Source organism: Rhizobium sullae (genome assembly GCF_900169785.1).
In the GTDB taxonomy this organism is placed as follows: domain Bacteria; phylum Pseudomonadota; class Alphaproteobacteria; order Rhizobiales; family Rhizobiaceae; genus Rhizobium; species Rhizobium sullae.
Window position 1 is genome coordinate 113,181 of sequence record NZ_FWER01000001.1, and the last position, 55,699, is coordinate 168,879.

General features: G+C 59.7%; 60 protein-coding genes, 1 tRNA gene and 1 pseudogene (2 of these 62 only partly in view). 27 read left to right on the plus strand and 35 right to left on the minus strand.

From position 1 onward, the window contains the following. The 6 genes from BN1800_RS00595 to dnaN all read right to left on the minus strand — a co-directional run. Positions 1-605, minus strand: partial view of a complex I NDUFA9 subunit family protein gene (locus BN1800_RS00595; RefSeq protein WP_086993486.1) — the 5' portion only. It extends 376 nt beyond the left edge of the window; only the first 605 of its 981 coding nucleotides appear in the window; the start codon lies at positions 603-605; its stop codon lies beyond the left edge, outside the window. 113 nt (positions 606-718) lie between these two features. Then, on the minus strand, positions 719-1,006 hold the full coding sequence (locus tag BN1800_RS00600; protein ID WP_027510597.1) for a DUF1330 domain-containing protein: 288 nt from the start codon (positions 1,004-1,006) through the stop codon (positions 719-721). Between the two features lie 66 nt (positions 1,007-1,072). Next, the gene (gene pyrF, locus BN1800_RS00605; RefSeq protein WP_086993488.1) at positions 1,073-1,765 is read right to left on the minus strand and encodes an orotidine-5'-phosphate decarboxylase; all 693 of its coding nucleotides are present in this window, start codon (positions 1,763-1,765) and stop codon (positions 1,073-1,075) included. Position 1,766: 1 nt separating this feature from the next. Continuing rightward, positions 1,767-2,354, minus strand: a complete 588-nt coding sequence (locus tag BN1800_RS00610) for a histidine phosphatase family protein (protein WP_086993490.1) — start codon at positions 2,352-2,354, stop codon at positions 1,767-1,769. 1 nt (position 2,355) lies between these two features. Next, positions 2,356-2,949 carry a phospholipid N-methyltransferase PmtA gene (gene pmtA / locus BN1800_RS00615; protein WP_086993492.1) on the minus strand — a complete coding sequence of 198 codons (594 nt, stop codon included), beginning with the start codon at positions 2,947-2,949 and terminating at the stop codon, positions 2,356-2,358. A 116-nt stretch (positions 2,950-3,065) separates the two neighbouring features. Next, entirely contained in the window at positions 3,066-4,184 is a 1,119-nt protein-coding gene (dnaN, locus tag BN1800_RS00620; protein ID WP_027510593.1) for a DNA polymerase III subunit beta, read from the minus strand. Between the two features lie 325 nt (positions 4,185-4,509). On the opposite strand from dnaN, the gene BN1800_RS00625 reads away from it, so the two are divergent. Continuing rightward, complete coding sequence (locus BN1800_RS00625) at positions 4,510-5,763, plus strand: aminopeptidase (protein WP_027510592.1); 1,254 nt, start codon at positions 4,510-4,512, stop codon at positions 5,761-5,763. Here the strand turns inward: BN1800_RS00625 and BN1800_RS00630 are convergent. Next, the gene (locus tag BN1800_RS00630) at positions 5,711-6,622 is read right to left on the minus strand and encodes an EamA family transporter (protein WP_086993494.1); all 912 of its coding nucleotides are present in this window, start codon (positions 6,620-6,622) and stop codon (positions 5,711-5,713) included. The two genes, BN1800_RS00625 and BN1800_RS00630, sit on opposite strands and share 53 nt — an antisense overlap. A gap of 100 nt (positions 6,623-6,722) precedes the next feature. Between BN1800_RS00630 and BN1800_RS00635 the strand changes: the two genes are divergently transcribed. Beyond that, complete coding sequence (locus BN1800_RS00635) at positions 6,723-7,205, plus strand: MarR family winged helix-turn-helix transcriptional regulator (RefSeq protein ID WP_086993496.1); 483 nt, start codon at positions 6,723-6,725, stop codon at positions 7,203-7,205. Here the strand turns inward: BN1800_RS00635 and BN1800_RS00640 are convergent, their stop codons facing one another. The 3 genes from BN1800_RS00640 to BN1800_RS00650 all read right to left on the minus strand — a co-directional run bounded on the left by BN1800_RS00640 (position 7,206) and on the right by BN1800_RS00650 (position 11,297). Further along, positions 7,206-7,796, minus strand: coding sequence for an NAD(P)H-dependent oxidoreductase (locus BN1800_RS00640; protein ID WP_086993498.1), 591 nt, complete (start codon positions 7,794-7,796; stop codon positions 7,206-7,208). 13 nt (positions 7,797-7,809) lie between these two features. Next, positions 7,810-9,390, minus strand: a complete 1,581-nt coding sequence (xseA, locus tag BN1800_RS00645; protein ID WP_086993500.1) for an exodeoxyribonuclease VII large subunit — start codon at positions 9,388-9,390, stop codon at positions 7,810-7,812. A 68-nt stretch (positions 9,391-9,458) separates the two neighbouring features. Beyond that, on the minus strand, positions 9,459-11,297 hold the full coding sequence (locus tag BN1800_RS00650; RefSeq protein ID WP_086993871.1) for a hypothetical protein: 1,839 nt from the start codon (positions 11,295-11,297) through the stop codon (positions 9,459-9,461). A gap of 159 nt (positions 11,298-11,456) precedes the next feature. Here BN1800_RS00650 and BN1800_RS00655 point away from each other — a divergent pair, with 159 nt between their 5' ends. From BN1800_RS00655 to BN1800_RS00670, 4 genes are read left to right on the plus strand one after another with little or no spacing between them, the layout of a single operon-like run. Next, complete coding sequence (locus BN1800_RS00655) at positions 11,457-12,458, plus strand: glycosyltransferase (RefSeq protein ID WP_086993502.1); 1,002 nt, start codon at positions 11,457-11,459, stop codon at positions 12,456-12,458. 29 nt (positions 12,459-12,487) lie between these two features. After that, the gene (locus BN1800_RS00660; RefSeq protein WP_086993504.1) at positions 12,488-13,192 is read left to right on the plus strand and encodes a class I SAM-dependent methyltransferase; all 705 of its coding nucleotides are present in this window, start codon (positions 12,488-12,490) and stop codon (positions 13,190-13,192) included. An 11-nt stretch (positions 13,193-13,203) separates the two neighbouring features. Further along, entirely contained in the window at positions 13,204-13,566 is a 363-nt protein-coding gene (locus BN1800_RS00665) for a DMT family transporter (protein WP_027510584.1), read from the plus strand. Continuing rightward, entirely contained in the window at positions 13,559-13,951 is a 393-nt protein-coding gene (locus BN1800_RS00670; protein ID WP_051336587.1) for a hypothetical protein, read from the plus strand. The genes BN1800_RS00665 and BN1800_RS00670 overlap by 8 nt, the downstream gene beginning before the upstream one ends. On the opposite strand, the gene BN1800_RS00675 is transcribed toward BN1800_RS00670, so the two are convergent. Beyond that, on the minus strand, positions 13,952-14,938 hold the full coding sequence (locus BN1800_RS00675; protein WP_027510582.1) for a Gfo/Idh/MocA family protein: 987 nt from the start codon (positions 14,936-14,938) through the stop codon (positions 13,952-13,954). It lies immediately after the preceding gene. 180 nt (positions 14,939-15,118) lie between these two features. Here BN1800_RS00675 and BN1800_RS00680 point away from each other — a divergent pair, with 180 nt between their 5' ends. Together BN1800_RS00680 and BN1800_RS00685 are read left to right on the plus strand one after the other, a co-directional pair. Then, positions 15,119-16,066 carry an aldo/keto reductase gene (locus BN1800_RS00680; RefSeq protein WP_086993506.1) on the plus strand — a complete coding sequence of 316 codons (948 nt, stop codon included), beginning with the start codon at positions 15,119-15,121 and terminating at the stop codon, positions 16,064-16,066. A gap of 11 nt (positions 16,067-16,077) precedes the next feature. Continuing rightward, positions 16,078-16,521 (plus strand): GNAT family N-acetyltransferase, encoded by a 444-nt coding sequence (locus BN1800_RS00685; protein WP_086993507.1) that lies wholly within the window; start codon positions 16,078-16,080, stop codon positions 16,519-16,521. Here BN1800_RS00685 and BN1800_RS00690 read toward each other — a convergent pair. Continuing rightward, positions 16,511-17,128, minus strand: a complete 618-nt coding sequence (locus BN1800_RS00690) for a hypothetical protein (RefSeq protein WP_086993509.1) — start codon at positions 17,126-17,128, stop codon at positions 16,511-16,513. The genes BN1800_RS00685 and BN1800_RS00690 overlap by 11 nt on opposite strands. Positions 17,129-17,296: 168 nt before the next feature. Between BN1800_RS00690 and BN1800_RS00695 the strand changes: the two genes are divergently transcribed. Beyond that, positions 17,297-17,656: a nuclear transport factor 2 family protein gene (locus BN1800_RS00695; RefSeq protein ID WP_027510578.1), complete on the plus strand. Its 360-nt coding sequence runs from the start codon at positions 17,297-17,299 to the stop codon at positions 17,654-17,656. 64 nt (positions 17,657-17,720) lie between these two features. Here BN1800_RS00695 and pheT read toward each other — a convergent pair whose 3' ends face one another. The 5 genes from pheT to infC all read right to left on the minus strand — a co-directional run bounded on the left by pheT (position 17,721) and on the right by infC (position 22,873). After that, on the minus strand, positions 17,721-20,144 hold the full coding sequence (gene pheT / locus BN1800_RS00700) for a phenylalanine--tRNA ligase subunit beta (RefSeq protein ID WP_086993511.1): 2,424 nt from the start codon (positions 20,142-20,144) through the stop codon (positions 17,721-17,723). A gap of 16 nt (positions 20,145-20,160) precedes the next feature. Beyond that, positions 20,161-21,243, minus strand: a complete 1,083-nt coding sequence (pheS, locus tag BN1800_RS00705; RefSeq protein WP_027510576.1) for a phenylalanine--tRNA ligase subunit alpha — start codon at positions 21,241-21,243, stop codon at positions 20,161-20,163. A 146-nt stretch (positions 21,244-21,389) separates the two neighbouring features. Continuing rightward, complete coding sequence (gene rplT / locus BN1800_RS00710) at positions 21,390-21,794, minus strand: 50S ribosomal protein L20 (RefSeq protein WP_027510575.1); 405 nt, start codon at positions 21,792-21,794, stop codon at positions 21,390-21,392. Positions 21,795-21,833: 39 nt separating this feature from the next. Further along, a complete protein-coding gene (gene rpmI, locus BN1800_RS00715) occupies positions 21,834-22,037 on the minus strand; it encodes a 50S ribosomal protein L35 (RefSeq protein ID WP_004108077.1) in 204 nt (67 codons plus the stop codon). A 299-nt stretch (positions 22,038-22,336) separates the two neighbouring features. Beyond that, positions 22,337-22,873 carry a translation initiation factor IF-3 gene (gene infC / locus BN1800_RS00720; RefSeq protein ID WP_037142171.1) on the minus strand — a complete coding sequence of 179 codons (537 nt, stop codon included), beginning with the start codon at positions 22,871-22,873 and terminating at the stop codon, positions 22,337-22,339. A 182-nt stretch (positions 22,874-23,055) separates the two neighbouring features. On the opposite strand from infC, the gene BN1800_RS00725 reads away from it, so the two are divergent. Both BN1800_RS00725 and BN1800_RS00730 read left to right on the plus strand, forming a co-directional pair. Then, positions 23,056-23,856, plus strand: a complete 801-nt coding sequence (locus tag BN1800_RS00725) for an alpha/beta hydrolase (RefSeq protein WP_086993874.1) — start codon at positions 23,056-23,058, stop codon at positions 23,854-23,856. A 183-nt stretch (positions 23,857-24,039) separates the two neighbouring features. Next, the gene (locus BN1800_RS00730) at positions 24,040-24,639 is read left to right on the plus strand and encodes a transglutaminase-like cysteine peptidase (RefSeq protein WP_086993512.1); all 600 of its coding nucleotides are present in this window, start codon (positions 24,040-24,042) and stop codon (positions 24,637-24,639) included. A 123-nt stretch (positions 24,640-24,762) separates the two neighbouring features. Here BN1800_RS00730 and mbfA read toward each other — a convergent pair whose 3' ends face one another. Further along, positions 24,763-25,746: an iron exporter MbfA gene (mbfA, locus tag BN1800_RS00735; RefSeq protein ID WP_086993514.1), complete on the minus strand. Its 984-nt coding sequence runs from the start codon at positions 25,744-25,746 to the stop codon at positions 24,763-24,765. 169 nt (positions 25,747-25,915) lie between these two features. Here mbfA and BN1800_RS00740 point away from each other — a divergent pair, with 169 nt between their 5' ends. Then, the gene (locus BN1800_RS00740) at positions 25,916-26,383 is read left to right on the plus strand and encodes a group III truncated hemoglobin (protein WP_086993516.1); all 468 of its coding nucleotides are present in this window, start codon (positions 25,916-25,918) and stop codon (positions 26,381-26,383) included. On the opposite strand, the gene BN1800_RS00745 is transcribed toward BN1800_RS00740, so the two are convergent. From BN1800_RS00745 to BN1800_RS00765, 5 genes are all read right to left on the minus strand, one after another. Then, on the minus strand, positions 26,380-27,291 hold the full coding sequence (locus tag BN1800_RS00745) for an EamA family transporter (RefSeq protein WP_086993518.1): 912 nt from the start codon (positions 27,289-27,291) through the stop codon (positions 26,380-26,382). The two genes, BN1800_RS00740 and BN1800_RS00745, sit on opposite strands and share 4 nt — an antisense overlap. A gap of 99 nt (positions 27,292-27,390) precedes the next feature. Further along, positions 27,391-27,945 (minus strand): recombination regulator RecX, encoded by a 555-nt coding sequence (gene recX / locus BN1800_RS00750; RefSeq protein WP_086993520.1) that lies wholly within the window; start codon positions 27,943-27,945, stop codon positions 27,391-27,393. 13 nt (positions 27,946-27,958) lie between these two features. Further along, positions 27,959-28,984, minus strand: coding sequence for a histone deacetylase family protein (locus tag BN1800_RS00755; RefSeq protein ID WP_086993522.1), 1,026 nt, complete (start codon positions 28,982-28,984; stop codon positions 27,959-27,961). 60 nt (positions 28,985-29,044) lie between these two features. Further along, positions 29,045-29,566: a GNAT family N-acetyltransferase gene (locus BN1800_RS00760; protein WP_179213731.1), complete on the minus strand. Its 522-nt coding sequence runs from the start codon at positions 29,564-29,566 to the stop codon at positions 29,045-29,047. A 19-nt stretch (positions 29,567-29,585) separates the two neighbouring features. Beyond that, on the minus strand, positions 29,586-30,155 hold the full coding sequence (locus BN1800_RS00765) for a helix-turn-helix domain-containing protein (RefSeq protein WP_086993526.1): 570 nt from the start codon (positions 30,153-30,155) through the stop codon (positions 29,586-29,588). 143 nt (positions 30,156-30,298) lie between these two features. Between BN1800_RS00765 and lepA the strand changes: the two genes are divergently transcribed. Continuing rightward, positions 30,299-32,131 carry a translation elongation factor 4 gene (lepA, locus tag BN1800_RS00770; protein ID WP_086993528.1) on the plus strand — a complete coding sequence of 611 codons (1,833 nt, stop codon included), beginning with the start codon at positions 30,299-30,301 and terminating at the stop codon, positions 32,129-32,131. A 203-nt stretch (positions 32,132-32,334) separates the two neighbouring features. Here lepA and BN1800_RS00775 read toward each other — a convergent pair whose 3' ends face one another. Further along, positions 32,335-32,787 (minus strand): GFA family protein, encoded by a 453-nt coding sequence (locus BN1800_RS00775; RefSeq protein ID WP_027510563.1) that lies wholly within the window; start codon positions 32,785-32,787, stop codon positions 32,335-32,337. 136 nt (positions 32,788-32,923) lie between these two features. Next, positions 32,924-33,472 carry a sugar O-acetyltransferase gene (locus tag BN1800_RS00780; protein WP_086993530.1) on the minus strand — a complete coding sequence of 183 codons (549 nt, stop codon included), beginning with the start codon at positions 33,470-33,472 and terminating at the stop codon, positions 32,924-32,926. Positions 33,473-33,646: 174 nt separating this feature from the next. Between BN1800_RS00780 and BN1800_RS00785 the strand changes: the two genes are divergently transcribed. Then, positions 33,647-33,940 (plus strand): Rdx family protein, encoded by a 294-nt coding sequence (locus tag BN1800_RS00785; RefSeq protein WP_027510561.1) that lies wholly within the window; start codon positions 33,647-33,649, stop codon positions 33,938-33,940. Between the two features lie 3 nt (positions 33,941-33,943). Here BN1800_RS00785 and BN1800_RS00790 read toward each other — a convergent pair whose 3' ends face one another. Then, a complete protein-coding gene (locus tag BN1800_RS00790; RefSeq protein WP_086993532.1) occupies positions 33,944-34,363 on the minus strand; it encodes a BA14K family protein in 420 nt (139 codons plus the stop codon). A gap of 203 nt (positions 34,364-34,566) precedes the next feature. Between BN1800_RS00790 and BN1800_RS00795 the strand changes: the two genes are divergently transcribed. Continuing rightward, positions 34,567-34,653, plus strand: a tRNA-Leu gene (locus BN1800_RS00795). A 66-nt stretch (positions 34,654-34,719) separates the two neighbouring features. Here BN1800_RS00795 and BN1800_RS00800 read toward each other — a convergent pair. Both BN1800_RS00800 and BN1800_RS00805 read right to left on the minus strand, forming a co-directional pair. Next, the gene (locus tag BN1800_RS00800) at positions 34,720-35,355 is read right to left on the minus strand and encodes an NrsF family protein (RefSeq protein WP_086993534.1); all 636 of its coding nucleotides are present in this window, start codon (positions 35,353-35,355) and stop codon (positions 34,720-34,722) included. Continuing rightward, positions 35,342-35,908 carry a sigma-70 family RNA polymerase sigma factor gene (locus BN1800_RS00805; RefSeq protein ID WP_086993536.1) on the minus strand — a complete coding sequence of 189 codons (567 nt, stop codon included), beginning with the start codon at positions 35,906-35,908 and terminating at the stop codon, positions 35,342-35,344. Before BN1800_RS00805 ends, BN1800_RS00800 begins: the two co-directional genes overlap by 14 nt. A 257-nt stretch (positions 35,909-36,165) precedes the next feature. Here BN1800_RS00805 and BN1800_RS42155 point away from each other — a divergent pair. Further along, positions 36,166-36,307, plus strand: a pseudogene (locus BN1800_RS42155) (DoxX family protein); the annotation flags it as partial. A 7-nt stretch (positions 36,308-36,314) separates the two neighbouring features. Here the strand turns inward: BN1800_RS42155 and BN1800_RS00815 are convergent. Beyond that, the gene (locus tag BN1800_RS00815) at positions 36,315-36,647 is read right to left on the minus strand and encodes a hypothetical protein (protein ID WP_086993538.1); all 333 of its coding nucleotides are present in this window, start codon (positions 36,645-36,647) and stop codon (positions 36,315-36,317) included. Positions 36,648-36,762: 115 nt separating this feature from the next. After that, complete coding sequence (locus BN1800_RS00820; RefSeq protein ID WP_086993540.1) at positions 36,763-38,355, minus strand: GumC family protein; 1,593 nt, start codon at positions 38,353-38,355, stop codon at positions 36,763-36,765. A gap of 133 nt (positions 38,356-38,488) precedes the next feature. Between BN1800_RS00820 and BN1800_RS00825 the strand changes: the two genes are divergently transcribed. From BN1800_RS00825 to BN1800_RS00870, 10 genes are all read left to right on the plus strand, one after another. Beyond that, a complete protein-coding gene (locus BN1800_RS00825; RefSeq protein WP_086993877.1) occupies positions 38,489-39,553 on the plus strand; it encodes a glycoside hydrolase family 5 protein in 1,065 nt (354 codons plus the stop codon). Then, the gene (locus BN1800_RS00830) at positions 39,532-40,800 is read left to right on the plus strand and encodes a hypothetical protein (protein ID WP_244564413.1); all 1,269 of its coding nucleotides are present in this window, start codon (positions 39,532-39,534) and stop codon (positions 40,798-40,800) included. Before BN1800_RS00825 ends, BN1800_RS00830 begins: the two co-directional genes overlap by 22 nt. A gap of 216 nt (positions 40,801-41,016) precedes the next feature. Continuing rightward, positions 41,017-41,901 (plus strand): formyltetrahydrofolate deformylase, encoded by an 885-nt coding sequence (gene purU / locus BN1800_RS00835; RefSeq protein ID WP_086993542.1) that lies wholly within the window; start codon positions 41,017-41,019, stop codon positions 41,899-41,901. Between the two features lie 99 nt (positions 41,902-42,000). Continuing rightward, complete coding sequence (locus BN1800_RS00840) at positions 42,001-44,928, plus strand: aminotransferase (protein WP_086993544.1); 2,928 nt, start codon at positions 42,001-42,003, stop codon at positions 44,926-44,928. Between the two features lie 521 nt (positions 44,929-45,449). Beyond that, positions 45,450-45,644: a hypothetical protein gene (locus BN1800_RS00845; protein ID WP_027510551.1), complete on the plus strand. Its 195-nt coding sequence runs from the start codon at positions 45,450-45,452 to the stop codon at positions 45,642-45,644. A gap of 123 nt (positions 45,645-45,767) precedes the next feature. Then, positions 45,768-46,754, plus strand: a complete 987-nt coding sequence (locus BN1800_RS00850; RefSeq protein WP_086993546.1) for a P1 family peptidase — start codon at positions 45,768-45,770, stop codon at positions 46,752-46,754. Positions 46,755-46,795: 41 nt separating this feature from the next. Beyond that, on the plus strand, positions 46,796-47,701 hold the full coding sequence (locus BN1800_RS00855) for a LysR family transcriptional regulator (RefSeq protein WP_027510549.1): 906 nt from the start codon (positions 46,796-46,798) through the stop codon (positions 47,699-47,701). A 119-nt stretch (positions 47,702-47,820) separates the two neighbouring features. Continuing rightward, positions 47,821-49,353 carry an ABC transporter substrate-binding protein gene (locus BN1800_RS00860; RefSeq protein WP_037142139.1) on the plus strand — a complete coding sequence of 511 codons (1,533 nt, stop codon included), beginning with the start codon at positions 47,821-47,823 and terminating at the stop codon, positions 49,351-49,353. A gap of 37 nt (positions 49,354-49,390) precedes the next feature. After that, entirely contained in the window at positions 49,391-50,338 is a 948-nt protein-coding gene (locus tag BN1800_RS00865) for an ABC transporter permease (RefSeq protein WP_086993548.1), read from the plus strand. Between the two features lie 2 nt (positions 50,339-50,340). Then, a complete protein-coding gene (locus BN1800_RS00870; RefSeq protein ID WP_086993552.1) occupies positions 50,341-51,192 on the plus strand; it encodes an ABC transporter permease in 852 nt (283 codons plus the stop codon). 2 nt (positions 51,193-51,194) lie between these two features. Here BN1800_RS00870 and BN1800_RS00875 read toward each other — a convergent pair whose 3' ends face one another. From BN1800_RS00875 to BN1800_RS00885, 3 genes are all read right to left on the minus strand, one after another. Continuing rightward, positions 51,195-52,049 (minus strand): C40 family peptidase, encoded by an 855-nt coding sequence (locus BN1800_RS00875; protein ID WP_086993883.1) that lies wholly within the window; start codon positions 52,047-52,049, stop codon positions 51,195-51,197. 10 nt (positions 52,050-52,059) lie between these two features. Continuing rightward, a complete protein-coding gene (locus BN1800_RS00880; RefSeq protein WP_086993554.1) occupies positions 52,060-52,410 on the minus strand; it encodes a MarR family winged helix-turn-helix transcriptional regulator in 351 nt (116 codons plus the stop codon). Between the two features lie 116 nt (positions 52,411-52,526). Then, positions 52,527-53,912 carry a leucyl aminopeptidase family protein gene (locus tag BN1800_RS00885; RefSeq protein WP_027510543.1) on the minus strand — a complete coding sequence of 462 codons (1,386 nt, stop codon included), beginning with the start codon at positions 53,910-53,912 and terminating at the stop codon, positions 52,527-52,529. Positions 53,913-54,054: 142 nt separating this feature from the next. Here BN1800_RS00885 and BN1800_RS00890 point away from each other — a divergent pair, with 142 nt between their 5' ends. Then, on the plus strand, positions 54,055-54,879 hold the full coding sequence (locus BN1800_RS00890) for a tetratricopeptide repeat protein (RefSeq protein ID WP_086993556.1): 825 nt from the start codon (positions 54,055-54,057) through the stop codon (positions 54,877-54,879). Between the two features lie 6 nt (positions 54,880-54,885). On the opposite strand, the gene BN1800_RS00895 is transcribed toward BN1800_RS00890, so the two are convergent. Continuing rightward, positions 54,886-55,515 (minus strand): LysE family translocator, encoded by a 630-nt coding sequence (locus tag BN1800_RS00895; RefSeq protein WP_086993557.1) that lies wholly within the window; start codon positions 55,513-55,515, stop codon positions 54,886-54,888. A 127-nt stretch (positions 55,516-55,642) separates the two neighbouring features. Further along, positions 55,643-55,699 carry the 3' portion of a type II secretion system F family protein gene (locus BN1800_RS00900; RefSeq protein ID WP_086993559.1) on the minus strand. Its footprint extends 927 nt past the window's final position, so only the last 57 of its 984 coding nucleotides appear in the window; the start codon falls outside the window, past its right edge — the gene reads right to left on this strand; it ends in the stop codon at positions 55,643-55,645.

The following is a 55,699-nucleotide window of genomic DNA, read 5'->3' on the forward strand; positions in this document are numbered from 1 at the left end:
GCTACGGCTTCTGCCACGTCTTCCACGTAGACCGGCTGCAGCTTCGTCTTGCCACCGCCGATGAGCGGCAGAACCGGCGAAAGACGGGCCATCTCCGCAAATTTGTTGAAGAAGCCGTCTTCCGGCCCGAAAACGATCGACGGGCGGAAGATCACAGCGTCCTTCTTGATCGAAAAAATTGCCGCCTCCGCGCGCCCCTTGGTGCGGGCATAGCTGGAATCCGAATTCGCGTCGGCGCCGATTGCCGAAATATGGATGAGCTTCGCGCCGGAGGCACGGGCGGCTTCAGCGACAGCACGCGCACCGAACTCCTGGACCGCATCGAAGGTGTTGCGGCCGGTCTCGAAGAGCACGCCGACACAGTTGATGACGAAGTCCGCACCCTCGACGGCTCGATCGACCGAGTTGCGATAGCGCAGGTTAGCCTGAACGAACGAAATCTGGCCGACATTGCCAAGTGGCTGCAGGAAACCTGCAAGATCCGGGCGACGCACTGCGACGCGAATTCGATAGCCGCGCTTTGCGAGCGCACCCACGATATGCCTGCCGATAAAGCCGGAACCTCCGAACACAGTCACGAGCGGCGGCAGGTTAGCAAGGGTCATGGCAGGTTCCTCGAAAGGCTTGGATGGATGCGTTGGTCGGCACTCGTATTAACCGAAACCCGGCGCGGCGGAAAGATCCCATCGCGCTCGAGTTTTGCGGATGCGAAGAGTGCTCAGACGCCTTCCACGACGACCATTTCCGCGTCGGCGGCTTCCTGGCGGATCTTGGCGGCGATCTGGTATTCCGGTGAATTATAGCACTCGACCGCGTGCTTCATCGAAGGAAATTCAATGACGACGTTTCGGGCGCGCGACTTGCCTTCGAGTTCGGTGATTGCGCCGCCGCGGGCGAGGAAGTTTGCACCGTATTTCTCAAAGGCCGGCTTGGCTGCCGCGACATAATCCTTGTAGCGCTCGGAATCGCGGACATCGACGCGCGCGATCCAGTATCCCTTTGCCATGGTCTTCCTCCTGTTGCCGGTCGAAATTGCGGGACGGGCAACGCGACCCATATCCTTCGTCAGGCGTCAGAGAGCGGTTTCCATTTCGGCAAGAATGCCACGCGCCGCCTCCTTCGGATCGGGCGCCTTGACGATCGGCCGTGCGACGACGAGGTGGCTCGAGCCAGCCTTCAGTGCATCGGCCGGGGTCATCACCCGCTTCTGATCGCCCTTTTCGCTGCCTACCGGGCGGATGCCGGGGGTGACGATCGCCATGTCAGGTCCGACGATTTTCCGAACGGCGGCGGATTCTTCGGCGGAGCAGACGACGCCGCCCATCCCGGCGAGCAGCGCCTGTTCGGCGCGGCGCAGCACCAGCGTATGCGGGTCGTATTCGTAACCTGCGGCGATCAGATCCTGCTCGTCCATGGAGGTGAGAACGGTCACGCCAAGCAGGCAGAGGTCCGAGCCTTTTGCAGCCTCCACAGCAGCCTTCATCGCCTTGGGATAGGCATGCAGCGTCAGCATCGACATGCCCATTTTCACGATATTCTCGACGCCGGAAGCGACCGTGTTGTCGATATCGAGCAACTTCATGTCTAGGAAGATCTTCTTGCCGTCCTGCGCAAGATCGCACGCGAATTCCAGGCCACCGGCAAAGACGAGCTGATAGCCGATCTTGTAGAAGAGAATGTCGTCGCCGAGCGTCGAAACGATCTTTTCCGCCTCGCCAAGTGTCGGAACATCCAGCCCGACGATCAGCCGCTCGCGTGCGTTCATCTCACATCCATCCCTGCCAGTTTTCCATGGGCGTCCAGTCGCATGATAAGCGCCGGTCCGCAAGACTGAAACAATAGAGGTTGCCGCCGCCGGGCGGCTGATCGCGATCGCGCGCGATGGCGCGGCTCTCAAGATGGCATTTCAGCAGCGTGCCGACGCCACCATGCCCAACAAAGGCGATCGGCTCGCGCGGATCGTGATCGACGAGAACGGTTTCGAAGGCCGAAACGATGCGGTGCTGCGCATCGGCGGCACGCTCCCAGCCCCTGAAACTGTTCTGCGGATGGGCGAAGAACCAGTCGGCCGCTTTTTCGAATTCCGGAGGCGGCAGGAAGCCGGTCGCGGAACGGTCGTTTTCGTGCATGCCGTCCCGGATTTCGATTGCCACGCCCGCCGCAGTAGCCAAGATTTCCGCGGTTTCGATTGCCTTCGTCTCATCGCTCGAAACAATACGGCGCAGTTGCCTCGCCCAAGCGCCTTCAGCCGCCTTGTGGGCGCGTGCCTCGCCGATCTCCGATAAACCCCATCTGGGCACCGGGACGTTCGGATCGATTTTCACTTGTGGGTGGGTGATATACAGCCCGTACATTTCAGCCGCGTCTGTAGATCCAGAGCTGGGCCGGCGGGATGTTGCGGACGATGAAATCGAAATGCTGGATGTGGTAACGCTCCGGCCGCGCGATGATCGGCGAGACGGGGCCATAAGAAATCTGCACGACCGGCCGACCGGCCGGAATACGGTCGAGCAAGCTTTCAAGAAGCGCAAAGCGCGCCTGCATCGGAAAGTTCAGGAGCGGGACAGCCGAAACGACGGAATCGAATGTCTGATCCTTGAGGTCGCCGAGCGTCTTGTCGAGGTCGAAGGCGTCGCCATTGATGAAGCGGACGCCGGGGTAGAGGCGCACGAGATGCTCGTAAAAGTCCGTCGAATATTCGATGGCGACAAGGCTCTCCGGCTTCACGCCGCGCCCGAGGATCGCCTTGGTAATGGCGCCCGTACCGGGGCCGAGTTCAAGAACCGGAAGCCCTGAATTCAGGTTGATGACGCTCGCCATCTTGCGGGCGGTGATGGAGGAGGTCGGGACGATGGAGCCGACAGTCTTCGGCCCCTGCATCATGCCCTTGAAGAAGCGGATCTCCTCATCGAACTTCTTGCCGAGCCGTTCTTTCAGCCGCAACGCCATGCCGTCCTCCACGAATAATGCACCAAACCGCCAGCTCTCTATTTGCAATCCTCTGGCGCAAAAACAAGACCAAACGTCGCAATCGGCAAACTTTGCACGGCAAATGATACGCGCGTTTACACGCGCATCGGCATCAGAACGTAAAGTGCATCGTCGCCAGCGGTATCGCGAATAAGCGTCGGCGAGCCCGCATCGGCCAGCAGGAAAATCGCCTGATCGCCGGAAAGCTGCGCCGTGATGTCGAGCAGATATTTGGCATTGAAGCCGATTTCCATGGCATCCGTATCGTAACCGACGGCGACTTCCTCTGTCGCGCTGCCGGAATCCGGATTGTTGACGGTGAGCAAAAGCTGGCCGTCGGAAAGTGCGAGCTTCACGGCGCGGCCGCGCTCGGAAGAAATCGTCGACACGCGATCGACAGCCTGGGCGAACGTCGAGCAATCGACGCGCATTTCCTTGTCGTTGCCGGTGGGGATCACACGCTGGTAATCCGGGAAGGTTCCGTCGATGAGCTTGGAGGTCATGACGATCGAGCCGATGCTGAGGCGGATTTTGGCATCCGAGACTTCGACCGTGACCACCGCATCGGGATTGTCGATGAGTTTCTGCAGTTCGCCGACCGTCTTGCGCGGAATGATGATGCCCGGCATGCCTTCGGAGCCGGAAGGCGCCTTCACGTCGGCGCGCGCAAGGCGGTGGCCATCCGTCGCTACGGCGCGCAACTTAAGATCCCCGTCGCTTTCGATCGTGTGCAAGAAGATGCCGTTCAGATAGTAGCGCGTTTCTTCGGTCGAGATCGCAAACTGCGTGCGGTCGATCAGCATCTTGAGATCGGCCGCCTTCAGCTTGAAGGAATGCGTGAAGGTGCCGGCGGTGAGGTCCGGGAAATCGGATTCCGGCAGGCACTGCAGCGAGAATTTCGAGCGGCCGGACTGGACAGCCATGGAGCCGCCATCCGTCGATGTCGCCAATAGAACTTCCGAACCGTCTGGCAGTTTGCGCACGATGTCGTAAAGAAGATGCGCCGGAACCGTCGTGGCGCCGCCCTGCTCGACATTGGCGGGCGTGGCTTCAGTCACTTCGAGGTCGAGATCCGTCGCCTTCATGTCAAGGTTCTGGCCATCTGCGCGCAGCAGGATATTGGACAGGATCGGAATCGTGTTGCGACGTTCGACCACGCGGTGAACGTGGTTCAGCGACTTCAAAAGGTTTGACCGCTCAATAGTTATACGCATGGGATGCTACCGCTTTCGACCGTTACTGCCCGGCACGCAAGACGCGCCGAAAGATGCTGTCCGGCTCCGGGCCGGAGGAGTGGACAGGCAAAATGGCAGAACTTTACCGGCGAATGCAAGGGGTGCGAGACACGGCAGCGCTGCAATTGCCATTTTCCGGCATGGATGCTCACAGAAATCCAAGCATCCGCAGAAAACATTGTGGCGAAACCTCATGGAATCACGTGGCCTTCGTTCGCAAAATCGGCCGCCCGAGCTTCATTTTCGCTGTAAAGGGGTCTAAGTCTGGCATCTTCAGAGAGTCGATTTCAGGAGGTAGCCAGCCATGACGTTCATGCCCCAGAGTCAGAATTCCGTCGATCCGATCAAGCTGGAGAAACTCGCGGAGGTCGCTGTCAATGTCGGCTTGCAACTTCAGAGGGAGCAAGATCTGGTGATTACTGCTCCAGTTGTCGCGATGCCGCTGGTTCGCCTGATCACCAAGCATGCCTATATGGCGGGTGCTGGTCTCGTCACGACGTTCTATTCCGACGAAGAGACGACGCTTGCCCGCTATCAATACGGCAGCGACGAAGGCTTCGACCGTGCCTCCGGCTGGCTCTACGAAGGTATGGCAAAGGCCTATCAAAATGGCGCGGCACGCCTCGCAATTGCCGGCGACAATCCAATGCTGCTTTCCGAACAGGATCCGAACAAGGTCGGCCGCGCGAACCGGGCGAATTCCACCGCCTATAAGCCGGCGCTCGAAAAGATCTCGAACTTCGACATCAACTGGAACATCGTTGCCTATCCGAACCCATCTTGGGCGAAGGTCGTATTTCCGGACGATCCGGAGCCGATTGCGGTCGCGAAACTGTCAAAGGCAATCTTTGCCGCCTCGCGCGTCGATCTCGACGATCCGGTCTCAGCGTGGAGGGAGCACAACGCGAACCTTGCCGCACGCTCATCCTGGCTGAACGGCCAGCGCTTCGCCGCGCTGCATTTCAAGGGACCGGGTACCGACCTGACCGTTGGCCTTGCCGACGGTCATGAGTGGCATGGCGGTGCCTCCGCCGCCAAGAACGGCGTCACGTGCAACCCGAATATCCCAACCGAAGAGGTCTTCACGACACCGCACGCGCTGCGCGTCGAGGGCCATGTCTCAAGCACCAAACCGCTCTCGCATCAAGGCACGCTGATCGACAAGATCCAGGTTCATTTCGAAGAGGGCCGGATTGTCGAGGCCAAGGCCTCGCGCGGCGCGGAGGTATTGAACAAGGTGCTCGATACCGACGAAGGCGCGCGGCGTCTCGGCGAAGTGGCGCTCGTACCGCATTCGTCGCCGATCTCGGCGAGCGGCATCCTGTTCTACAATACGCTTTTTGACGAAAACGCCTCGTGCCATATCGCGCTCGGCCAGTGCTACTCGAAGTGCTTCCTGGGTGGCGCGCAGCTCAGCCAGGATCAGATCAAGGCCCAGGGCGGCAATTCCAGCCTTATCCATATCGATTGGATGATCGGCTCCGACGAGGTGGATATCGACGGGGTCAAGCCGGACGGCTCGCGGGTTCCGGTAATGCGGCAGGGAGAATGGGCCTGACGGGCGCCATCGCCCTCTGGCTGACCCAAACGCTCGCCAGCACAAGCGCGAATCCGAAGAGCTGCGCGGGCGTCAAGCTTTGGCCGAGCGCCAGCCAGCCGAGAAGCGTCGCGACGAGCGGGCTTAGGAAGCCGAGCGACGCGGCCGCCGACGGCTCGATCTTCGACAGGCCACGGAACCACACGACGTAAGTGAAGGCGGCGCCGATCAATCCCAGATAGGCCATGCCAAGCACATTTGCCGCCGTCGGCACCGGAAGAGCCGGTTCGAACATCAGCGCGACCGGCACGAGCAAAAGCCCGCCGGCGGTCAATTGCCATGCCGTGAATGTGAGGTTCGAGACCGGCGGCGCCCAACGGCGCGTCAGCACCGCGCCGAAAGCCATCGAGACGGCGCCTGCGAGACCCGCGGCAACACCAATCGGATCAAGCGCAGCCTTGGGTGTTAACACCAGCAGTGCAACGCCAGCCATTCCGGCCAAACCTGCAAGGACGGCAAAAAGCTTGATCGGCTTGCCAAGAAAGACGCGCGATAGCGCGATGACGATCAGCGGCTGGACGGCTCCGACCGTTGCCGCAACGCCGCCCGGAAGCCGGTAAGCGGAGACGAAAAGCATTGCCCAGAAGAACGAGAAGTTCAGCGCGCCGAGGATGAAGACCCTGCCCCACCAGATGCCGCACGGCAAGCGGCGGACGGTGACAAGAAGCAAGAGACCCGCAGGCAAGGCGCGCAGCATTGCAACAGTCAGTGGATAGCCGGCAGGCAGGAACGCGGTCGTTACGAAATAGGTGCTGCCCCAGATGGCTGGAGCAATGGCCGTCGTCAGGACATCGGCTGCATAAGTGCTATTTTTCTTCATATCAAGAATCTCTACATCAAGATAATATTCAACATAGTGGTATTTATCTTGACGTCAAGACATCTTGTGCTATCGCTTGTTTATCGAAGTTGAGGAAGCGATGGACCGCGTCGATAAAATCCTGTCCCAATGGCAACGTGAGCGGCCAGACCTCGACGTCGAAGCGATGGGCATCCTGGGGCGCCTCAAGCGGCTGATGACGCATCTCGGACGCGAGGTTGAACAAGTGCTGCTGCAGCACGGTTTCTCGTCGTCCGCCTTCGACGTGCTCGCAACGCTTCGGCGTTCGGGAGCGCCCTATCGCCTCTCACCAGGCGATCTTCTGGCGATGACGATGGTGAGCTCCGGTACGATGACCAACCGCATCGACCAGCTCGAGAAAGCAGGTTTTGTCGAGCGCGTCCTCAATCCCGACGATCGGCGAAGCGTGCTGATTGCATTGACGGAGAAAGGGTTTGCAGCCGTCGAGACCGCGGTCGGTGCGCATGTCGCCAATCAGCAGCGGCTCGTCGAAAACCTCAGCGATGAAGACAAGGCAGCGCTCGACGCGCTGCTGCGCAAATTTCTCGCGAAATTCGAATAGTCAGATCGCGCTCAGCGCCTTGCGCACGCGATCAAGATGACCTTGGCGTTTGGCGGCGGTCGCGCGATCCATATCATGCAGGCTGAGCATGCGAAAATTGAGGCGCTTGGAGCAGAAGTTCGCGATGCCGCGCTTCAGCAGCCGGCGCACCGGATTGCCCATATAGAGATGAACCAGCCACCACGGCGAGCCCGTCGTCGTCAAAGCCCAAAGCAGCCTAATATTTGTCAGCTGCGGAACGATCCGCCCGCCGGCCGCATCGTGCGAGAAGGCAACACCGGGCGCGAAGACCCGATCGAAGAAGCCCTTGAGGATCGCCGGAAAGTTGAACCACCACTGCGGAAAGACAAGGATCAATCCATCGGCCGCCTTCAGCCGCTCCACGATCGTTGAGACGCTGGAGGCATCATAGGGGATATCGAAGTAGCCGCCACGCTCGGCCTTCGTGAGGCGAGGATCGAAATCCTCGGCATAGAGATCGAGCACATCAACCGCATGACCGGCTTCTGCCAGAGCTTCACCCGCAGTCTTTGCAACAGAGGCGGCAAAACTCTCTTCGAGCGGATGAGCAAGCACCAGGAGGATACGCATCGGTTGTCCTAGACTAGAATAGGCTGCCCTGCTTCGGCGGCGCGGTCGGCTGTTCCGGCTTCGGCGAGCGTTTCCTCGGCGGCGCACCGCCTTCGGTCGTCACGGCGCCGACGCGGCCGTCGGCAAACTCGATCGAAATGCCGCTGCCGGCTGAAAGTGCCGCGGCCTGCGATACCGGCCGGTTTTCATCGTCGCGGATGACTGCATAACCGCGCTTCAAGACGTTTTTATAGGAGAGCGACTGCAGCACGCGGTCCTGTGCCGAAAGCTCGCCCCTTGCCCGTGTCAACTGATGGCGGACAGCGGTATCGGCGTGACGGGACAAGTTTGCCAGATGGTCGCGCATGCGCGCCGTCTGTGTTTTCAAGCGCATGGGCAGGGAGGCAAACACGACATCGGCGCGGCCGACACGGGACTTAGAGCGATCGACCAATCGCTCCACCATGCGCTCCGCCCGCGTCATTCGCTCGGCAAGTATCTGGCGGTGCTCGGCAATGCGGTTAGAAAGCACGTCCGGCCTCAGATGCGAGGCAGTGCGCTCAAAGCTCCGGCGTTTATTGATGGTGTTGAGTTCCAACCCGCGGCCGAGGCCCGCCGCTGCCTCATCAAAGCGCCGGCGTGGCATCGCAAGCAGCTGATCGAGCGACGGCAGCGCCCGCACCAGCGAGCGAACCGCCTGCCGCCGGTGATCCATCTGGCGGCTTGTACAGCCTTGCAGACGAGCTGAAAGTGCCGAAACCTGCGCCTCCAGTTCGGCCTTGACGGGAACGGCCATTTCCGCAGCACCCGTCGGCGTCGGCGCACGCACATCGGCCGCATAATCGATCAGCGTCCAGTCCGTCTCGTGGCCAACCGCGGAGATAAGCGGAATTTCACTTTCAGCAGCGGCCCGCACGACGATCTCGTCGTTGAAGCTCCAGAGGTCTTCGAGGCTGCCGCCGCCGCGGGCGACGATCAGCACATCCGGCCTCGGCATTTCGCCGCCCGGCTGAAAGCCATTGAAACCGCGGATGGCATTCGCCACCTCCTCGCCGGAACCATCGCCCTGCACCTTGACGGGCCAGACGATAACATGGACGGGAAAACGATCAGAAATGCGGTGCAGGATATCGCGAATGACGGCGCCCGTCGGCGACGTGACGACGCCGATGACCTTCGGCATGAACGGCAGCCGCCTCTTGCGCGCCGCGTCAAAAAGACCTTCAGCACCAAGCTTGCGCTTGCGCTCCTCGATCAGCGCCATCAGCGCGCCGGCACCGGCTGGCTCCAGCGTTTCAATGACGATCTGGTACTTCGATGAGCCAGGGAAAGTCGTCACCTTGCCGGTGGCGATTACCTCCATGCCTTCTTCCGGCCGGAACTTCAGCCGCGAGAATGTGCCCTTCCAGATGACGGCGTCGATACGTGCGCGATCGTCCTTCAGCGAGAAATAGGCATGACCCGATGAATGCGGGCCGCGATAGCCGGAAATTTCGCCACGCACCCGCACCTGATCGAAGGCGGTTTCGACCGTGCGCTTGATCGATCCCGAAAGCTCGGAGACCGAATATTCCGTCAGGTTCGTGGGCGAATCGGTGTCGAAGACGTTGCTCATCCTTCCTTTCTAGCGAAAGCGGAGGGAAAGATCAGCCTTAGGCGTCAAGGATTTTGCAGAGCGGCCTGTCAATCCACCGGCTTGAAGAGATAGTATTCGACGCTCTTGGCTTTGGCGAAAGGGCGTAGGTAAGAGGGAATATTACCCTTCGCGAGCTGAGCGTAGAGCCCTTCCGATTTCAACTTCCGAAGCGCGGCGGTCAAGGGGTCGTCTTTGCAAAAGGCAAGCATAGTGACGCCGGCCCCGCGCAGGAAGGCTTCCGCCTCCTTTGGGTCGGAAAGACCGATATGAAGTTCGGTCAGCATGCCCTGCGGATTCCGGTGATACGGCGCGGTCAAAACGTGCTGGCCGGTGAACCGCAGGATTGGAACACCCATTTCCGAAGAAGCCGCGATCATGCCAACTGGTATGGTGTTGAGTGGCGCCACAGCGTCTCTGGACTTGCAGGAATTCGTTTCGTCATCCTCCTTCGCGGCATTTTGTTTTTCTGCCGGCGTCTTGCGCTGCATCTCGACAAAGCCACCCGCCACCGCCCACGCGGCCGGCACGCTCGCCAGCACGACCATGATATAGCAAAGAGCCGCAGCGATATTTTCCCGTTCGCCATTCGAAAACCGGCGCATATCGATAATCAGCAGCGCGAGCGGCAGGATTGAAATCATATTCGAGAAGGCGGCGCCCCGAACCTGCACAAGTGCAATCGCCCAACTCACACCCAGCAGGAGCAGCAGGATCAGATGAATCTCCACACGATCGCGATGAAAGATGCGGAAGACGCAGGTGCCGACACCAAGTAGACCAACGGCATAAAAGGCACCAAGCGAATAGGGCTCGGTACGCCCCATCGCAATGATCGACCGCGCCTCAGAAATACCGTTAAGCCATAGCTCGATCAGCATGGGATCGAGATCGTTCATTGGATTATGCAAGCATTGCGGCGCGATCACGAGCGCGGATACGGCGACAATAGCGCCAACACCAGCAAGAGCGACGAAACGCAGAGAACGCGACAGGTGGCTGGCGCAAACGGCCACGGCTAGGAGCAGCCCTCCGCCAATCGCGGAGAGACTGTAAAAGCCAAGCGAGAGGCTGTCGCAGGTTACAGTTGAATACAGCCTGGGGGAAATCGTACCGAAGAAGAAAATGCTGATGAAGAGCGCCATGGATAGACCGAAGGCTTTTGCCGCCGCCGCATAGATTTCCCCGTGCCAGGCCCAGGAAATCGCGACCGTGATGCAGACGGCCGCAACGACCGGTGTCGTTTCGGCGCCGATCGCAATTGCAAGAGCGGCACAGAATCCCGCGATGGTATAGCTCCAGGCGCTATATTTCTCATCGAGCAACATCGCAATCATCATGGCGACGAGGCAGAGTTGCACATTATGATGATCAATTGCGCCCGGCAGAAACCGGCCGCTTGTCATCACCATCAGAGCAGTCAGGCCCAGCGAAATGTGCATGGCCGCGATGCCGCCGATGCGGCGCGCGGCTATCGCCATCGCGAGCATCAGAGGGATAATGAGCGAAAGCGGCCAAACGGCAAGTGCAACAGTCTCGGCTTTTTCTGTCGACAGGAAGAGGCCGAAGAACCTGATCAGCGAGGCAAGCGGCAAGTCGACGAGTCGCGACCAATGCATCGGCGTTCCGGCGACGCCAAGCCGATACTGCATGAGATCGAACCAGCCTTGGCCAGCAAGCAGGTCGCGCGCCTCGACAAGCCGCATGCCGTCATCGTTGTCAGGGCCGACATAGTCCGTGGCATTCGGCAGCCTCATGGCTGCTATCGCCGCGATCAGCACACCGCTGTAGATCAGGACGGATGGCCAGAGACGCGTCAGCAAGGTTCGCAGCTTCGTCAGCGAAAATGCCGACGTGGCCCTGCCGGTTATCTCTGCAACATTCGTCATTGGGATATTGTCCATCTTGAACTCGACGGACTCTAGCCTTCGTGAATCAAGAAAGAGTAAAGCGCGCCAAAAGTAGCCACGGTCTCTGTCTGCGCTATAGCGTCTTATTAACAATGGATGCTTTAGACTGCTCGCCAACCAAGAACGGTGGGTAGGATCATGACGCGATTGCCGCCAGAGGGCTTGAATATTGCTGTGCTGCTACCTTGCTATAACGAAGCGGCAACGATCGGCGCAGTCGTCCGCGGTTTCAAAGCGGCACTGCCGCATGCCCAGATCCACGTCTACGACAACAATTCGACCGACGGGACCGCGCTCCACGCCATGCTCGCAGGCGCCGCCGTCGTTCGCGAGCGGCGTCAGGGCAAGGGTCATGTCGTGCGCCGCATGTTCGCCGATATCGACGCTGACATCTATCTGATGGCGGATGGCGACGGCACCTATGCGCCGGAAGACGGCGAAGAGCTGATCCGCACGCTGCTGACCGAACGCGCCGACATGGTGGTCGGAACGCGACGCGGCGTTCATGCGGACGCAGGACGCGACGGACATGCTTTCGGCAACCGCATCTTCAACATTCTCTATCGCACGATCTTCGGCCCTGACTTCACCGATATTTTCTCAGGCTACCGGGCCTTCTCGCGCCGTTTCGCCAAAAGCTTCCCAGCCGTTTCCGGCGGTTTCGAGATCGAGACCGAAATGTCCGTTCACGCGTCGCGGCTCAAGCTGCCGGTCGCCGAACTGGAACTCGACTACGGCCGGCGCCCGGAAGGCTCGCACTCGAAACTTTCAACCTTCAAGGATGGCGGCAAGATTCTCTGGATGTTTGCCATGCTGATGAAGGAAACACGGCCCTTTGCCTTCTTCGGGCTTATCAGCGCGTTCTTCATGCTCTCGAGCATGGGTTTCATGACGCCCGTGCTGGCGGAGTATTTCGAAACAGGCCTCGTCAACCGCATGCCGACATGGGTCCTCTCCATGGCGCTGATGATGATCTCGTTCATGGTCTTCACCGCCGGCCTGATCCTTGACTCCGTCGCCCGCTCGCGTGCCGAGCAGTTGCGCATCCATTACATCAACGTCGCCGCACTGAGTCAGGGTGCGATGCCGGAAAAACCCATCGACGCCGCACGAAGCGGCAAGACCGCCCGTATCGCTTGATTGCTTCTGCTCAAGGTGACGCCACTTCCATGAATAGAGAAACCACAAACCGCATCCGTTTCGTGCTGGAAGATATCCTACCGCCGTTTATCCGCGATTCAGGTGCTTTCCGCTGGGCTGCACAGCGCGTCTGGGGCGCCCATATCACCCATCTAGCGAACTTCCGCGAGCGCGCGCCATTCCTTTCGGAAAAAGAGTATGCCGAGCTTTACCGCAATCATCCCCGCGTTCACGAAGGCACTGACAATTCGGTAGCCTGCATCCGTCGCATCCTCGGATCGATCGAGGGCGAGACTGTCTGCGACATCGGGTGCGGCACCGGCGCGCTGCTCAGCCGCATTCAGTCGGCGCATCCGGAACTCCATCGCCTCACAGGCGTCGACTTCGTGATAGACGACGCGTCGCGCCTTTCCGGCATTGAATATGTCGCCGCCAAGGTCGAAACCCTCCCCTTTGCAGACGCGGAATTCGACACGGTCATCTGCACACATGTGATCGAGCATATTCTCGACTACCGGCGGGCGATCGCGGAACTGCGCCGGATTGCAAGACGCCGCCTCATCATCGTTGTGCCGCGTGAGCGCGAATACCGCTACACGTTCAACCCGCACTTCAACTTCTTCCCTTATACGCACTCCTTCCTGAGAGCTGTCCAACCGGTGCCTTCAGTCTACGTCTGCGAGGATATAGGCCGCGACATCTTCTATTCGGAAGAAAGAGGTGCAGCGGATTGAAGGACGGTTCGATGCTTTCCACTTTTTCAGCGAGCACGTGGATTGGCCTTATCGGCACGCCGCTGCTGATCGCCTCGGGTCAGGTGCTGTTCAAACTGACGAGCGCGACCGCAGGCGAACTCAATGTCCGCAATATCCTTGCGCTGCTTCTCAATCCCGTGCTGCTCGCAGCACTGCTCCTTTACGCCCTCGGAACGATTATCTGGATCTACGTCCTGAAAGCCGTCCCTCTGACGATTGCCTACTCCTTCATGGGGTTGACCTTCTGTTTCGTTCCTTTGCTAGCGCAGGTCTTTCTCGGAGAGGCTCTTACTGTACGCTACGTCATTGGCGCCATTTTCATCATAGCCGGCATGCTGGCGATCAATGGCTGACAGTTCTTCCAATCGAATTTTGTTGTTCCTGCGCTTTATCGCATTGCTGCTGCTCGGACTGATGATAGATGCGCTACTCTTCCATTTGCTGCTGAATGCGGCGTTTGGCCCGCTTCTCGCGCGGACACTGAGCCTTCTTGCAGCACTTGCCATTACGCTCGCATTGCTGCACCGCATCGATCTTAAAGCACGCAATCGATTGTCGACAGAACGCCCTGGCCTTGCCGCAATCCTAATAATCGCGGCAATTCTGAACCAAGGCCTCTACGCCACGCTCGTAACGGCATTGCCGTCTCTGCAGCCGTTGGCGGCGATGGCTCTCGCCTCCACCGCCACACTGTGCTTTGCAATTTTCGGCTACCTGCGGCTCGCGTTTCGCAAATAATCAAACTGGCTGCCAGCCGTCCCTCTCGCTGGCGCGGTAGATCGCGTCGATCACCTTCTGGTTCAGCTTCGAGCTTTCGAGCGTCACCACCTCTTCCTTCTCGCCCTTCGCAGCGCGGGCAAAAGCTTCAGCTTCGCGCCTATACTGGCGGCTGTCCTGGAAGCGGAAGATTGTCGACTCGTTGTGGCTGCGGTTGGCGAGTTCCAGTTCCTCCGGCCCCCAGCGGTCGGCGTTGAAGGGCGACTTCACCTCGATATAACCCTCGGTGCCGTGGAAGACCATGACCTGGCGGTTTGCCATCTGGGTGGATATGTAGAAACTCAGCTCGAAATCGCCGAAGTCGGCCTTCACGCTCGAATAAATATCGGTGCCGAATTCCGGGTCGCGTTCGGTGACGGCCTGGATGCGCACCGGTTCCTTGCCGGTCGAGAAGCGCGTGCTGATCGTCGGATAAACGCCGATATCGGGCAGGCCGCCGCCGCCGAGTGCGGGAATGTTGCGCATGTTGCCGGGATCGCGATTAAAATAGGTGAAGGCACCCTGGACATGGCGCAGCTTGCCGATCGCACCATCGGCTATCAGCGAGCGGACCTTTCGCCAGACCGGCGCATAGGTCACCATATAGGCTTCGGTAATCAGGACCTTATTGCGATCGCGCGCAGCAATGAGGCTGTCGATCTCGCCGGCATTGAGTGCGATCGGCTTTTCGCAAAGGACGTGCTTTCCAGCGTCTGCCGCCTTGATGGTCCATTCGACGTGCTGCGACGTCGGCAGCGGAATGTAGACGGCATCGATCACGTCGGAGGCGAGCATCTCCTCATAGGAACCGAAAGCATGCGGTACGGAAAAGCGGCTGGCCATCTCTCGGGCCTTTTTCAGGTCGCGGCTGGCAATTGCGGTGACGACGCAGTTTTCCGCGTCCTGAATGGCCGGAACGACGAGTTCACGGCCGATCTTTGCCGTCGAAATGATACCGAAACGGAGCATGGCTTAGCCTCCCAGAGCTTGAATGGGCGCAACCTTATTCAGGGGTGGCGAGCGACGCAATGGCGCGCGCGCAAATCACGGAAGTTTGGTTTTCCTCTGCCGGAACCTGCGTTAGTTTACTCCCCGCGGCGCTCTGTCGCATCCGCACTTTCAATCAAATCAGCATTTTAGGAGAACGCCATGAAGATGCGCAGGCTTGGAAAAACAGGTCTTTCAATCTCGCCTATCGTCTTCGGCGGCAATGTCTTCGGATGGACCGCCGACCAGAAAACGTCTTTTGATATTCTCGATTCATTCTTCGACGCGGGTCTCAACACTATCGATACGGCCGACGTTTATTCATCCTGGGTGCCCGGCAACAAGGGCGGCGATTCAGAGGAGATCATCGGCAAGTGGCTGAAGAACGGAAAGGTTTCCCGCGACAGGGCGGTCATCATCACCAAGGTCGGCTCCGACATGGGCCAAGGCAGGACGCTGAAAGAGCAATATATCCTGAAGGCCGTGGAGGATTCGCTTAGGCGCCTAGGGACGGATTACATCGACCTCTACCTCTCGCATTGGCCAGACGAAAATACGCCTTATGAAGAAACGCTCGGCGCCTTTGCCAAGCTGAAAAAGCAGGGCAAGATCCGAGCGATCGGTTGCTCTAATCTTGATGCCGGCCAGCTTCAGGCATCCTTCGATGCCGCGGAGAAGGCTGGCGTTCCTCGCTACGATGTGCTGCAGCCCGAATATAATCTCTATGAGCGCTCCAGCTTCGAAGGGCGGCTTGCCGATCTTTGCGTCAAGGAAGATATCGGCGTCATCACCTATTTCAGCCTCGCAGCCGGCTTTCTCACCGGCAAGTACCGCAGCAAAGCCGATACGAAGGGCAAGGCCCGCGAGGACCGGGTCTCGAAATATCTCGACGACAAGGGCATGCGCATTCTTGCCGCACTTGATCAGATTTCCGCCGAGACGGGTGCAACACCTGCAGAGATCTCGCTCGCCTGGCTGCTCAACAAGAAAGGCGTGACGGCACCGATCGCCAGTGCTACGAGCACCTCTCAGCTCGACAGCCTTGTAAAAGCGGCTGAACTGGAGCTTTCCGACGAAGCAATGAGACTGCTCGACCGAGCTGGCTCCTGAGGGGGAATGACATGACCGTGACAATCCGCGATGCGAGACCGGAAGACCAAGCGCGTTGGCGCGGACTCTGGAAGGATTATCTCGCCTTCTACGAAGTGACGGTCGATAAGGACATTACCGATTCAACGTGGCGCCGGGTTTTCGATCCGGCGTCGGCAATCTTCATGCGCGTTGCGGAAGTCGATGGAAAGGTGATGGGCTTCACCCTATCGCTGACGCATGAAGGTACGTGGATTCGCGGCAAGGACTGCTATCTCGAAGATCTCTTCGTCGATTCTGCCGCCCGCGGCAAAGGGGTCGGCCGGGCGCTGCTGGATGACCTCGTTTCTCTCTGCAAGCAGAACGGCTGGTCGCGGCTTTACTGGCACACCAACGAACAGAACAAGACGGCACGTGCGCTCTACGACAGCTATGTCGAAAGCGATGGACACATCCGCTACCGCATCAGTTTCTAAGCCGCGGAAGACCCTCGTAGAACTTCGAATGATCACCTTGCCAATTCGCCATACCAGGCTTGGTGAGGGTGCCGCGCGGCCGCACATAGCTTTGGATCACACGCTTTGGCCGCTCGTGCCATTGGATGTTGAAGGCCCATAGCTTCGGAAAGAAGCAGAGCGATGAATAGGGCAGATGATCGTGGATCCACCATGCAAGCTTCTGCCACTCTTCCTCATCGCGATAAGTATCGATCATCCAGGGTACGACGACACAGGCCGTCGCCCCCATGCAGCCATCGAAATCATGCCTGTCCCAGATATGGTCCGCGGCACTTGATGCATTGGTCGAGCAATTGAGCTTGTTTTTGTTTCCGAACTCGTTGACGGCGGCGGAACGGTAGCCCGAGCGGATGTGCAATCTGCCGAACGTTGCCTGAAGCGGTTCGAGCAGTTCCTCGCAAAGCCGCCTGCCCGCCTCGATCGCCAGGTCCGGGTCGTCGGGAATGTTCGGAATTCGATAGAAATCGGCGATCTCGGAATGCAGGAAATCGCGGAAGAAGAAATTCTTCGAAAGCCGCGCCCGGCCCATATCCTCGAGCGATTTCATCGATCCAGGCTTCTTCATGCACCTCTCCATCTACTGGCACGACCCTATCCCGCCTTCCGGCTATTGCCACCCGGAAATTGCGGGCTCCAGCCTTACCAGCTGCTCCAGCTTGGCACGGCTTGCCGGGAGAGAGCCTAGCTCTAAATCTTCCAGCGTTATGATGACGCCGATACAAGGGTGCGAGATATGTCCGAACAGCAGGCAGTCGAAGCAGTCGTCCACCTCTACGTCGAAGGCATGACCTTTGCCAACGAAGCGGCTTTGCGAAAGGCCTTCCATCCGCAAAGCGCAATCATCGGTCACTACGAAAATATGGTCGAATGGCTGACGCGCGACGAATTCATCGCTGCAATCACGGCCGAAGGCGCCGCTCCGCCGGGTACGCAACCCTATATGGACATAACAACGATCGATATCGAAGGCGATGCCGCGATGGTGAAGGTGACTGACGAATTCGCGGGGATGCGATTTACCGATTATCTGTCGATGCTGAAGATCGACGGCCGCTGGACCATCGTCAACAAGCTTTACTACCTGCATGCCTGATGACGCAGCTTTCAGTGCTTCGGGCCGGCGAAGCCGCCAGCCCGGAGCGCCCATCATGTGCTCGTCAGCCTCGCAGCACGCCGCCGGTGAATTTCGCTACGCTCGCCACGATCTTCTGCGTCAAGGCTTCGAAATCCTCGTCCGTCAGCGTCCGCTCGACGGGCTGGATCTGCACTTCGATCGCAATCGACTTCTTGCCCTCACCAAGGGACGCGCCTTCGAAAATGTCGAAGACATTGACGCCGGTGACTAGCTTGCGGTCGGCACCGCTCGCGGCCCTGATGATCGCGCCCGCTTCTACCGTCCTGTCGACGACGAAAGCGAAGTCGCGCTTGACGGCCTGGAAGGGCGAAAGCTCCAGCGCCGGCTTGGTGCGCGTCGCCTTCTTCTTCGGCTCTGGCATGGCGTCGATATAGACTTCGAAGCCGCAGAGCGCACCGGAGACATCGAGCGCTTCGAGCGTCGAGGGATGGAATTCGCCGAAATAGCCGAGGACGACCTTCGGGCCCATCTTGATCGTGCCCGAGCGGCCGGGATGGTACCATTCCGGTCCGCCCTGCTCGATCTGGATGTTGCTCATCGGCAAGCCGCAGGCCTCGATCACCGCCAGCGCATCGGCCTTGGCATCGAAGACATCGACTGGCTTGCCGCCGCCCTTCACATTATTCGACCACATGCGGCCGGAGCCGGCGAGCGACGCCGTGCCGCGGCGAATGCCGCCGGCAACACGGCGCTGGCCTTCCGGCCTGTCATTCTCATAGGTGCCGGAAACTTCGAAGATCGCCACATCGCCGTAGCCCTTGTCGGCGTTGCGCTGTGCCGCCGTCAGCAGACCCGCCAGGAGCGAGGGGCGCATGTCGGACATTTCGGCAGCGATCGGGTTTGCAAGCTTCAGTGCCGGCGAGCCGCCGCCGAAGAGCTTCGCCTGCTCTTCCGAAATGAAGGACCAGGTGACGGCCTCCAGCATGCCGCGCGAGGCAAGCGCCCGCTTGGCCATGCGGTCGCGAATCTGCAGCGTTGTCAGGATCTTGCCGTTGACCGCGGCATGGCTTTCCAGCGGCGCCGGCTTGATGTTGTCGACGCCATGGATACGCATGACTTCCTCGACGAGGTCGGCCTTGCCATCGACATCCGGACGCCAGGAAGGAACAGCGACGGAGACACGTTCGCCCGAACCTGACACCATGAAGCCGAGGCGGGTCAGGATATCCTTGCTCTCCTCAGTCGAGACTTCGAGGCCGGTCAGGCGCTTGACTTCCGAATAAGGGAAACCGACGACCTTCGGCTGATAGCCCTGGTAGCCAACGACATCCGCCTTCGCCGGCGTGCCGCCGCAAAGTTCGAGAACGAGTTCCGTCGTGCGCTCCAGACCGGGAACCATATATTCCGGATCGACACCGCGCTCGAAGCGATAGCGGGCATCGGTGATGATGCCGAGCGTGCGGCCCGTCTTGGCGATGTTCATCGGGTCCCAGAGTGCGCATTCGATCAGCACGTCGGTCGTGTTTTCGTCGCAGCCGGAATGCTCGCCGCCCATGACGCCGCCGATCGACTCGATGCCATCGGCATCGGCGATAACGACGTTGTTGGGCCCAAGCTTGTATTCGCGCTGGTCGAGCGCCAGCACCGTCTCGCCTTCCTTTGCGCGGCGAACCGTCAGATGACCGCTCACTTTTGCAGCGTCAAAGACGTGCATCGGCCGCCCTTGATCGAAGGTCATGTAGTTGGTGATATCGACCAGCGCATTGATCGGGCGCAGACCGATTGCCAGCAGGCGCTGCTGCATCCATTTCGGGCTCGAGCGGTTCTTGACGCCGCGCACGAGGCGGAGCGCAAAACCTGGGCAGAGTTTTTCGTCATCAAGATCGAGCCTTACTTTGACGGGTGTCTCGCCTTCGACGGCAAAGGACGGCGCAGGCCGTGCCTTCAGCGTGCCGAGACCCGACGCGGCCAGATCGCGCGCGATGCCGTAGATGCTCGTGCAGTCCGGACGGTTCGGCGTCAGGTTGATCTCGATGACCGGATCGTCGAGGTGGGCATAAGCCGCATAGCTGGTCCCAACCGGCGCGTCTTCGGGCAGATCGATGATGCCCTCATGATTGTCAGAAATCATCAGCTCCTTTTCGGAGCACATCATGCCATGGCTTTCGACGCCGCGGATATTGCCGACGGAAAGTGTTACGTCGATGCCGGGAACATAGGTGCCCGATGCGGCAAATGCGCCGACGAGACCCGCCCGCGCATTTGGCGCGCCGCAGACGACCTGGACCGGCGGACCCTTGCCGGTATCAACTGAGAGAACCTTCAGCCGATCGGCCTGCGGATGTTTTTCAGCGGAGAGAACCTTGGCAATGACGAAAGGCTTGAAGGCTGCCTTGTCATCGACATCTTCGACCTCCAGCCCGATCATCGTCAGGCGGGCGCAGATTTCATCGAGGGTGGCATCCGTTTCCAGATGATCCTTCAGCCAGGAGAGTGTGAATTTCATGATCTCAATCCTCCCTTTACGCGCTCAGACCGCCGAACAGCGTCGGCATGTCGAGCGGGCGGAAGCCGTAATGGGTCATCCAGCGAATATCGGCGTTGAAGAAGTCGCGCAGGTCCGGCATGCCGTATTTCAGCATGGCGATGCGGTCGAGGCCCATGCCCCAGGCAAAGCCCTGATATTCGTCCGGGTCGAGACCGCCATAGCGCAACACGTTCGGGTGCACCATGCCGCAGCCGAGGATCTCCATCCAATCCGTTCCTTCGCCGAACTTGACGATCGGGCCGGAGCGGTCGCACTGGATATCAACCTCGAAGGACGGCTCGGTGAACGGGAAGAAGGACGGACGGAAGCGCATCGTCACGCTGTCGACCTCGAAGAAGGACTTGCAGAACTCCTCAAGCACCCAGCGCATGTTGGCGACATTTGCCTTCGTGTCGATCACCAGTCCCTCGACCTGATGGAACATCGGCGAATGAGTTGCATCCGAATCCTGGCGATAGGTCTTGCCAGGGATGATGATGCGGATCGGTGGCTTCTGTGCTTCCATCGTGCGCACCTGCACCGGCGAGGTGTGCGTGCGCAGTACCTTGCGCTCGCCGTTTTCATCCGGTTGGAAGAAGAACGTGTCGTGCATCTCGCGGGCTGGGTGGCCTTCGGGGAAATTCAACGCCGTGAAGTTGTAATAGTCGGTCTCGACATCCGGACCTTCTGCGATCGAGAAGCCCATGTCGCCGAAGATCGCGGTGATCTCGTCGACGATCTGGCTGATCGGGTGGATGCGTCCGCGCTCGACGGGCGATGAGCGGACCGGCAGGCTGATGTCGACCGTCTCCGCCTTCAGGCGGGAATTGACCGCCGCCTCCTTGAGCGTCGCCTTGCGCGCGGCAAGCGCTTCTGCGACCTCATTTTTGAGGACGTTGATTGCAACGCCCTTGGTCTGGCGCTCTTCGGGCGACATCGTGCCAAGCGTCTTCAGGAGCTCGGAAACAGAGCCCTTTTTTCCGAGGGCTGAAACGCGCACGGCTTCCAGCGCCGGTTCGTCATCGGCGGCAGCAATTTCCGCAAGCAGCGATGATTTGAGATGGTCGATATCTGACATCGTCAATTCTTTCCGTCCAGGATCAGGCGGGTAATCGGAGGCTGGTGAAAGCCGGCAAGAAGTACAAAGAAAGAAAAACCCGCGCCAGCCCAAACCAGCGCGGGTTTCCCAAAATTCAAAAAAGCGTCAAGCTTGGGAAGCGCTGGTTAACGAACCGCGCCTTCAAACTCGTTCTTCGTACCGGCTTCCTTGAGGTACTCAAGAGCCTTCTTGGAGGCTGTGACCAGCGCGCTGAATGCTTCCGGCTCATGGATTGCCATGTCGGAGAGAACCTTGCGGTCGACTTCAATGCCGGCCTTGTTCAGGCCGTCGATGAAGCGGCCGTAGGTCAGGCCGAATTCGCGGACGGCAGCGTTGATGCGCTGGATCCAGAGCGCGCGGAAATTGCGCTTGTTCACCTTGCGGTCGCGGTAGGCGTACTGCTTGGCGCGATCGACTGCAGCCTTGGCGGTACGGATGGTGTTCTTGCGGCGGCCGTAGAAGCCTTTTGCTGCCTTCAGAACCTTCTTGTGCTTGGCGTGAGAGGTTACGCCTCTTTTTACACGTGCCATTTCATGATCTCCTTAATCTAAAGCGTTCGCGGAATAGTCTTAGAGACCGTTCGGCAGGTAGTTCTTCACGACCTTGCGGCCGTCGGGTTCAGCGAGAACCATCGTGCCACGTGCGTCGCGAATGAACTTGTTGGTACGCTTGATCATGCCATGGCGCTTGCCAGCAGCGGCGGCCTTGACCTTGCCGGTCGCGGTGATCTTGAACCGCTTCTTGGCCGAGGACTTCGTCTTCATCTTGGGCATTTTGCTACTCCGTTTCTGTCCTCCCTGCACGCTTCTTCAAAGAAGCCCTTCTGCGATGTCCGGTTTTGCGGAGTCGCAACAAGGTGCGGGAGCGTTTGTTGTTGATCTGCGGGTATGGCGACGAAACCGTCCCGCAAGCATTCGAAACTGCCACGGCATGCCCTGCCGGTCAGTTCGGACGCGCGCTTATACCCGCAGCGCCAGAAAAGTGCAACGGGGCAGGCAAGGAATCTTCAGCCGCACAAAAAACAGGAAAGCCGCCCTTGCGGACGGCTTTGATGCGTCGATGAGGACCGCGCTCACTTCGGCGCGAGCACCATCATCATCTGGCGGCCCTCAAGCTTTGGCTCGGCTTCGACCTTTGCAAATTCCAGCGTGTCGGCCTTGACCTGCTGCAGAAGCTTCATGCCGAGTTCCTGGTGGGCCATTTCGCGGCCACGGAACTTCAGCGTCACCTTGACTTTGTCGCCTTCCTCGAAGAAGCGGCCCATAGCCTTCATCTTCACCTCATAATCATGAGTGTCGATGTTCGGACGCATCTTGATTTCTTTGACTTCGACGATTTTCTGCTTTTTGCGCGCCTCGGCAGCCTTCTTCTGGTTGGCGTATTTCAGCTTGCCCAGATCGAGAATCTTGCACACAGGCGGTTCGGCGTTGGGAGAAATTTCCACAAGGTCGAGACCGGCTTCTTCAGCCATTCTCAAGGCCTGGTCGGTGGGCACCGCGCCCAAATTTTGTCCTTCAGCATCAATCAACTGAACCTTGGGAACACGGATTTCCCGGTTCGAACGCGGCCCTTCCTTCACGGGCGCGTCGGTTTTAAAAGGTCTGCGAATGGTCGTACTCTCCTCGAGTTGTTTCGGATTGCAGCTTCGCGCTTCCATTTGGGGGCGCAAACAAAGTCTCAAAGTCTCGCTTTCGCTGCGATGTCGTCAATAACACGCTTTAGCGGAAAAATCACCTGCTGTCAGCCTATCGAGAATCTGTTTTATAGGAGCAAACAATGGGAGTTCTGCTTATGTCCGAAGCAACAGCCACATCCGACCCGCAGTTCCTGACAGTGGGCGAAGGCGATGCGGAGCGAAGGATTGCTTTCATCATTCGCGAAGCTGTCTCGAAGGATCGCAGCCCGACCTTCGTCTGGCTCTCCGGCTACAGGTCGGACATGAGCGGAACAAAGGCGATCGAGCTTGACCGTCTGGCCGGCGAACTCGGACTTGCCTGCATTCGTCTCGACTATTCGGGCCATGGTCTTTCCGGGGGGCAATTCATAGACGGAACGATTTCCCGCTGGCTGGAAGAGGCACTTGCCGTCATCCTTCATACGAAACCCGAGAGTATCATCGTCGTCGGCTCCTCGATGGGCGGCTGGATCGCGTTGCGGCTGGCGCAGGAGCTTGCAAAGCTGGACACTGCGCCAAAGCTCGACGGCATGGTCCTGATCGCGCCGGCACCCGACTTCACCTCGGAGCTCATCGAGCCGCATCTGAGAAAGAAGGACCGCATCTCGCTCGCGGAACGCGGCTATTTCGAAGAGAAGTCCGAATATAGCCCGGAACCGAACATCTATACCCGTGCCCTGCTCGAAGACGGACGCGAAAACCGGGTCCTGACCGGAATTATCGAGACAGGCTGCCCGGTGCATATCCTGCAAGGCATGAAAGACCCGGACGTTCCCTACAGTCATGCCATGAAGCTGATAGAACACTTGCCCGCCGACGATGTCGTGCTGACTTTTATCCGCGACGGCGACCATCGGCTATCCCGGCCGCAGGACATCGAACGGATGTTGTCTGCCGCCAAAGGCCTTATTCATTGATCGAAAGACCGCGCCGCCTCCGAACGAAGGCGGAATCGCATCCGCCGCATAGCATGAATTCGTGTGTCATTTTAACCATGTCGGTGGGTTGAAGCGGCCCTGCAAGAAGTAATGATTGACTCCTCAACCCCCTCTCCGTTAACTCTTTGTTAATAAATACAGGGGCGATACAGGGAAACGGGCGTGCGGATAAAGGGTTACTTGGTGGCCACAATGGCCATGTTTGCGATGTCTTCGGCCGCATTACCGGCCCCCACGAAAAACCTCTCGATGGTCACCGGCGGCGCTACCTCGCAGCCGATTGGCCATTATGATTTCTGCCAGACCCATCGGGCCGAATGCGGCGCGGATCGGAATGCAGGGCCTGCGGAAATGAAGAGTGAGAAGTGGGCTCTGATCCGCTCGGTCAATTCCACCGTCAACAGCACCATTACCCCGATGACGGACAAGGAAATCTATGGCAAAGACGAAATCTGGGCTTACCCGACAACGGCGGGCGACTGTGAAGACTTTGCGCTCCTGAAGCGCCGCATCTTGATCCAGCGCGGTTTTGAGCCGGCAAACCTTCTGATGACCGTGGTTCGCAAGCCGGATGGCGAGGGCCATGCCGTGCTGACGCTGCGCACAGCCGAAGGCGACTTCATTCTCGACAATCTCGCTTCAAGCGTGAAACCCTGGTTCGATACGCCGTATTCCTTCGTCAAGCGCCAGTCGAGCTTCAATGCCGGGCGTTGGGTCACCATAGAGAATGGCTACGACGTGCTGGTCGGCGCACTGAAGTAAGCAATCTCACAATACGAATGACTGCAAAAGGCCGGCTGAATGCCCGGCCTTTTTTCTTTTGCCTTTGTTTGCCGCGGCTGAGCCGGCCCTTCGCTTCGGCTCAGGGCGTTCGGCGTTGCACCCTCACCCATTGCCGATCAGGATGCCGGCGGCCAGCACCAGGCAGCCGCCAAGCACGACCTGAAAGGCCGCGCGCAGGAACGGCGTTTCCATATATCTGTTCTGGATGAACGCAATCGCCCATAGCTCGAAAAAGACGATGACGACGGCAGTGATGGTCGCGGTCCAAAATTGCGGAATGAGGTAAGGCAGCGCATGGCCGAGGCCGCCGAGCGTTGTCATGATGCCACAGGCAAGACCGCGCTTGACAGGCGAACCGCGCCCGGAAATCTTGCCGTCGTCATGTGCGGCTTCCGTGAAGCCCATCGAGATACCGGCGCCAACCGAAGCCGAAAGGCCGACTAGAAAAGTCTGCCACGTATCCTGCGTCGCAAAGGCGGCGGCAAAGATCGGCGCCAACGTCGAGACGGAACCGTCCATCAGGCCCGCAAGGCCAGGCTGCACATAGGTAAGCACGAATTGCCGCCGCGCATTTTCGTCCTCGGCGTCCTTAACGTCTTCCGGCGTATGCTTGTCGCCGAGCATCTTGGCAATGTCTTCATGACCCTGTTCGGCAAGCGCCAGATCACCGAGCAACTGGCGTGTCGAGGCGTCCGAAGTCTGCTTTGCTGCCTCAACATAGAAGCGGTAGGCCTGTTCCTCCATTGTTTCGGTTTCCTGCCGCACTGCTTCCAGCGACAGGTTCTTGCGCAGCCAGTCCGGCTTGCGCTCATAAAAGCCCTGCACATGCTCGCGGCGGATCAGCGGAATGCGTTCGCCGAAACGCTGCCGATGGATTTCAATCAGCGACTTGCGGTGCGTATCCTCGACCTCAGCCATATCCTCGAAAACCTGAGCCGAGGCGGGATAGGCCGTTTTCAGCATGTCGGCATAGGCGAGATAGATGCGGGCGTCGTCTTCCTCCGAAGCAATCGCGAGTGCCAGAATTTCCTGTTCCGACAATGACTTGAATGAACGTTTGGACGACCTGAAAAACCGCGGCAGCATGGCACGCTCCATTTTAGAATTATTCTAAATCTAGACAGTGCGCCGTAAAGCGTCAAGCATCCGGCGGTCGATCTGACAGATTGCCGCAAGACGAATTGTGTACTTCAGTTGGAAACGGCAGATGCCTATATGATGCGTGCCGCAAGAAAGTGGCCATTCGGGGTTTAAGATGAGCGGTGAATTGCAGGGCCGGGCGGCACATGTTGCCGCAATCCGCGAGCGGGCGGAAACGGAGATGACGGCGATGGGCATCGACAATGCCTTCATCGACAGGCTGGTCGAGACCTTCTACGGCCGCGTCCTTGCACATCCCGAACTCGGCCCGGTTTTCGACGCCCGGCTTTCCGGCCGTTGGCCGGAACACATGTCGAAGATGAAAAGTTTCTGGTCGTCCGTCGCATTCCGCAGCGGCGCCTACGGTGGTAAGCCAGTGCAAGCACATGTCGGTGTTGCCAACATGACGCCGGCTCTCTTTCCGCAATGGCTGGAGCTCTTTGCCACAACGCTCGACGATATCGCTCCTAATGCCGAGGCAAAGGCGTGGTTCATGGCGACAGCGGAACGCATCGCGAAGAGCTTGACGCTATCGCTATTCTACAACCCCGCACTCGACGATCCGGCGCGCAAGCCCGCCTAAGCTTTTTCCGTCGAAAAGGTCGCACCTGCGCTCGCTGCAACGACCAGAGCGGTGCCAAACATCTGCAACATCGTCATGGGTTGGAAGAGGATGAGGAAGCCCGCAAGCGCGCCAATTGCGGGCTCCAAGCTCATGAGGATACCGAAAGCGGCCGTCGTCATCCGCCGTAACGCGATCATTTCCAAGGTATAAGGCAGGAGCGGAACAAGGATCGCCAAGCCCGCCATCTCGACGAGGCCGTAGCCATCGAGGTTCGGAACGGCGCCCGCAAAGCCAAAGGGCGTGGCGACCACTGCCGCGACGATCAGCGACATGGAGAGGCCTTCGAGCCCCTGGAAAACCGCTCCGACCTTCTTCGTCAGCATGATATAGCACGCCCAGCCCGCGCCGGCGCCGAAGGCGAAGAGCACGCCAGGCAGATTGCCGACCCATTCCTCCCCGTCATAAGCGAGGAACAGGACGCCGGCGGCGGCAATTGCCGGCCAGATCAGACGGCGGGTAAGGCCGTAACCGAACGTCGCGAGGGAAAGCGGGCCAAGGAAATCGATCGCGACAGCAAGCCCCAAGGGAATTCGCTCGATTGCCGCGAAGAAGGACATGGTCATCAACGCCGTCGTCGTGCCGAGAACCAGCGCGCCGATCCACTGCTCGCGGCTGTAACGCAGCAATGGCGGACGAATGGCGATCGCAAGGATAACTGCCGCGAAGACAAGCCGCAGCCAAGAGGCACCAGCGGATCCATAGGCTGCGATCGCGCCGGAAGAGAATGCCGCGCCAAACTGAATAGATGACATCGACAGCAGGCACATCAGCGCACCGGCCGCAACACCGCCGGAAAATGCGGGCGCTGATGCAGTCAACGCAACGGCACTGCCGTTTGCCGCTGGCTCGCCTGTCTTCTGATCCATTTCCCGCTCCTGATTTGCACCACTGATACGAAGGCACTGGCAGAACGGCAAATGCAAACTTCTGATCCGGACATAAGCGGGCTTTATGAACGGAGGCCGCTAAAGCGCCCGCCTGGTTTCGAGCACCTCGTCAGCTTCACTCGCGCTCATGCCAAAAACTTTTTTGCCGATCTCAAAGCTGAATCCATTGCGGGCGAATGCTGAAAGCTCCTTCGCCTTTCGCTTCTCATCAAGGTCGCCATGCCGGAACGGCCCAAAGGCGCGCTTGCGGGCGAAGACGACGGCGGCGAACAGATCGTCGGCATACTCGAGCGCGGTATCGACGATATCGCCTGCCACTCCTTTCGAGGAGAGTTTCTGCGCGATGACCCGTTTCGATTTTCCGCCGCGCACAGCCGAACGCGTGCTCGCCGCAGCATAGGCGACATCGTCGAGCGCCTTCTGGTCATAGGCGAATTTGATCGCTGAATCGGCAAGCGCCTTCAACTGCGCCGGACTGATGTTTTCGAACTTCTGCTTCGCCTTTCGCGTGATCGCATCGAAGAGCTGTTTTTCCGTCATCATCCGGCGCTCGAGGCGATAGATCGTCGAGTTGCGTGCCCAGGAGAGCATGCGCGGCGTCGGAACATCGGATTGCTGATCTTGATCGTCCATCGGCAGGGCTTTTCTAACCCTCGAGGCCCTTCAGCATGTTGGCGACGTTAAGGCCGATTTCCGGTACGCCATAGCCGCCCTCCATGCAGGTCAATACCGGAAGGTCCGCTTTGGCGATCATCGCGCCCATGCGCATGAAGTCATCTGAATTGAGCTCGAAGAAGGAGATCGGATCGCGTTCGAAGGTATCGACTCCAAGCGAGACGACGATGGCTTCGACCCCGAAAGCCTTGATGCGCGAAAGCGAATCCGCAAGCGCTGCCGACCAAGCAACCCAGGCCGTGCCGCGCGGCAACGGGTAGTTCGCATTGCAGTGCTCGCCATCACCCTCGCCGGTTTCATCGGCATAGCCCCAGAAATAGGGAAAGGCGTTGGCAGGTTCGCCGTGCAGCGAGGCGAAGAAGATATCGCCACGGCGATAGGTGATGTCCTGTGTGCCGTTGCCGTGATGGAAATCGACATCGAGGATCGCGACCTTCTTCGCGCCGAGATCCAGCAGGCGCTGTGCCGCGACGGCGGCATTGTTGATGAAGCAATAACCGCCGAAAAGATCGATGCCCGCGTGATGGCCGGGCGGGCGGCAGAGCGAAAAGGCGAAGCGATTGCCAGCGTTCAGCCAGTCGGCACCGGTGAGCGCGCATTGCATCGAAGCGATCGCCGCCTCGTAGGTGCCGTCGGTGATCGAGGTTTCGGTGGCATTGGCGTAATAGCCAAGCATGCCATCGATATCGTTCGGCACGCGTTGCGTCGCGCGGCGAACCGGCAGCGAGGTCGGGATCGCTTCGCCCGCAGCGCCGCTCGCCTTCCACAAATTCCAGGCCTTCGACAGGAAATCGATATAGCCGGCATCATGGACTTTCAGAGCCGTTTCCAGGCCATGCCGCTCCGGCACGACAATATCCAAAAAGCCCGCCTCCTTCACCGCCTCCAATATCCACTCGGCGCGGAAAGGGCCTTCGAATGGCGTCACAAGAAGACCACCATGCAGTTCGGTCTTCGCATCACGCAGCTTGTGGTCTTCGGAATAGATGACGCGCACCGACTTCTCCCTGATTTATCTGTCGGATAAGGCGCGGCGGATGCACGCCTTGTCAATGGCTTAAGCGGCGATGCGCTTGTAGAAGAGCGTGGTCGCGCAATAGCCGCCCTCCGGCCACATCGCATAGTCTGGGATGACGCCGGCGTGCTGCCAGCCGAGGCGCGGATAGATTACCTCCGCTTCGCTGCCGGTTGCGGTGTCGAGCACCAGCAGACGCTTGCCGTGTTTTGCGGCTTCGCGTTCGATCGCCTCCATCAACAGCCGCGCCAGGCCCTTACCGCGCGCAGCACGATGCACGAGCAGTTTCTTCAAATCGCCACGATGCGGCTGGTTCGGCATCGAGGCGAAGCCTACCTGCACCGTCCCGACGATCTTTCCGTCGAGTTCCGCAACGGCCAGCAGAGTGACCCCTGCCTCGACACTCTCGACGATGCCCTGCCAGTAAGGCTCGGCATCGACTGGCGTATAAGGCTGCATAAAGCCAACGGATGCGCCGCCATTGACGCAATCCGCAAGCACTTCGCAAAGATCCGGAATGGCCGTGCGGGCCTGTTGTGCATCGAGAATACGAACGGTCATCATCTGCTCCTGAAAAATCAAGTCAGCGGCGGCTGCGGTTGAGCACGACGCAATAGCGGGCGGGTTTGCTGGTAGGATTGTGGAAGACATGCCCTTCGCCGACCGGCATGAAGAGGCAATCGCCGGGGAAGAGGCGATGCACCGTTTCGCCGGTGGTCATCTCCATCTCGCCTTCGAACACCCAGACGTGCTGCGTCATGCCATGGCTTGCTGCATGCGGCGGAAAGCTGACGCGGGCGCCGGCCGGAAACTCGATGTCGACGATATCGACCTCGGACGAGGTTCCAGGCGGCGAAACGGAGCGGCGCACGTAACCGGTTTCCGGATCGCGCCACACCTGCTGCTCGTGGCGTCTCGCCAGCGGCGAGACTTCCTGCCCCTCATCGGCAAAGAAGGCCGAAAGCGAGAGTTCCAGCGCAGCACAGACCCTTGCAAGCAGCGAGGCCGTGGGGCTCGCCTCCGCCCGCTCGATGCGCGAGATCATCGCGCGGCTGACGCCGGAGGCATTGGCGAGATCATCCAGCGTCAGGCCCTTTTCGATCCTGAGCTTGCGGATGCGGTTGCCGATTGCCGTTTCGAGTTCCTGTTCCATCACTTGGGGCTCATTTATTCTACTATAAGAGAAATACATTGTCAGATAGTGGAATCAAGCAGTTTTATGTCGCCTTTGCCCGGCATTTTTATCCTAAACGGAGTCCTGCTTTTCCGCTTTGCGGCAGGGGACGGCACTGCTATATGGCGCGCATGAGCACCAATCCGACGACTCCGCTGTCCCATATCCGCAATTTCTCGATCGTGGCCCACATCGACCACGGCAAATCGACGCTTGCCGACCGCCTGATCCAGACAACCGGCGGCCTTGCCGAGCGCGAAATGTCCGAGCAGGTGCTGGACAATATGGATATCGAGCGCGAGCGCGGCATCACCATCAAGGCGCAGACCGTGCGCCTGCACTACAAGGCGAAGGACGGCGAGACCTATATCCTGAATCTCATCGACACGCCCGGCCACGTTGACTTCGCCTACGAAGTCTCGCGGTCGCTGTCGGCCTGCGAGGGTTCGCTGCTCGTCGTCGACGCGAGCCAGGGCGTCGAAGCCCAGACACTCGCCAACGTCTATCAGGCGATCGACAACAACCACGAGCTCGTCACCGTTCTTAACAAGATCGACCTGCCGGCGGCAGAACCTGAGCGCATCAAGGAGCAGATCGAGGAAGTGATCGGCATCGATGCTTCCGAGGCGGTACTGATTTCTGCCAAGACCGGGCTCGGCATTCCCGATGTGCTGGAAGCAATCGTTAACAAGCTGCCGGCGCCGAAGAGCCCGGGCGGCGAAAAGGCGCCGCTGAAGGCACTGCTCGTCGACAGCTGGTACGATGCCTATCTCGGCGTCATGGTCCTGGTGCGCGTCATCGACGGCGTTCTGACCAAAGGCCAGACGATCCGGATGATGGGCACGGGGGCCAAGTATCAGGTGGAGCGCGTCGGCGTACTGACGCCGAAGATGGTCAATGTCGATTCCCTTGGCCCTGGCGAAATCGGCTTTATCACCGGCAGCATCAAGGAAGTGGCCGATACCCGCGTCGGAGATACGATCACCGAGGACAAGCGACCGACGGCGGAAGCGCTGCCGGGTTTCAAGCCGGCCCAGCCCGTCGTCTTCTGCGGACTCTTCCCGGTCGATGCCGCCGATTTCGAGAATCTGCGCGCCGCAATGGGCAAGCTGCGCCTCAACGACGCCTCCTTCTCCTTCGAGATGGAATCCTCCGCGGCGCTCGGCTTCGGCTTCCGTTGCGGCTTCCTCGGCTTGCTTCATCTCGAAATCATCCAGGAGCGCCTGGAACGCGAGTTCGACCTCGACCTCATCGCGACGGCGCCTTCCGTTGTCTACAAGATGTACATGACCGACGGTACGGAACGCGAGCTGCACAATCCCGCCGACATGCCGGATGTCGTGAAGATCTCCGAGATCCACGAGCCCTGGATCAGGGCCACGATCCTGACGCCGGACGATTATCTCGGCGGCATCCTGAAGCTCTGCCAGGACCGGCGGGGCATCCAGATCGAACTTACCTATGTCGGCACGCGCGCGATGCTGACATACGATCTGCCGCTCAATGAAGTTGTCTTTGATTTCTACGACCGGCTGAAGTCGATCTCGAAGGGCTACGCCTCCTTCGACTATGCGCTGACCGACCACCGCGAAGGCAATCTCGTGAAGATGTCGATCCTCGTCAACGGCGAGCCGGTCGACGCCCTGTCGATGATGGTGCACCGGATGGCGGCCGAAAAGCGCGGCCGCGACATGTGCGAGAAGCTCAAGGAGCTGATCCCGAAGCACATGTTCAAGATCCCGATCCAGGCCGCGATCGGCGGCAACGTCATTGCCCGCGAAACCATCTCCGCGCTGCGCAAAGACGTGACCGCCAAGTGCTACGGCGGCGACGCCACCCGCAAGCGCAAGCTGCTCGACAAGCAGAAGGCGGGCAAGAAGCGCATGCGCCAGTTCGGCAAGGTGGAAATCCCGCAGGAGGCGTTTATTGCGGCGCTGAAAATGGGCGACGAGTAAAGCCTTCTCCTTCGAAGTTATGCGCATGTTGTATGCGCATAACATAACGTCGATGGACTACCGCCATGCGTCGACCCGGGAAGGGCCGCGCTTGGATTCAATTCAGTGCAAGTGTCAGAAATCGGCGACAGCCTCGCGGATCTTTCAGCGAGAGGCGACTAAATCACTGCCGCGCTGGATTTCCTGTTCCAAGGCTTCTAAGCCTATCCCCGCGCCATATACTCCTTGACTAACCCCTCGTAGGCATTCATTTCCGGCAGCGTTTCATAGCTATACACCGCGCCGGTTTCCGCAAATGACAGCTTCTCCCTTGTCCAAGTCTCGATGAAGGGCGTGAACCAGCTTGCATCATCCAGCATGGTGGCGCGCAGATTGACGAACCAGTCCATGCCTTCCGGACGGGTGAACATCCAGCTCATGCAGTGCGGGCAGAAATAATGTTTTGTCACGCCATGCAAACCGCCGATGACGGGCTCGCCTCGAGTGACTTCGAAGCCTTCCGCCGGAATCGCGGCGCTCAGAGAATAGGCGCTAGACGACATTTTCTGGCAGCCGGTGCAGTGGCACGCCATGGTCAGCAGCGGCTTTGCGCTTACCTTCAACCTCACCCGGCCGCAACGGCAGCCGCCTTCCCATGGCAAATTCTTGTTGATCATCGGGTTCTCCTCCCTGTTCGCCGTTGATCTAGCGTCATCTGCCGTCAATCAAGATCAGTGCGCGCTTGCAACTGGCTTCGCGACCGGCACTGCGCGTTCTCCCCTCCACCAGGGAAAGGCGAAAAAGAGAAGGCGCTTATGTTCTGCCATGTATCCGCGCCGGATTGCCGGTGACCGTCGCACCGGCCGGCACATCTTTCGTCACAACTGCGCCCGCGCCGACGATCGCGCCGTCCCCAACCGACACGCCGAGGATAATCGCACCGCCGCCGATCCAGACATCTTCGCCGATCATCACCGGCCGCGCCATCTCGATCCCGGCTTTGCGAAGAGCGACGTCCTTGTGATGCTCGGCACAATAAATATGCACGCCCGGCCCCAGCATGGACCGATCGCCGATCACCACTGTTCCCGAATCGAGGATGGCGCAACCTGCATTGAGGTAGACGCGACTGCCGAGGGTTATGTTCACGCCATAGGAACAATGGAACGGCGCCTCGATGAAAGCGTCGGCAGGCGCCTTCGCGAGCAGCGCCGCCAGCGCTGGCGCGATGCTGCCGCGTTCATCCGGCAGCATCGTGTTGTGCTGGTGAACGGCGTTGCGCGCCAGCTGCCGCAACGCCTCGAGTTCGCCATCGAGGCAGCAATACCATTCACCGGCCGCCATCTTCTCCCGCTCCCTCATCTGTCTCTCCGATGTTGGCCGCCTGCGTGTTAAGCGGATTTTGCCGCGAGAAGCGGGGCACCCGCGATGCCCCAGCTGACCTGCAACATGAAGATGTGACGGCCTGTCGACGCAAGCCGGGCGTTGCGAAGCGGCCACGAAGGTCCTAAATCAAACCTGAAAAGGAGCCCACCGATGACCGAAAAAGCCCGTGTAACGATCCTCTACTGCACCCAATGCAATTGGCTGCTGCGCGCCGGCTGGATGGCGCAGGAACTACTGCACACATTTTCGGACAGCCTCGCCGAAGTGGCGCTCGTTCCCGGCACGGGCGGCAATTTCGAGATCCGTGTCAACGGCGACCTCATCTGGGAACGCAACCGCGACGGCGGTTTTCCAGGACCGAAGGAGCTCAAGCAGCGGGTGCGGGACATCATCGAGCCCGGCCGCGATCTCGGCCACGCCGACCGGGTTTCGCTGGAGAGCTGACACTCAATCGAAGGGCGAATTGCAGGTCTTGTAGATGCCCTCGTAGGTCACGAAACGATCGGTCCGCGGATTGTAGGTCCGGTACTGATTTCGGCACCATTCGACATGCATATCTTTCGCTGGCGGACGTATCCGACGGATCGGCGGCGGATCATAGGAGAGCTGCGGCCTGGGCTGGGCGCGCGGCTGGTAATAGGTCGGCCCTCTCGCTCCCGGCGGTCGATAGTTTGGCTGGATATAGGAAGGGCGGTGCCACTGCTGGGGCCCGAAGCCGAAGCAGCCGCGATAATCGCAATAGGTCGACTGCACATTGATGATCGCCGGATTGCGCGGCGGTGGCGGCACGAGCGGAGGCGCGGCACCGGCTGCAAGGGGCACAAAACCGATGACGAAGCCAAAGATGATCGTTCGAAGCGCAGACATCACTGATTCCTTTCTGCTGCTGCAGATATAGAACAACCGCCGCCGCATGGCATCCACTACAGGATCGAAAGCCGTTCAGTTCGGCGTGATCGCCCCAACCCGGCTTCTTCGGGAAACGTATCCGCTCTTTTTTGCCGACTGTCAGGAAAACTTCAAAAACCCGGTTGACAGCAAAGAGCCACCCCCGTACATGGCTCTCCGTCGCCCAGATGGCGGAATTGGTAGACGCGCCAGCTTCAGGTGCTGGTACCCGAAAGGGTGTGGAGGTTCGAGTCCTCTTCTGGGCACCATTCCATTTCCAAGATAGCAAAAGAGCCGATGCCAACGGCCACGGTCTCGTGACCGCCGCTGTCTTATTACCACTTCAGATATCGTGATCCGATTAGCGCGCCGAGGGCGGTGACTGCGGCGATTGCCGTGGTGTACCAGACCGCGAGAAACAGTGGGCTGTCGTCCGGGCAATGCCAGGCGTAAAGCGCTGCCGCTATGCCGCCAGCGGCGAGGCCTGCGGCCGCGCCGGCAAGGGTTGGGCGTTCCGGAGCGCCGTTTTTCAGTGCCCAGAGGAACCCGGCAAGCGGCGCAAACGAGAGGATCGAGATGAAGAACAGGCAGAAGCCTGCGTTGCGGCCGAGCATTGCGGTTTCCCATGCATCCTGCGGAATGGCCATCAATTCGGCTGCAGTGCCTGCCGCGAGCAGGATTAGCGGTACGAACAGTGCTAGGCTTGAAAGCCTCAGCGACACGGCCGGCCGGCCAATGCGAAAGACAAGCCCGCAAGCGGTGACGGCGAGCGTCAGGGTCACGAACATCTTGAAGAGCACGCGTGCGGTTTCGATTGCGCTTGCCATGTCGTGGCGGATACCGACTGCCGACAAAAACAACGCTGCAGAGACGGCGACGCCGATCAGCAGCCCACCCATGAGCACGGGGCCGAGCCGCGTGCGGACAGGCGCGTCTTGTGCCAGGAGGCTGATCAGGTCATCGGTCTTCACTCGTCTCACTCCGGTATAACGCCGCCAGCGACTTCAGCGCACGGTGCAGCGCAACGCGCACCGCACCTTCGCTCATTTTCAGCCTTTCGGCCGTTTCGCGAACACCTGCTCCCTCGATCGAAATCGAGCGCACGATATCACGCTGCGGATCGTTCAGGCGCTTCAACATATGTTCGGCATCGAGCCGATCCAAATTGCCCGCCTGTTCTTCCGCTTCGAGCGTTGCCATCACGTCATCGATCGGCACATCGACGTGACGGCCGCGGCGGCGCAGGCTGTCAATCAGCTTATTGCGCACGATCGTCGACAGCCAAGGACCGATCGGGCGCGCCGGATCCCAGGTTCCGCGCTTCAGGTGAACGGCCAGCAGCACCTCCTGCACGACGTCTTCCGCCTCGCTTGCCGCCGCGCCGAACTGGTCGCAGCGTCTGCGGGCCATGGCGCGTAAATGAGGTGTCACAGCGGAAAGAAAGCGGTGATAGGCCTGCGCATCGCCACCCATGGCGCTACGCATCCAGCCTGCCCATTCCTCTTCCCGCGCCGAATATCTCACCCGACATCTTCCTCTACGAGAGGGCACACATTTTTGTTACCGGCCGTTCGAAATTATTTTCGCCACACCCAGAGAGCGTCGCTCTCAGGCGTTTTTCTCCCGCAATCGCGCAAACGGCAAGCCCGGCCGGCGAAAAAGTGCTCGGCTAAGGCTGCAAGATGTGCGGCGAGTCACGGATCGATAAACGCCACCGATATTCCGCCTGGAACGGGTGGACTGCATTTTTCGCTTACCTGCCAGGGGGTCGACCTCGGTTTCTCGTCATGACGCTCGTGATCGAAATCTTCGTCTATCCCGACGCACGGCACCTGGGCCGTCTGCTTCCTGGTCATCATCGCAGGCGGACCGGGACTCCTCTCAGTCGATCACTTCATCGTGCGGCATTTTTCCTGCATGGCACGAGGTGTCAGCGCACAGGCTGATAGTGGCCTCTCGCTGGCACCTGCGTGCCCTGGCTCACATAGCCGTCACGATCGCACACATAGACGATGGTCGGCATGCCGCCGGAGCGGAAAATCCAGTCCCCATTGCGGCGGATGCCGCGCGTTTCGGTGCGGCAGGCATATTTCTCCTCATCCTTCTTGTCCGGCTGAGACTTGACACCGGGGAGATCGGGATAGGGATAGAGCGGCTGAACGTCTGCTTTTCCCGCACGATTCCAATCCGTTGCAAAAGCCGGTTCGGCAATCAGACTGCTGGCAACAGAAAGGGCAGCGAGCAAGATTGGCAGGGATCGCATATCGGTGGCCTTTCATTGCCGGACGGACGCCAGTGGCGTTCACCTTCGGATTTAGGAAGCGGCCCGGCGGTGATCAAGCTTTTGACAGCAAGAGCAACGACAGATCGATCCGGCCCTAGGCTTCTCGGCGGAAATAGCCTCGGACGAGCGGATGCGCGAAGAGGCTTGCAAGGATCGCAATCGCAGCGCCGGCGGCAAAGCCGGCGAAGAGCCCGCCGATAACGCCGGCCGCCAGCAGAACCTTCTTGCCGGGACCGTCCGGTTTCGTTGGCGGTTCGGCTTCCGAAATGACGCGGATGTTGCTCTGAGGTAGGTTCTGTTCCTCGGTCGTCTGGCTGGAGCGCTTCAGAACGGTCTCGTAGATTTCGCGGGCGGCCGTCGCCTTGCGCTGCAGTTCGTTGAGTTCGACCTGCTTGTCAGATGTGGTCGCCTGCAGCGCCTTTTGAATGTTCAGTTCCTTGGCGATCGCGTCCTCGGCTTTCTTCGCCTGGTCGTAATCGGCGCGCGCCGAGGTCACCATGCGCTGCAATTCACCCTTTATCTCGCCCGAAATACTCTGCAGCGACGAGCGGGCGGCCTGCAGCCGCGGATGCCGGGCGCCCATCTGGCTCTCGAGGCTGCCGACAATTGCGGCCTGCGTAGCATATTGCTGTCGAAGGCTCGCGAGCGACGAGTTCACCGAATTGCGGTCCGTCTGGCTGTTGGCGACAATATCCTCAAAGCTCATGTTCGCGGCCGCATCCGCGCGAGCCTTGGCCTGGATGGTCTTTTCCTGTGCGGTCAGCAAAAGCGTATTCAACGACGCAAGGCGCTGGTCGGAGATCAGATTGCCCTCCGTTGCCGCCATGTCGTTGTCGGCGCGGAAGGTTTCGACGGCTTGCTCGGCCTCCTGCACCTTCTGGCGCAGATCGTTCAGGCGAACATCAAGCGTTGCAGTGGTATTTTCGTATAGACCGGTCGAGGCACTGCTTTCCTCCTGCATGAAGGAAGTCACGACCTGGTTTGCAAGCTTGGCGGATTTCTCCGGATTGTTCGTTACCGCCGTCAAGGATACGACATAGGTGCTGCTCTGCCGGGTGATCGTAAGCGCCTTCTGCAATGCACTGACCACGGCCGCATCGTCGCTCCGGCCGCCGTTGAATTCCGGATCCTGCGCAAGCTTCATGGTATCGGCAACCCGGCGCAACACATTGCCGGACATCAGGATCTGCACCTGGCTGTCGATCATCGACGAGATCATCTCCGGCGAGATCGCCGATGACTGCGGCGCCGGATCAGCAAGGCCGATCTGGCGCGGATCGAAATAAAGGCTTGTGCTCGCGGTGAATTTCTGTGGCAGCGACGGCAGCAGGGCTCCGCCCGCCAATGCGCCGAGCACGGCAAGACCGAGAACAATCAGCCTTCTGTTCCAGATTGCAAAAATGATCGATCGCGTATCAAGAAGCGGCGCGTCGGGATCGACGGAAACCGGTGCCGGACGGACAACGTCGCGCTCCGGCTGCGGTGGCAAAGGCGGCGGCTGGTCGCGCAGATCTCTTTCCGGGGGAGCGGGCGACTGCTGTGCTTCCGGCTCGAAAACAGGCCTTGCGAAGTCGCCAGGTCTCAAGACTGGCGTGCGCGCAGGAGAGCTTTCCGGCGCGGTTGGCGCAGGCTCGTAGCTTCGCCAGCTAGGCAGCCGGCTGACTCTGTTCCTGTCGAATTGGCTCATAGACACACTCGTGACCCGCCGACGCAGACCTTTGGCGGAGGCAGATCAACTTTAGAAATCCTTAGCTAACGGAGCGTTAAGATACCCTACCCGATATTGCCGGAACATGGCAAAGCTCCTGAAAGCGAGATCGATGAAAGCCGCCTTTTCGCCCTGGCGCCGCATGCTGACGATCGCCGCGGCAATAGTGCTGCCATTGCGCGCTGGCCTTGCTGAAGCCGCGGGGCCCTGCTTTCGCGGCATCAATCTTTCCGGTGCGGAGTTCGGCAATCCGGGTGGAGAGATTTTCAAGGATTATGCTTACCCCTCAGAAGAGACGATCGGCTACTTCCGCAAGAAGGGGATGAATATCGTTCGCTTGCCGTTCTTGTGGGAGCGACTGCAGCCCGAACTGGGGCAGGCCCTGAACGACGACGAGCTCCAGCGCATCAAGGATACGGTGACCCTTTTGCGCAAACACAAGATGAGCGTCATCCTCGATCCGCACAATTATGCCCAATACAAGAAAGCGCAGGTCGGTACGCCGCCGGTGACGACGCTGGCATTCGCCGATTTCTGGACTCGGCTCGCCGTCGAATTTGCCGATCAGGAGGACGTGATTTTCGGGCTCATGAACGAGCCCTATGACGTCGCCAGCGACAAATGGTTGAGCGCTGCCAATGCCGCGATCCGCGGCATCCGTGCGGTCGGCGCCGGCAATCTCATCCTCGTGCCAGGCACGAAATGGACGGGAGCCCACTCCTGGCAGTCAGACGGCCCGGGCGGGCCGAACGGCACCATAATGCTTGGCGTCAAGGACCCGCGCAGGAACTATGCCTATGAGGTTCACCAGTATTTCGACAGCGATTCCTCCGGTACGCACGAGGAATGTTCCGGCAATGAGAACGCCAGGAAGGCCATCGTCAGCATGTCCGATTGGGCGCGCAAGCACGGCACCCGGGTGCTGCTCGGCGAATTCGGTGTCTCGCAAGCGCCGGAATGCGTCGCCGGATTGAAAGCGGTTTTGGATACGATGCAGGAAAACGGCGACGTCTGGCTCGGCTGGACATACTGGGTTGCAGGCGATTGGTGGCCGCAAACCGAGCCGTTGAACGTGCAGCCGCACGACGGCCATGAGCGAAAGCAAATCACAGTGCTGGAGGCTGCCGCTAAGGTACCGGCTCCCGCAGAGGACGCATGCCGGACACGAGGCAGGTGATGATGGCACGGCGGGAAGCATTGGCAAAAGAACAGATCGACTACGGTCTCCTGGCCGTCGGCGTATTGTCGGTTACCTACAATTGCCTTCTCGCCTTCATCAATCACAACATCACGCCGCTTGCGTCGTCGCATGTCGTCGTCAGCGAGATCCTGCTGCTGGTCTATAGTTTTGGCTTCATATTGAAGCGCGGGCTCTACGAAGAGGATCTCGCGCCTCTTGGCTATTTGCTGGCGACGATTTTCCTCACGATCTATGTGATGGTCACCAACCGCGCAGGCTATATCGACCACCTGCGCAACGTGCTTATCATCTTCGCCTTCGTCATCATGGGTCGATGGACGAACGAGCGAACGCTGAAGCTGATCTTCAAGACCTGCTGCATCGTTGTACTGGCGGTGCTGATCTGCGAAATCGTCTCCGTACAAGCCTATGTAGCATTGTTCCATCCGGCCGAATATTTCGAGAACACTCGCGGTGTGCCGCGCGCAACCTATAGCGACATCGGCCTTTTCCGCGGCGCCCTTGGCTTCCCGTCCCGCTTCTCCTTCGGGATCATCGATCACCGGTCCTCATCGATCTTCCTGGAGCAGGTATCGCTTGCCAATTTCTGCGGTGTACTAGTCATCTATCTCGTCAGCTTTTCCAATCGCTTGAGATTATTCGACCGGCTGCTTTTCCTCTTCACCGTCGTGTTGATTCTGGTCACCAACGACACGCGCACGATGCTTATTTTCAGCGTGGTCTGCCTCGGCGGATACTTTATCTATCCCTGGATTCCGAAGATCTGCGATTTCTTGATGATGCCGGCGATCATCACCATGGGCTTTGTCATCCATGCATTCCGCCCTGATGCCCATGAAGACGATTTCGTCGGCCGCATCAGCGGGACCGTTCGAAACATCTTTGCCATGGACATCCCGGCGACTCTTGGCCTTGAACTCGAGAAAGCCACGACTTTCGTCGACAGCGGCTACGTCTACATAACCTACGGCGCGACGATCTTCGGCCTCATCCTCTTCTGGCTGTTTGTCTCTTTTTTCCCGGCAGGCGAGACGCCGAACCAGAAGCGTCTTGCGCATTCGCTATCGCTTTTCATGTTTCTGAACCTGATGATCGGCTCCACGGCGATCTTCTCCATGAAGACGGCCGGCCTTGTCTGGCTGCTCGTTGGGTTCCTGAAAGTCAACGAGGGCGTGCGCGGGAAACGCGCTGTCGGTAAAGTAGGCACGCCGATTTCCGCCTGAACGGTTGCGCGGCGGGGATACGAGACGCCGCAGGCGGGACGGAGTCTCGCTATGACTTCCGTAAGTTGGAGCTCGATGCATGGATGCAAGAGCCTGCAAGTCCTTGACAGCTTCTCTTGCAAATTCTTGCACGAATGAAAGAGCCACGCCCTATGCGGCGTGGCTGCTTTAATCTAAGCAGACCTGCCGGTTATTGCCGCGAGAGGGAAGAGGGCCATGACGAACTACGTGCTGACAGTATCGTGCAAATCGACGCGCGGGATCGTGGCTGCGATTGCGAGTTATCTCGCCGATCAGGGCTGCAACATCGTCGATAGCTCGCAGTTCGACGACCTCGACACCGGCAAGTTCTTCACTCGCGTCAGCTTCATCTCCGAAGAAGGCGTCGGCCTTCCGGCGCTGACGGAGGGTTTCAAGCCGATCGCCGAGAAATTCGGCATGGACGCCGAGATCCACGACGGCAGTGCCCGCATGAAAGTGCTGCTGATGGTCTCCCGCTTCGGCCATTGTTTGAACGACCTGCTCTACCGCTGGAAGATCGGCGCGCTGCCGATCGAGATCGTCGGCGTCGTCTCCAACCACTTCGACTACCAGAAAGTCGTCGTCAACCACGACATTCCCTTTTATCACATCAAGGTCACCAAGGAGAACAAGCCGCAGGCCGAAGCCCAACTGCTCGATCTCGTCGACCAGACCGGCACGGAACTGATCGTGCTCGCCCGCTACATGCAGGTGCTTTCCGATGCGATGTGCCGCAAGATGTCCGGCAAGATCATCAATATCCACCATTCCTTCCTGCCGAGCTTCAAGGGCGCTAACCCCTACAAGCAGGCTTATGAGCGCGGCGTGAAGCTGATCGGCGCCACGGCGCATTACGTGACGGCCGACCTCGACGAAGGTCCGATCATCGAGCAGGACACGGCGCGCATCACCCACGCCCAGAGTGCGGACGACTACGTCTCGATCGGCCGCGACGTCGAAAGCCAGGTACTGGCGCGGGCCATCCACGCCCATATCCATCGTCGCGTCTTCCTCAACGGCAACCGCACCATCGTCTTCCCGGCAAGCCCAGGTTCCTACGCATCCGAACGGATGGGTTGATCTCTACCCAAAAGGGCAGCGGCGCAAAGCTTGCTTGCTCATGACACGAATTCGATTATCTGCTTATGTGAACAATCGAATCATGCCGTGGGGGATGCCATGACCGACGATGCGCGTGCTGATCGTATGGAACTGCCGCGCCCGGACGTAACGTCGGCGGAAGCGGAAAGCATCCTGCAATCGCGCTACGGCCTTCAAGGCACGATCACTGAACTCGGCAGCCAGCAGGACCGCAATTACCGGATCGACACCGGCGACGGCAGCTATGTGCTGAAGATCTGCCACATGGCTTACGATACGCTGGAGCTCGAGGCGCAGAATGCAGCAATCCGGTATCTGACCAGCAAGGACGGCGCGCCGCGTGTCCCGAGGGTCATGAGCTCGACGGATGGTCAGGACATCATCGCCGTCACGGTTCGCGAACAGACCTTCAAGGTGCGTCTGCTCGAATATCTCGAAGGCGAAGGTCTGACGCATCGCAGATACCTGCCGAAGGCCTCCGTCGCGGCCCTTGGTGCGCTTTGCGCCCGGCTGGCGCAGGCGCTTGCGGATTTCAATCATTCGGGCCTCGACCGCAGCCTGCAGTGGGATCTGCGTCGCGCCGGACCTGTTGCCGTTCAGCTGCTTTCGGCAATCACCGATGGCGCTGCACGCGACCGGATCGCAAAGAGCATGGTGCTTGCCGTACGCCGCATCCAGCCGCTCGCGCCATCGCTCCGCGTTCAGGCCGTGCATCATGATGTAACAGGCGACAACGTCGTCTGCCGGATCGATGCGCAAGGACGGCCGATCCCCGATGGCGTCATCGATTTCGGCGATATCATTCGCGGCTGGCTCGTCGGCGATCTAGCCGTGACCTGCGCCTCGCTGCTGCATCAGGCCGATGGCGATCCATTCTACATCCTGCCCGCGGTCAAAGCCTATCACGAGATCTATCCGCTGACGGACGAGGAGTTGAAGGCGCTGTGGCCGCTAGTCGTCGCGCGTGCGGTCATTCTGGTTGCAAGCAGCGAACAGCAGATTTCGATCGATCCGGAAAACGACTACGTCCGCAACAATCTGGAGCTTGAACGGCGAATCTTCGACACGGCCATGTCTGTTCCCTTCGGATTGATGGAAGCCGCGATCCTCGAGGCTGTTGGCGCCGGGACGCCGCCGATCGATATGTCTGGCTGGCACGTGCTTCTGCCGGAGATCGACCCTGCAAACATCGCCTATCTCGACCTCGGCGTTCAGAGCCCGCATTTCGCAGCCGGTAACTGGCTGAATGCGGAAATGGACTGGCGGCTTTTGGCACGCGCGGCGAATGAGGCGGGCATAGCGGCGACCCGCTACGGTGAATACCGGCTTTCGCGCGCCGTTCTTCGAAGTGCCAGGCAGCCGTCGACCTACGCGCTGCACAACGACATCTGCCTGCCCGGAGGAAGCAGCGTCGCTGCCCCTTTTTCCGGACGCATCGATTGCAAGAACCACCATCTCATCCTGATCGGCAACGGCGTCAATCTGCATCTCGACGGCCTGGATCTGTCTGTTGAGGATGGCGTGGAGGTTGAACAGGGGCAGATCATCGGCACGGTCTCGGGCGAGGCCTCTTCGCTCGGCGGCTTGCGTATACAGCTTTGCACGGTTCCTGCGCTCGAACCGCCGCTCTTTGCCGCACCGCAGGAGGCAGCCGCCTGGTCCGTCCTTTGCCCATCACCCGCGGGTCTGCTTGGACCGGGCGCCAACGCGCCCAAGCCGGAAACGGGAGAACTGCTTGCGAGGCGTCAGGCGCATCTCGCAAAGCCGCAGAAGAATTACTACGAGGTGCCGCCGCAGATCGAGCGCGGCTGGAAGGAACACATGTTCGATGTCGAGGCGCGCGCCTATCTCGACATGGTCAACAATGTCACGATTCTCGGCCACGGGCACCCGCGCCTGGCAGAAGCGATCGGCGAGCAATGGCTGAAGCTCAACACCAATTCGCGCTTTCACTATGCGGCGATCGGCGAATTTTGCGAGCGGTTGACCGCCTTAGCGCCCGACGGACTGGACCGCGTCTTCCTCGTCAACAGCGGGTCGGAGGCGAATGATCTGGCGATCCGGCTTGCCTGGGCGCATACGGGGGCGCGCAACATGCTCTGCCTGCTGGAAGCCTATCATGGCTGGTCGGTTGCGAGCGACGCCGTCTCCACCTCGATTGCCGACAATCCTCAGGCGCCGACAACCCGGCCGGATTGGGTGCATGCCGCCGTTTCGCCCAACACCTATCGCGGCGAATTTCGTGGGCCGGATTCGACCGGAGACTATCTCGCCGCGATGGCGCCTGTGCTGCAGTCGATCGGCGCCAGCGGGCAAGGGCTTGCGGGCTTCATCGCCGAATCGGTCTATGGGAATGCCGGCGGCATTTCCTTGCCGGATGGATATCTAGCTGAAGTCTATGCTCAAGTTCGCGCCCGCGGCGGAGTCTGCATAGCCGACGAAGTGCAGGTCGGCTACGGCAGGATCGGCCATCACTTCTGGGGATTCGAGCAGCAGGGCGTCGTGCCGGATATCATCACCATCGCCAAGGGCATGGGCAACGGCCACCCGCTCGGTGCCGTGATCACGACGCACGGAATTGCCGAATCGCTGGAGAAGGAAGGCTATTTCTTTTCCTCGTCCGGCGGCAGCCCGGTCAGTTGCATCGCCGGCATGACGGTGCTCGACATCATGGTAGACGAAAAGCTGCAGGACAACGCACGCGAGGTGGGCGACCATCTCAAAGGTCGGCTTGCCGCACTGATCGACAAGTATCCGATTGTCGGCGCCATCCACGGCATGGGCCTCTATCTCGGGCTTGAATTCGTCCGCGACAGAACGACGCTGGAGCCAGCGACACAAGAGACGGCGGCCATCTGCAATCGTCTTCTCGAACTCGGCGTGATCATGCAGGCAACCGGTGATCACCTGAATGTGCTGAAAATCAAGCCGCCGCTTTGCCTGACCATCACGAGCGCCGACTTCTTCGCGGACATCCTGGAAAAGGTCCTTTCCGAGGGTTGGTGACCGGTCCTCCGCCGTTAATCAATGCGGTCATTTCGAGGCTTTCGGTTTTTTAATCAAAAGCCCCATTGCCGGAATCAAAACGACTTCCTATGTCTGTCCCGGTGATCGAAACGAGGCTTTCCGGCCGTCACGCAATTTGCACAAAGATCTGATAGTGTTCTTTCGGCAAATACGACTGTGACAGAATTATTTTTTTCGGATCGTCGAGATTTTGACACGTTTCGGAATATGATTCTGATGGACTGTCCTTTATTCTCTACAAACAAGGTAGATTATAAAGACGGTCGTCGCCGGTCCCGAGCCTTTCGAGACCCTCACGAGTGCAACGCCAACACAAGGAACGAGACATGATAGATATCGATATTCTCGCCACCCTTCTCGGGCGAATTGTACTCGGCAATGACCGTCCGGGCGCCCTCTCCCGCTCGAACTGTCGAATGTGACCTTCGTCCCTCCTTTCAACGGTATCAGACAAGTCAATTCGTCATCGCCTCGCAATCCGCGCGGCAGGAGTTCTACGCATGAAAAAGCAAGTTATCGAATATGCAGGCGTTCCCGTCGGGATCGTCATTCCAGATGAAGACCGGCTGAAGTTCATCGCCGTGAAATTTCACGTGCACGACCTCGACGAGCAGCGTTTCAGCTCGCCGGACGAGGTGAAGCTCGCGATCCACGACCTGATGACACGGCGCCATCCTAAGCCAATCCATGCCTGAAAACAGGCTTAGATTTCCGCGCTTCGTCGCTCTCCAAAGTTTATGACCGGTCCCGAAAAAGGGGCCGGTCTTGTTTTTTCGTGCTGGTTGCGATCCTATCGGACGTGAACAAGGACGGCGCATTTGCTCAATCTCATTACCGATATCGAGGGCGTTTCGATCGGCCACGTAACGGATCTGAAGCTCGGTTCCGGCGTCACTGCAATTATCTTCGACGAACCGGCGACGGCTTCGGCCAGCGTTCTCGGCGGCGCGCCTGGCAGCCGGGACACGGCCTTGCTCGATCCTTCGATGACAGTCGAAAAGGTTGATGCCTTCGTTCTTTCCGGCGGCTCGGCTTTTGGGCTGGATGCGGCAGGCGGCGTACAAGCCGGCCTGAGGAAGGCCGGCCGCGGCTTCCAGGTGGGCACAGTGCGTGTTCCGATTGTACCCCAGGCAATCCTCTTCGATCTCTTGAACGGCGGCGACAAAGATTGGGGCCTGCATTCGCCTTACCGGGAGATGGGCTATGCGGCCTTCAAGGCAGCGGTGAAAGGCGAATTTCCGCTCGGAACGGTGGGTGCCGGAACAGGTGCCACGACGGCAACATTCAAAGGCGGGCTCGGCTCGGCAAGTACGGTCAGCAGCGCTGGGCATCGGATCGCGGCAATCGTCGCGGTCAATGCGCTCGGTTCGGCAACGATCGGCGACGGACCGCATTTCTGGGCGGCACCCGTCGAAAACGGCAACGAATTCGGCAGCCTCGGAATGCCCGCGACGATCGACCATCGCTTGCGGCTCAAGGGCGTGGTGGCACCTGCAACCACGATCGGTGCGGTCGTGACCAATGCGGCGCTGACGAAGGCCGAGGCTTACCGGCTTTCGCTGGGCGCTCATGACGGGCTGGCAAGGGCATTGCTTCCGGCACACCTACCTCTAGACGGCGATACCGTCTTTGCCGCTTCGACGTGTGCGCGACCGATGGCCGACATGGGCGAGTTGATGGAGCTTTGCCACCTCGCAGGAGTGGTCATGGCCCGGGCGATCGCGCGCGGTGTTTACGAAGCGACAGCGCTGCCTTACGAGGGTGCGCAGAGGGCCTGGCGGGAGCTTTATCCGGACGGACGCTGATCGCCCAGACAGTGAGAAGAGCCCAAGCGGCGGGAGAGAAAATGCAGATCCGGGCCCTGATGTATTTCGACGAGTTGGTCAGGACAAAATCCATGCGCCAGGCGGCCGAGAACTTGGGCGTTGCGCCGACTGCCGTCAGCCGCCAGATAGAGAATCTCGAAGAACATTTCGGTGCTGCTCTCGTCGAACGCAGCGCGCGAGGCGTGACGCTGACGGCAGCGGGTGAACTGCTTGCCGCCCGCGCCGGACGGACACTTCGCGAACTCGAGCATGTGCAGCAGCTGATCGAAGACCTGAAGGGTCTCGAGCGCGGTCAGGTGACCATCTACGCCAACGGCGCAATCGTCACCAGTCTGCTTGCACCCGCGCTTTCGGAGTTCAGCCGCAGCTTTCCCAATATCCGCTTCGAGGTGATGATCACCAGCGCCCGGCAAGCCATCGAGGCGGTGAACGCAGCGCGGGCCGATATGGCGCTGACGCTTTTTGCTCCGCCAATGTCCGATGCAAAAGTGGTGACGCGCTTTGAAATCGCTTATGACGTGATTGTTTCGGCACAGGATGCCGCGGCAGGGCGCAAGGAAATTACCCTTCGCGAACTTGCACGCTACACACTCGCTCTGCCCGAGAAGTCCTTTGGTTTCCGCCAGAGCTTCGATGCGCTTGTCGAGCGACAGGGGCTGACGATCGATCCGGTTTTCACCGTCAGTTCGCTGGAAATGCTCAAGGAACTCGTGCTCAGCGACAGCGCGGTAACGCTGTTGCCGGCGCTTGCCGTGCGCCGCGAGATCGAGGCAGGCCAGCTTGCTGCCATTCCACTTGCCAGCGAAAACTCCATCCGCACGCATGCCGAGCTTTCGATCGCGCCGGATCGGCAACTCTCCTTCGCAGCGGACAAGCTCATCAGTTTCATCGAAAATTTCATGCGGACGAAACTGAAGGGCCGCTGAGGCCGGTCGAGCAGGACGACTTGCATTTTCTCTTTTTTTAGTGTGTAGCTTTTTTCGATGCACAATGAACACATAATGTGCGCACTAGTTCACATCGCCTTTTTGGGATCCGCAAAATTATGATCACCAGCTTTCTGCCGGCGCCTTTCACGCGGCTTGCTCACCGCCTTTCCCTCAGCGCTGCTCTTTCCGTCGCGATGATGGCAAGCGCCATCGTGCCGGCTCATGCGGCCAAGACGGTGCTCAATCTCGGCATGAGCGTCGAACCGGCGGGGCTCGATCCGACGATCGCTGCACCGGTCGCGATCGGTCAGGTGACCTGGCAGAATGTCTTCGAAGGGCTGGTTGCGATCGATGAGAGCGGCAAGGTCCGGCCGCAGCTTGCCAAGAGCTGGGAAATTTCGCCGGATGGGCTGACCTATAAGTTCAAACTACAGACGGGCGTCAAATTCCATGACGGCGAAGCCTTCGATTCCGCTACGGCGAGATTCGCGCTGGAACGTGCCCGCGGCAAAGATTCGGTCAATCCGCAGAAGCGCTTCTTCGCCTCGATCGCCTCCATCGATACGCCGGATCCCGAAACGCTGGTGCTGCATCTCTCGCAGCCGACGGGAAGCCTGCTTTACTGGCTTGGTTGGCCGGCATCGGTCATGGTTGGTCCGAAGTCGGCTGCGAGCGACAAGACGCAACCTGTCGGCACCGGTCCGTTCAAATTCGTCAACTGGGCGAAAGGTGACAAGGTCGAGCTTGTAAAGAACGAGGCCTACTGGAACAGTCTGGTGTCCGTGAAGCTCGACAAGGTGACCTTCCGCTTCATCGCCGACCCGCAAGCGCAGGCTGCTGCGCTGAAAGCAGGCGATGTGGACGCCATTCCGGAATTCGCCGCACCCGAGCTGATGACTTCGTTCAAGGGCGATCCGCGGCTAGTGACGAAGGTCGGCAATACCGAACTCAAGGTCGTTGCCGGCATGAACAATGCCAAAAAGCCTTTCGACGACAAGCGGGTGCGCCAGGCCCTGATGATGGCGATCGACCGTCAGACGGTGATCGACGGCGCCTGGTCGGGCCTCGGCACGGCGATCGGCAGCCACTATACGCCGAACGATCCGGGCTACCAGGACACCACCGGTCTACTGCCCTACAACCCCGAAAAGGCGAAGGCGCTGCTTGCGGAAGCCGGCTATCCGAACGGCCTCACCTTCACGATCAAATCGCCGCAGATGGCCTATGCGCCGCGCAGCGCCCAAGTGATGCAGGCAATGTTTGCCGAGATCGGCGTGACGATGAACATTGAACCGACCGAATTTCCGGCGAAATGGGTGCAGGATGTGATGAAGGACCGCGCTTACGAGATGACTGTCGTGGCGCATGCCGAGCCGATGGATGTCGACATCTATTCGCGCGATCCCTACTACTTCAACTACAAGAACCCGACCTTCAACGATCTGATGAAGAAGGTGCAGGAGACGACCGATCCCGTCTTGCAGAACAAGATCTACGGCGAGGCGCAGAAAATCCTCGCCGAGGATGTGCCGGCGCTTTATCTATTCGTCATGCCGAAGCTCGGCGTGTGGAACAAGAAGCTGAAAGGTCTATGGGAAAACGAGCCGATCCCTTCGAACGTTCTGACCAACGTGTCGTGGGAGGAGTGATTTTCCGCAACGAGATGGTAACGACTGGGGGCGGGACGTGATCACGGTTCTTGGCCGGCGCTTTTCCGGACTAATCCTGACGCTTGCCACCCTCTCTTTCCTGATTTTTGCTGTCATGGATCTTCTGCCCGGCGATCCGGCTTCGATCATGCTCGGCACTTCGGCAACACCCGAAACGCTGGCAGCGCTTCGGCATGAACTTGGGCTCGATCAACCTCTGCTCTTTCGCTACGGCCAATGGGTCGTCGGAGTGATTTCCGGTGATCTCGGGCAGTCTTATACCTATGGCGTGCCGGTCGCGGGGCTGATCCTCGAGCGGCTGGCGGTGACGCTGCCGCTGGCGCTGCTCGCTATCCTCCTTTCCGTCGCCATAGCCGTGCCGCTCGGCACCTTTGCAGCGGCGCGGCGGAACGGCATCGCCGATGTCGCCGCAACGCTCTTTTCGCAGGTAAGCATTGCCGTTCCGGCTTTCTGGGTATCGTTGCTGCTGATCATCCTGTTCTCAACGACGCTTGAACTCATGCCGGCCGGAGGTTTCCCAGGGTGGAGTGCGGGCCCCTGGCCTGCGTTTCAGGCGCTGATTATGCCTGCCATGGCCCTGGCGCTGCCGCAGGCGGGCGTCCTGACACGCGTCACTCGCTCGACGGTCCTGGAAACACTGCACGAGGATTTCACGCGGACGGCACTCGCGAAAGGGCTTTCGGCGCGCGCAGTCTTGTGGAGGCACGCCGTGCCGAACGCGCTGGTGCCGATACTGACGATCCTTGGGCTGCAGTTCACATTCCTCGTAGCGGGCGCGGTTCTGGTCGAAAACGTCTTCAACCTGCCAGGTCTTGGACGGCTTGCGTTTCAAGCATTGTCGCAACGCGACATCATTGTCATGCAGGATGTCGTGCTGTTTTTTGCCGCGCTCGTCGTCGTCATGAATTTCCTCGTCGATATGTCCTATCTCGCGGTCGACCCGCGATTGCGAAAGGATGTGTGACGATGGTGATCGCTTCCGGTACCGCCATCAGACGGCGCTCATTCACGATTAGCCGGCAAATTAAGCTTCTTACCGGCGCATCCATCATCGGATTGCTCGTGGCAATCGCGCTTCTGTCGCTCGTCTGGACGCCGCTGCCGCCCGCAAAGATGCAGATCATTCACAAACTGCAGCCGCCCTTCGCCTTCGGGCTGTTCGGCACCGATCAATTCGGCCGCGACGTTCTTTCGATGCTGATGGCCGGATGCTGGAATTCGCTGTCGATCGCCATCGCCGCGGTCGCCGTTGGTGCTGCGGTCGGTTCGATTGCCGGCATATCAGCCGCAGCGATCCGCGGCATCTTTGAAACGCTGCTGATGCGCGTCTGCGACGTCATCTTCGCGCTGCCACCGATCCTCTCCGCGATGATCCTCGGCGCTTTTCTCGGACCTGGCAAGTTTACGGCGATCACGGCGATTGCCGCCTTCATGATCCCGGTTTTCGCGCGAGTCACTCTCGCCTCGGCCCTGCAGGCCTGGAGCCGCGACTACGTGCTGGCGGCGCGCGCAATCGGCAACAGCCGCTTGACGATTTCGGTGCGCCATGTGTTGCCGAACATCATGAACCAGATCACCGTCCATGCGGCGATCCAGCTCGGGTTGGCGATCCTCACTGAGGCGGGATTAAGCTTCCTTGGTCTGGGAGTGGCGCCGCCGGTGCCGACCTGGGGCCGGATGCTCGCCGATTCCCAAACCTATCTTGGGCTGGCGCCGTGGCTTGCCATCCTTCCCGGGCTTGCGATCGCGCTTGCCGTTCTCGGTTTCAACATGCTGGGGGACGGACTGCGCGATTTCTTCGACCCGCGGCGTTTCTAAAATCAGACCGGACGGCGGTAACCAGTTGGCTGTTGGTAAAGCTGGCCGATACGCTTGACAGCGGCTTCAAAATTCTCGCGGGCCACGGTCATCGTGTAGCCGTTGGCATGAATGATCGTTTCCGGATCCTCCATGATTGCGACATGCCCCTTCCAGAAGACGAGGTCGCCGCGGCGAAGTTCGGAGCGATCGATCGCCTCGCCGAGGCCGGCTGCCTGCATGTCCGTGTCACGAGGCGCGCTTCGTCCGGCCATCTGCATGGCAAGCTGCACAAGGCCGGAACAATCGATGCCAAGGCCTGAGCGGCCGCCCCACAAGTAAGGTGCATTCATGAAGCGCGACGCGATCTCGACATAATCGTCGTCCTTGCCGGTAGCAACAGGCTGGACATGCCTTGCAAAGATCGCAGTACCATCTTCAAGTACGGCGTAGTGATTTCCGCGCGCTTCCGCCTCCCCCGCGACCCTGACGCGGCTGCCCATGGAGAGCACCGACTTGTAAGGCTTGCGCAATTCCGGCTCCGGATAGAGGAACGTGCGCTGCACGGTGATGATATGCGTCGGTTCTCCTTGAGCGTCGGACAGCATCTCCTCCGGCAGGTAGCCGACATACCCATCCGAACGAGCCTTTACCCAGCACCAGCCGCCGGCACGGTCAAAGACCGTTACATCCTCCCCGAGGAGCAGTTCCGTATCGATGCCGACTGAAAGTTCCGGTTGCGAACGAAGCGGCGCAACCGGAACGGCGATCCGCGCCGGGGTACCGGAAACAAAACGCAAGGCTTCGACCTTGCCTTCCAGACTCGCTTCGGCAAGGTCCGGACGATAGGCATGCAGGCGGCGGTCGAGCATCGTCACTTCCATTCCCTTATATTGGCAGGCGGCGCCCCTGGTCACGCACCAGGTCGCCGAGTTTCTCGAGATAGAGCGCGCCACCGACGGTGCGCTTGATGATCACATTCCGCCGGTCGCTCTCATCGCGTGCCCGATCGACTAAGCCCATTTCGCCCATGGTATCGAGCGCACGAGTGATAACCGGTTTCGTCACGTTCAGCGTTGCGGCGAGCCCACGCACGGTATGGGGCGGCGGCACCAGATAGATATGCAGCAGGATCGCCATCTGGCGCAACGTCAAATCACGTTCGTCGTGACGCACCTGGTCGAGGGTAACGCCGTGCCAAAGCCCCAGCGCCTGCGAGGCGGTCAATTCGATCGGCAAGGATCCTCCGGAAAATCATTACGCTAGCGTTTCATTCTCCGGCAGTGGATGCCGGTGTGCAAGAGGCGGCAGAATCTGCCGCCTCGCAAAGTGAATAAAATTTTAACGATCGTCGATCAGCCGCGGCGGATATGGTGGTAAAGCGCACGGATCGCCTGAGCCTCGCCGCCGCCTGGCGAATGAGCGCGCTCGGTCGGCGCCCAGCCGTAGATGTCGAAATGCGCCCAGCTCTTCGTATTGCTGACAAAGCGTTTCAGGAATAGCGCAGCCGTGATCGCACCCGCCATACCGCCCGCCGGAGCGTTGGTGATGTCGGCGATCCTGGCGCGGATATCCTTGTCGTAGCCCATATAGAGCGGCAGCCGCCACAAGGGGTCGTCGGTCTCGAGGCTTGCTTCAGTCAGATGGTGGGCAAGGTTTTCGTCATCCGTGAAGAATGGCGGGAGATCGGGACCGAGCGCGACGCGGGCAGCGCCCGTGAGCGTCGCCATATCGATCAGCAGATCCGGTGCCTCTTCGTCGGCGTAAGCCAATGCGTCGGCAAGGATCAGGCGGCCCTCCGCATCGGTATTGTCGATCTGAACCGTTAGACCCTTGCGGCTCTTGTAGACGTCTCCCGGGCGGAACGCATTTGCCGAAATCGAATTTTCAACGACAGGAATGATGACGCGGAGGTCGACCTTCAGCTTCGCGTCCATGATCATCAGGGCAAGGCCCATTACATTCGCTGCGCCGCCCATGTCCTTCTTCATCAAAAGCATGGAGGAGGCAGGCTTGATGTCGAGGCCGCCGGTATCGAAGCAGACGCCCTTGCCGACAAGCGTAACCTTGCGGTGGCCCTTCTTCCCCCAGCGCAGTTCCAGGAGGCGCGGCGCATCGGCGCTGGCGCGGCCAACTGTGTGGACCAGCGGGAAGTTCTCCTTCAGCAGATCGTCGCCGATGATGACCGACATTTCCGCCTTGTAGTGCTCGGCGAGGCCGCGGAAGGCGGCTTCGAGCTGTTCGGGTCCCATATCATTGGTCGGCGTGTTGATGAGATCGCGGGCAAGGAAGACGCCTGCGAGCTGGCGCTTGATATCTGCACCGTCAGCATCGCGCGGGATCATCAGCGTTGCCGCCGCCTGCTTGTCGGAACGGTAGCGGTCGAAACGGTAGCTGCCGAGCCCAAAACCGAGCGACAGGCGGTTTGCCGTCAACGGTGCGGTTTCGATGTGCCAATCGCCGGCCGGCAGCGAGCGGGCAAGTTTGCCGGTGATATAGGGTTGTTCCGATGGATTAGTGCCGAGGCCGAAAAGCGCCCCGCCGAGGTGCCCGGCCGCAGTCGGGATAAGCAGTAGAGAACCGCTTTCCGCCCTGTAGCCTGCCTTCTTCGCCCAATCGAGCGCGATCGGATCGATCGTACCGGTCTCGATGTGTGCAGGCGTGACCGCGAAGATCGGCAATGTGGAACCGCCTTTCGTGTTGAACGGCGTCGGTCTCTCGATGAACTGATAGGGGGCCATATTTATCCTTCGGCGATGTCCGGGAATCGCTTTTTAACGGTCCGTTAGGGTTAACAGACTATTGCTGGAGTGAAGATTGCGTCAAACCTTTCCCTGTTCCGCTTAGAGGCCAGGCGCCAGTTTCTGAATTCAGGAAAGCGCAATGCCTCTCCCGGCCATCAATCCCTCCAAGAACCTTACTCTCCACTGCGCCGTAGCCATAATGATCGTCGCGGCGCTCGCGGGTTGCTCGACGACCAAGGACAAGATGACGACGGGTTCGGTTCCGAAGCTGACAAAGCCGCTCGAAACCATGGATGCGAACGAGCTTCACGCAATGACGGAACGGGTCGGCCAGGCCTACGAGAAAAACCCACGCGATCCGGTCAACGGCGTCAACTACGCCAACCTGCTGCGCATGGCCGGGCGTGATGCGCAGGCGCTTGCCGTCATGCAGCAGGTTGCCATTTCCAATCCGAAAGACCGCAATGTCCTTGCCGCATACGGCAAGGCCCAGGCAGCCGCCGGACAATTCCAGCAAGCGCTCGACACGATCGGCCGGGCGCAAACCCCGGACCGGCCCGATTGGAAGCTTATTTCTGCCCAAGGCGCGATTCTCGACCAGATGGGCAAGCCCGGCGATGCGCGCGCGCGTTATCGCGATGCGCTGGACATCATGCAGAACGAGCCTTCCGTGCTTTCAAACCTCGGCATGTCCTATGTGCTGACAGGCGACCTCAGGACCGCCGAAACCTATCTCAAGCAAGCGGCGAGCCAGCCGGGCGCCGATAGTCGCGTCAGGCAGAATCTTGCCCTTGTCGTCGGTCTGCAGGGACGCTTCCCAGAGGCCGAAGAGATCGCCCGCCGCGAGCTCGCGCAGCAGCAGGCCGACGCCAACGTCGCCTATTTGCGTTCGATGCTTTCCCAGCAAAATTCCTGGCAGAAGCTCGCGGCAAAGGACAGCGCGCCGGCAAGCAATACCAACTGATTTCGGTTACCGAAGGATCGCGCCGGAAATCAAACGCAAACCCAGCCCGCCCATGACGAGCCCGGCAGCGCGGTCGATCCAGTGCTTAGCGGCCAAATAGACCTGGCGCGGACGGCGGGCCGAGAAAGCCAGCGCCACGATCGCATACCATCCGGCCTCGATCGCGAAGATGCCGATCGGCAGACCGATGATGACACCTGCAGGTACGGTTTTCGGCAGAAAAGCCGCGAATATACTCGCATAGACGATGATGGTCTTCGGATTGCTGAGCTGCGTCAGCAGCGCCATCGAGAAGCTGCGGCCGAGCGACGCCCCGCCCGCGACCGCGCCGGACACCTCGAGAGGTTCCTTCGCGCCCTGCCAGATCCGGAACGCGATATAGACGAGGTAGGCGCCGCCGGCGAACTTCAACACCAGGTAAAGCCACGCGAACTGCGTCAGCAACGCCGTCAGGCCCGCAAGGGCGAGAATGCCGAAAATGACGCCGCCGACACCCATTCCGAGCGCCGCTGCCAAGCCATCAAGGCGAGAGCGGGAAATGGCGATGCGCGAGACGACGACGAAACTGGGGCCGGGGCTCATCGCGCCGACCATCAGTGCTGCAAAAATGCTGGTGAGAATGGCTGCGGAAGACATGAACACTCACTCCTGATTTCGACCAGACGAGCAGCGGTCACGTCAGCGTTCCCGATGGTCCGCCATCTCATTCGCCAGTCACACAAAAACATTGGCTAGCTGGTTTCGCCATAGCCTGCAAGCGGTGTCAGAACCTGTCGGCAACCTGAATGCCGGCCGGGCCGAGAATAACCGCAACGAGTAC

Coding starts and splice junctions, on each gene's coding strand:
- BN1800_RS00630 (WP_086993494.1), bottom strand. CDS start 6,622: ATGAAGAAAAATAGCACTTATGCAGCCGATGTCCTGACGACGGCCATT.
- pheT (WP_086993511.1), bottom strand. CDS start 20,144: ATGAAATTCACACTCTCCTGGCTGAAGGATCATCTGGAAACGGATGCC.
- BN1800_RS00870 (WP_086993552.1), top strand. CDS start 50,341: ATGGTGATCGCTTCCGGTACCGCCATCAGACGGCGCTCATTCACGATT.
- lepA (WP_086993528.1), top strand. CDS start 30,299: ATGGCGCGCATGAGCACCAATCCGACGACTCCGCTGTCCCATATCCGC.
- BN1800_RS00780 (WP_086993530.1), bottom strand. CDS start 33,472: ATGAGGGAGCGGGAGAAGATGGCGGCCGGTGAATGGTATTGCTGCCTC.
- BN1800_RS00840 (WP_086993544.1), top strand. CDS start 42,001: ATGACCGACGATGCGCGTGCTGATCGTATGGAACTGCCGCGCCCGGAC.
- recX (WP_086993520.1), bottom strand. CDS start 27,945: ATGGACGATCAAGATCAGCAATCCGATGTTCCGACGCCGCGCATGCTC.
- rplT (WP_027510575.1), bottom strand. CDS start 21,794: ATGGCACGTGTAAAAAGAGGCGTAACCTCTCACGCCAAGCACAAGAAG.
- BN1800_RS00660 (WP_086993504.1), top strand. CDS start 12,488: ATGAATAGAGAAACCACAAACCGCATCCGTTTCGTGCTGGAAGATATC.
- mbfA (WP_086993514.1), bottom strand. CDS start 25,746: ATGCTGCCGCGGTTTTTCAGGTCGTCCAAACGTTCATTCAAGTCATTG.
- BN1800_RS00690 (WP_086993509.1), bottom strand. CDS start 17,128: ATGAAGAAGCCTGGATCGATGAAATCGCTCGAGGATATGGGCCGGGCG.
- BN1800_RS00635 (WP_086993496.1), top strand. CDS start 6,723: ATGGACCGCGTCGATAAAATCCTGTCCCAATGGCAACGTGAGCGGCCA.
- BN1800_RS00885 (WP_027510543.1), bottom strand. CDS start 53,912: ATGGCCCCCTATCAGTTCATCGAGAGACCGACGCCGTTCAACACGAAA.
- BN1800_RS00815 (WP_086993538.1), bottom strand. CDS start 36,647: ATGCGATCCCTGCCAATCTTGCTCGCTGCCCTTTCTGTTGCCAGCAGT.
- pheS (WP_027510576.1), bottom strand. CDS start 21,243: ATGTCAGATATCGACCATCTCAAATCATCGCTGCTTGCGGAAATTGCT.
- BN1800_RS00740 (WP_086993516.1), top strand. CDS start 25,916: ATGAGCGGTGAATTGCAGGGCCGGGCGGCACATGTTGCCGCAATCCGC.
- BN1800_RS00670 (WP_051336587.1), top strand. CDS start 13,559: ATGGCTGACAGTTCTTCCAATCGAATTTTGTTGTTCCTGCGCTTTATC.
- BN1800_RS00820 (WP_086993540.1), bottom strand. CDS start 38,355: ATGAGCCAATTCGACAGGAACAGAGTCAGCCGGCTGCCTAGCTGGCGA.
- BN1800_RS00845 (WP_027510551.1), top strand. CDS start 45,450: ATGAAAAAGCAAGTTATCGAATATGCAGGCGTTCCCGTCGGGATCGTC.
- purU (WP_086993542.1), top strand. CDS start 41,017: ATGACGAACTACGTGCTGACAGTATCGTGCAAATCGACGCGCGGGATC.
- BN1800_RS00675 (WP_027510582.1), bottom strand. CDS start 14,938: ATGCTCCGTTTCGGTATCATTTCGACGGCAAAGATCGGCCGTGAACTC.
- BN1800_RS00625 (WP_027510592.1), top strand. CDS start 4,510: ATGACGTTCATGCCCCAGAGTCAGAATTCCGTCGATCCGATCAAGCTG.
- BN1800_RS00745 (WP_086993518.1), bottom strand. CDS start 27,291: ATGGATCAGAAGACAGGCGAGCCAGCGGCAAACGGCAGTGCCGTTGCG.
- dnaN (WP_027510593.1), bottom strand. CDS start 4,184: ATGCGTATAACTATTGAGCGGTCAAACCTTTTGAAGTCGCTGAACCAC.
- BN1800_RS00765 (WP_086993526.1), bottom strand. CDS start 30,155: ATGGAACAGGAACTCGAAACGGCAATCGGCAACCGCATCCGCAAGCTC.
- xseA (WP_086993500.1), bottom strand. CDS start 9,390: ATGAGCAACGTCTTCGACACCGATTCGCCCACGAACCTGACGGAATAT.
- BN1800_RS00685 (WP_086993507.1), top strand. CDS start 16,078: ATGACCGTGACAATCCGCGATGCGAGACCGGAAGACCAAGCGCGTTGG.
- BN1800_RS00760 (WP_179213731.1), bottom strand. CDS start 29,566: ATGATGACCGTTCGTATTCTCGATGCACAACAGGCCCGCACGGCCATT.
- BN1800_RS00695 (WP_027510578.1), top strand. CDS start 17,297: ATGTCCGAACAGCAGGCAGTCGAAGCAGTCGTCCACCTCTACGTCGAA.
- BN1800_RS00655 (WP_086993502.1), top strand. CDS start 11,457: ATGACGCGATTGCCGCCAGAGGGCTTGAATATTGCTGTGCTGCTACCT.
- BN1800_RS00890 (WP_086993556.1), top strand. CDS start 54,055: ATGCCTCTCCCGGCCATCAATCCCTCCAAGAACCTTACTCTCCACTGC.
- BN1800_RS00855 (WP_027510549.1), top strand. CDS start 46,796: ATGCAGATCCGGGCCCTGATGTATTTCGACGAGTTGGTCAGGACAAAA.
- rpmI (WP_004108077.1), bottom strand. CDS start 22,037: ATGCCCAAGATGAAGACGAAGTCCTCGGCCAAGAAGCGGTTCAAGATC.
- BN1800_RS00665 (WP_027510584.1), top strand. CDS start 13,204: ATGCTTTCCACTTTTTCAGCGAGCACGTGGATTGGCCTTATCGGCACG.
- BN1800_RS00640 (WP_086993498.1), bottom strand. CDS start 7,796: ATGCGTATCCTCCTGGTGCTTGCTCATCCGCTCGAAGAGAGTTTTGCC.
- BN1800_RS00650 (WP_086993871.1), bottom strand. CDS start 11,297: ATGACGAATGTTGCAGAGATAACCGGCAGGGCCACGTCGGCATTTTCG.
- pyrF (WP_086993488.1), bottom strand. CDS start 1,765: ATGAACGCACGCGAGCGGCTGATCGTCGGGCTGGATGTTCCGACACTT.
- BN1800_RS00600 (WP_027510597.1), bottom strand. CDS start 1,006: ATGGCAAAGGGATACTGGATCGCGCGCGTCGATGTCCGCGATTCCGAG.
- BN1800_RS00785 (WP_027510561.1), top strand. CDS start 33,647: ATGACCGAAAAAGCCCGTGTAACGATCCTCTACTGCACCCAATGCAAT.
- BN1800_RS00725 (WP_086993874.1), top strand. CDS start 23,056: ATGTCCGAAGCAACAGCCACATCCGACCCGCAGTTCCTGACAGTGGGC.
- BN1800_RS00830 (WP_244564413.1), top strand. CDS start 39,532: ATGCCGGACACGAGGCAGGTGATGATGGCACGGCGGGAAGCATTGGCA.
- BN1800_RS00610 (WP_086993490.1), bottom strand. CDS start 2,354: ATGTACGGGCTGTATATCACCCACCCACAAGTGAAAATCGATCCGAAC.
- BN1800_RS00895 (WP_086993557.1), bottom strand. CDS start 55,515: ATGTCTTCCGCAGCCATTCTCACCAGCATTTTTGCAGCACTGATGGTC.
- BN1800_RS00790 (WP_086993532.1), bottom strand. CDS start 34,363: ATGTCTGCGCTTCGAACGATCATCTTTGGCTTCGTCATCGGTTTTGTG.
- BN1800_RS00775 (WP_027510563.1), bottom strand. CDS start 32,787: ATGATCAACAAGAATTTGCCATGGGAAGGCGGCTGCCGTTGCGGCCGG.
- BN1800_RS00860 (WP_037142139.1), top strand. CDS start 47,821: ATGATCACCAGCTTTCTGCCGGCGCCTTTCACGCGGCTTGCTCACCGC.
- pmtA (WP_086993492.1), bottom strand. CDS start 2,949: ATGGCGTTGCGGCTGAAAGAACGGCTCGGCAAGAAGTTCGATGAGGAG.
- BN1800_RS00680 (WP_086993506.1), top strand. CDS start 15,119: ATGAAGATGCGCAGGCTTGGAAAAACAGGTCTTTCAATCTCGCCTATC.
- BN1800_RS00825 (WP_086993877.1), top strand. CDS start 38,489: ATGAAAGCCGCCTTTTCGCCCTGGCGCCGCATGCTGACGATCGCCGCG.